This window comes from Caballeronia sp. GAWG2-1, assembly GCF_023631405.1.
Taxonomy (GTDB): Bacteria; Pseudomonadota; Gammaproteobacteria; order Burkholderiales; family Burkholderiaceae; genus Caballeronia.
In genome coordinates, this window is the sequence record NZ_JALQDD010000045.1 from 111,921 (window position 1) to 169,591 (window position 57,671).

47 protein-coding genes and 1 pseudogene (2 of these 48 cut by a window edge) are annotated in these 57,671 nt (G+C 57.9%); 21 read left to right on the forward strand and 27 right to left on the reverse strand.

Annotation, left to right across the window (positions count from 1 at the left end):
* The 5 genes in view from NCR98_RS31955 to NCR98_RS31975 are tightly spaced (at most 2 nt apart) and all read right to left on the reverse strand, a layout consistent with a single transcriptional unit that may run on beyond the window.
* Nucleotides 1-987: the 5' portion of a TrbG/VirB9 family P-type conjugative transfer protein gene (locus tag NCR98_RS31955; RefSeq protein WP_250528398.1), read on the reverse strand. 273 nt of this gene lie to the left of the window's left edge; 987 of the gene's 1,260 nt are visible here — the first part of the coding sequence; it begins with the start codon at nucleotides 985-987; its stop codon lies beyond the left edge, outside the window.
* Nucleotides 984-1,784 carry a transglycosylase SLT domain-containing protein gene (locus NCR98_RS31960; RefSeq protein ID WP_250528399.1) on the reverse strand — a complete coding sequence of 267 codons (801 nt, stop codon included), beginning with the start codon at nucleotides 1,782-1,784 and terminating at the stop codon, nucleotides 984-986. Before NCR98_RS31960 ends, NCR98_RS31955 begins: the two co-directional genes overlap by 4 nt.
* Nucleotides 1,777-3,027: a TraB/TrbI/VirB10 family type IV secretion system protein gene (locus tag NCR98_RS33585; RefSeq protein WP_250528400.1), complete on the reverse strand. Its 1,251-nt coding sequence runs from the start codon at nucleotides 3,025-3,027 to the stop codon at nucleotides 1,777-1,779. The genes NCR98_RS31960 and NCR98_RS33585 overlap by 8 nt, the downstream gene beginning before the upstream one ends.
* Nucleotides 3,028-3,029: 2 nt before the next feature.
* Complete coding sequence (locus NCR98_RS31970) at nucleotides 3,030-3,902, reverse strand: TrbG/VirB9 family P-type conjugative transfer protein (RefSeq protein WP_250528401.1); 873 nt, start codon at nucleotides 3,900-3,902, stop codon at nucleotides 3,030-3,032.
* A gap of 2 nt (nucleotides 3,903-3,904) precedes the next feature.
* Nucleotides 3,905-4,609, reverse strand: coding sequence for a VirB8 family type IV secretion system protein (locus tag NCR98_RS31975; protein ID WP_250528402.1), 705 nt, complete (start codon nucleotides 4,607-4,609; stop codon nucleotides 3,905-3,907).
* 2,159 nt (nucleotides 4,610-6,768) lie between these two features.
* Here NCR98_RS31975 and NCR98_RS31980 point away from each other — a divergent pair.
* The 7 genes from NCR98_RS31980 (at nucleotide 6,769) to NCR98_RS32010 (ending at nucleotide 14,584) form a co-directional block, all read left to right on the forward strand.
* On the forward strand, nucleotides 6,769-8,328 hold the full coding sequence (locus NCR98_RS31980) for a replication initiation protein (RefSeq protein WP_250528403.1): 1,560 nt from the start codon (nucleotides 6,769-6,771) through the stop codon (nucleotides 8,326-8,328).
* A gap of 1,202 nt (nucleotides 8,329-9,530) precedes the next feature.
* The gene (gene parA / locus NCR98_RS31985; protein ID WP_250528404.1) at nucleotides 9,531-10,223 is read left to right on the forward strand and encodes a ParA family partition ATPase; all 693 of its coding nucleotides are present in this window, start codon (nucleotides 9,531-9,533) and stop codon (nucleotides 10,221-10,223) included.
* 31 nt (nucleotides 10,224-10,254) lie between these two features.
* Nucleotides 10,255-11,223 carry a ParB/RepB/Spo0J family partition protein gene (locus tag NCR98_RS31990; protein ID WP_250528405.1) on the forward strand — a complete coding sequence of 323 codons (969 nt, stop codon included), beginning with the start codon at nucleotides 10,255-10,257 and terminating at the stop codon, nucleotides 11,221-11,223.
* A 291-nt stretch (nucleotides 11,224-11,514) separates the two neighbouring features.
* Complete coding sequence (locus tag NCR98_RS31995; RefSeq protein ID WP_250528406.1) at nucleotides 11,515-12,540, forward strand: hypothetical protein; 1,026 nt, start codon at nucleotides 11,515-11,517, stop codon at nucleotides 12,538-12,540.
* Nucleotides 12,541-12,943: 403 nt separating this feature from the next.
* Nucleotides 12,944-13,420 (forward strand): DUF4148 domain-containing protein, encoded by a 477-nt coding sequence (locus tag NCR98_RS33715; protein WP_502799827.1) that lies wholly within the window; start codon nucleotides 12,944-12,946, stop codon nucleotides 13,418-13,420.
* Nucleotides 13,421-13,778: 358 nt separating this feature from the next.
* Entirely contained in the window at nucleotides 13,779-14,057 is a 279-nt protein-coding gene (locus NCR98_RS32005) for a type II toxin-antitoxin system TacA family antitoxin (RefSeq protein WP_053572407.1), read from the forward strand.
* Entirely contained in the window at nucleotides 14,054-14,584 is a 531-nt protein-coding gene (locus NCR98_RS32010) for a hypothetical protein (protein WP_250528407.1), read from the forward strand. The genes NCR98_RS32005 and NCR98_RS32010 overlap by 4 nt, the downstream gene beginning before the upstream one ends.
* A 131-nt stretch (nucleotides 14,585-14,715) precedes the next feature.
* Here NCR98_RS32010 and NCR98_RS32015 read toward each other — a convergent pair whose 3' ends face one another.
* The 3 genes from NCR98_RS32015 to NCR98_RS32025 all read right to left on the reverse strand — a co-directional run bounded on the left by NCR98_RS32015 (nucleotide 14,716) and on the right by NCR98_RS32025 (nucleotide 15,830).
* The gene (locus tag NCR98_RS32015) at nucleotides 14,716-15,093 is read right to left on the reverse strand and encodes a type II toxin-antitoxin system RelE/ParE family toxin (protein WP_502799828.1); all 378 of its coding nucleotides are present in this window, start codon (nucleotides 15,091-15,093) and stop codon (nucleotides 14,716-14,718) included.
* A complete protein-coding gene (locus NCR98_RS32020) occupies nucleotides 14,975-15,268 on the reverse strand; it encodes a type II toxin-antitoxin system ParD family antitoxin (RefSeq protein WP_250528408.1) in 294 nt (97 codons plus the stop codon). The genes NCR98_RS32015 and NCR98_RS32020 overlap by 119 nt, the downstream gene beginning before the upstream one ends.
* Before the next feature lie 214 nt (nucleotides 15,269-15,482).
* Nucleotides 15,483-15,830 carry a hypothetical protein gene (locus NCR98_RS32025; RefSeq protein ID WP_250528511.1) on the reverse strand — a complete coding sequence of 116 codons (348 nt, stop codon included), beginning with the start codon at nucleotides 15,828-15,830 and terminating at the stop codon, nucleotides 15,483-15,485.
* A gap of 314 nt (nucleotides 15,831-16,144) precedes the next feature.
* Between NCR98_RS32025 and NCR98_RS32030 the strand changes: the two genes are divergently transcribed.
* Nucleotides 16,145-16,516 carry a hypothetical protein gene (locus NCR98_RS32030; protein WP_250528409.1) on the forward strand — a complete coding sequence of 124 codons (372 nt, stop codon included), beginning with the start codon at nucleotides 16,145-16,147 and terminating at the stop codon, nucleotides 16,514-16,516.
* An 844-nt stretch (nucleotides 16,517-17,360) separates the two neighbouring features.
* Entirely contained in the window at nucleotides 17,361-17,639 is a 279-nt protein-coding gene (locus tag NCR98_RS32035; protein ID WP_250528410.1) for a hypothetical protein, read from the forward strand.
* A 140-nt stretch (nucleotides 17,640-17,779) separates the two neighbouring features.
* Here NCR98_RS32035 and NCR98_RS32040 read toward each other — a convergent pair whose 3' ends face one another.
* The 4 genes from NCR98_RS32040 to NCR98_RS32055 form a co-directional block, all read right to left on the reverse strand.
* Nucleotides 17,780-18,043, reverse strand: a complete 264-nt coding sequence (locus tag NCR98_RS32040; protein WP_250528411.1) for a hypothetical protein — start codon at nucleotides 18,041-18,043, stop codon at nucleotides 17,780-17,782.
* A gap of 142 nt (nucleotides 18,044-18,185) precedes the next feature.
* Entirely contained in the window at nucleotides 18,186-18,899 is a 714-nt protein-coding gene (locus tag NCR98_RS32045; protein ID WP_250528412.1) for a hypothetical protein, read from the reverse strand.
* 272 nt (nucleotides 18,900-19,171) lie between these two features.
* Nucleotides 19,172-19,885: a hypothetical protein gene (locus tag NCR98_RS32050; RefSeq protein ID WP_250528413.1), complete on the reverse strand. Its 714-nt coding sequence runs from the start codon at nucleotides 19,883-19,885 to the stop codon at nucleotides 19,172-19,174.
* A 400-nt stretch (nucleotides 19,886-20,285) separates the two neighbouring features.
* Nucleotides 20,286-22,106, reverse strand: coding sequence for a site-specific integrase (locus NCR98_RS32055; protein ID WP_250528414.1), 1,821 nt, complete (start codon nucleotides 22,104-22,106; stop codon nucleotides 20,286-20,288).
* 612 nt (nucleotides 22,107-22,718) lie between these two features.
* Here NCR98_RS32055 and NCR98_RS32060 point away from each other — a divergent pair.
* Both NCR98_RS32060 and NCR98_RS32065 read left to right on the forward strand, forming a co-directional pair.
* A complete protein-coding gene (locus NCR98_RS32060) occupies nucleotides 22,719-27,629 on the forward strand; it encodes a hypothetical protein (protein ID WP_250528415.1) in 4,911 nt (1,636 codons plus the stop codon).
* 758 nt (nucleotides 27,630-28,387) lie between these two features.
* The gene (locus tag NCR98_RS32065) at nucleotides 28,388-28,666 is read left to right on the forward strand and encodes an HU family DNA-binding protein (RefSeq protein ID WP_250528416.1); all 279 of its coding nucleotides are present in this window, start codon (nucleotides 28,388-28,390) and stop codon (nucleotides 28,664-28,666) included.
* 743 nt (nucleotides 28,667-29,409) lie between these two features.
* On the opposite strand, the gene NCR98_RS32070 is transcribed toward NCR98_RS32065, so the two are convergent.
* Nucleotides 29,410-29,958: a response regulator gene (locus tag NCR98_RS32070; protein ID WP_250528417.1), complete on the reverse strand. Its 549-nt coding sequence runs from the start codon at nucleotides 29,956-29,958 to the stop codon at nucleotides 29,410-29,412.
* Between the two features lie 69 nt (nucleotides 29,959-30,027).
* Between NCR98_RS32070 and NCR98_RS32075 the strand changes: the two genes are divergently transcribed.
* Entirely contained in the window at nucleotides 30,028-31,539 is a 1,512-nt protein-coding gene (locus NCR98_RS32075) for an ATPase domain-containing protein (RefSeq protein ID WP_250528418.1), read from the forward strand.
* Entirely contained in the window at nucleotides 31,496-33,205 is a 1,710-nt protein-coding gene (locus NCR98_RS32080; protein ID WP_250528419.1) for a response regulator, read from the forward strand. Before NCR98_RS32075 ends, NCR98_RS32080 begins: the two co-directional genes overlap by 44 nt.
* A gap of 589 nt (nucleotides 33,206-33,794) precedes the next feature.
* Here NCR98_RS32080 and NCR98_RS32085 read toward each other — a convergent pair.
* Complete coding sequence (locus tag NCR98_RS32085; protein ID WP_250528420.1) at nucleotides 33,795-35,132, reverse strand: hypothetical protein; 1,338 nt, start codon at nucleotides 35,130-35,132, stop codon at nucleotides 33,795-33,797.
* A 631-nt stretch (nucleotides 35,133-35,763) separates the two neighbouring features.
* On the opposite strand from NCR98_RS32085, the gene NCR98_RS32090 reads away from it, so the two are divergent.
* From NCR98_RS32090 to NCR98_RS32105, 4 genes are all read left to right on the forward strand, one after another.
* Complete coding sequence (locus tag NCR98_RS32090) at nucleotides 35,764-36,336, forward strand: carboxymuconolactone decarboxylase family protein (RefSeq protein WP_250528512.1); 573 nt, start codon at nucleotides 35,764-35,766, stop codon at nucleotides 36,334-36,336.
* A gap of 63 nt (nucleotides 36,337-36,399) precedes the next feature.
* Nucleotides 36,400-37,176 carry an enoyl-CoA hydratase/isomerase family protein gene (locus NCR98_RS32095; RefSeq protein WP_250528421.1) on the forward strand — a complete coding sequence of 259 codons (777 nt, stop codon included), beginning with the start codon at nucleotides 36,400-36,402 and terminating at the stop codon, nucleotides 37,174-37,176.
* A 38-nt stretch (nucleotides 37,177-37,214) separates the two neighbouring features.
* A complete protein-coding gene (locus NCR98_RS32100; RefSeq protein ID WP_250528422.1) occupies nucleotides 37,215-37,886 on the forward strand; it encodes a peroxiredoxin-like family protein in 672 nt (223 codons plus the stop codon).
* A gap of 89 nt (nucleotides 37,887-37,975) precedes the next feature.
* Nucleotides 37,976-38,692 (forward strand): SDR family oxidoreductase, encoded by a 717-nt coding sequence (locus NCR98_RS32105; protein WP_250528423.1) that lies wholly within the window; start codon nucleotides 37,976-37,978, stop codon nucleotides 38,690-38,692.
* Here the strand turns inward: NCR98_RS32105 and NCR98_RS32110 are convergent.
* Together NCR98_RS32110 and NCR98_RS32115 are read right to left on the reverse strand one after the other, a co-directional pair.
* Nucleotides 38,669-39,601: a LysR family transcriptional regulator gene (locus NCR98_RS32110; RefSeq protein WP_250528424.1), complete on the reverse strand. Its 933-nt coding sequence runs from the start codon at nucleotides 39,599-39,601 to the stop codon at nucleotides 38,669-38,671. The genes NCR98_RS32105 and NCR98_RS32110 overlap by 24 nt on opposite strands.
* Nucleotides 39,602-39,813: 212 nt before the next feature.
* Nucleotides 39,814-40,929, reverse strand: a complete 1,116-nt coding sequence (locus tag NCR98_RS32115) for an alkene reductase (protein ID WP_250528425.1) — start codon at nucleotides 40,927-40,929, stop codon at nucleotides 39,814-39,816.
* Nucleotides 40,930-41,176: 247 nt separating this feature from the next.
* Here NCR98_RS32115 and NCR98_RS32120 point away from each other — a divergent pair, with 247 nt between their 5' ends.
* A complete protein-coding gene (locus tag NCR98_RS32120) occupies nucleotides 41,177-41,806 on the forward strand; it encodes a glutathione S-transferase family protein (protein ID WP_250528426.1) in 630 nt (209 codons plus the stop codon).
* Nucleotides 41,807-42,148: 342 nt separating this feature from the next.
* Nucleotides 42,149-42,841: an SDR family NAD(P)-dependent oxidoreductase gene (locus NCR98_RS32125; protein ID WP_250528427.1), complete on the forward strand. Its 693-nt coding sequence runs from the start codon at nucleotides 42,149-42,151 to the stop codon at nucleotides 42,839-42,841.
* A 584-nt stretch (nucleotides 42,842-43,425) separates the two neighbouring features.
* On the opposite strand, the gene NCR98_RS32130 is transcribed toward NCR98_RS32125, so the two are convergent.
* The 8 genes and pseudogenes from NCR98_RS32130 to NCR98_RS32165 form a co-directional block, all read right to left on the reverse strand.
* Nucleotides 43,426-44,049, reverse strand: coding sequence for a PIN domain-containing protein (locus NCR98_RS32130; protein ID WP_250528428.1), 624 nt, complete (start codon nucleotides 44,047-44,049; stop codon nucleotides 43,426-43,428).
* 1,924 nt (nucleotides 44,050-45,973) lie between these two features.
* A complete protein-coding gene (locus NCR98_RS32140) occupies nucleotides 45,974-46,933 on the reverse strand; it encodes a Csu type fimbrial protein (RefSeq protein WP_250528429.1) in 960 nt (319 codons plus the stop codon).
* Entirely contained in the window at nucleotides 46,930-49,416 is a 2,487-nt protein-coding gene (locus NCR98_RS32145) for a fimbria/pilus outer membrane usher protein (protein ID WP_250528430.1), read from the reverse strand. The genes NCR98_RS32140 and NCR98_RS32145 overlap by 4 nt, the downstream gene beginning before the upstream one ends.
* 6 nt (nucleotides 49,417-49,422) lie before the next feature.
* Nucleotides 49,423-50,196, reverse strand: coding sequence for a fimbrial biogenesis chaperone (locus tag NCR98_RS32150; RefSeq protein WP_250528431.1), 774 nt, complete (start codon nucleotides 50,194-50,196; stop codon nucleotides 49,423-49,425).
* A gap of 10 nt (nucleotides 50,197-50,206) precedes the next feature.
* Nucleotides 50,207-50,704 (reverse strand): Csu type fimbrial protein, encoded by a 498-nt coding sequence (locus NCR98_RS32155; protein WP_502799832.1) that lies wholly within the window; start codon nucleotides 50,702-50,704, stop codon nucleotides 50,207-50,209.
* A gap of 667 nt (nucleotides 50,705-51,371) precedes the next feature.
* Entirely contained in the window at nucleotides 51,372-51,575 is a 204-nt protein-coding gene (locus NCR98_RS32160) for a hypothetical protein (RefSeq protein ID WP_250528433.1), read from the reverse strand.
* Between the two features lie 314 nt (nucleotides 51,576-51,889).
* Nucleotides 51,890-52,742 (reverse strand): annotated as a pseudogene (locus NCR98_RS33720) (hypothetical protein); the annotation flags it as partial.
* 543 nt (nucleotides 52,743-53,285) lie between these two features.
* Entirely contained in the window at nucleotides 53,286-53,441 is a 156-nt protein-coding gene (locus NCR98_RS32165) for a DUF2970 domain-containing protein (RefSeq protein ID WP_250528434.1), read from the reverse strand.
* A 377-nt stretch (nucleotides 53,442-53,818) separates the two neighbouring features.
* Here NCR98_RS32165 and NCR98_RS32170 point away from each other — a divergent pair, with 377 nt between their 5' ends.
* Together NCR98_RS32170 and NCR98_RS32175 are read left to right on the forward strand one after the other, a co-directional pair.
* Nucleotides 53,819-54,031, forward strand: coding sequence for a hypothetical protein (locus NCR98_RS32170; RefSeq protein WP_250528435.1), 213 nt, complete (start codon nucleotides 53,819-53,821; stop codon nucleotides 54,029-54,031).
* 155 nt (nucleotides 54,032-54,186) lie between these two features.
* Nucleotides 54,187-54,741: a helix-turn-helix domain-containing protein gene (locus NCR98_RS32175; protein WP_250528436.1), complete on the forward strand. Its 555-nt coding sequence runs from the start codon at nucleotides 54,187-54,189 to the stop codon at nucleotides 54,739-54,741.
* Here NCR98_RS32175 and NCR98_RS33590 read toward each other — a convergent pair.
* The 3 genes from NCR98_RS33590 to NCR98_RS32185 form a co-directional block, all read right to left on the reverse strand.
* Nucleotides 54,735-56,060 carry an NAD(P)/FAD-dependent oxidoreductase gene (locus NCR98_RS33590; RefSeq protein ID WP_350029546.1) on the reverse strand — a complete coding sequence of 442 codons (1,326 nt, stop codon included), beginning with the start codon at nucleotides 56,058-56,060 and terminating at the stop codon, nucleotides 54,735-54,737. The two genes, NCR98_RS32175 and NCR98_RS33590, sit on opposite strands and share 7 nt — an antisense overlap.
* A gap of 50 nt (nucleotides 56,061-56,110) precedes the next feature.
* On the reverse strand, nucleotides 56,111-57,148 hold the full coding sequence (locus tag NCR98_RS32180) for an ABC transporter substrate-binding protein (RefSeq protein WP_250528437.1): 1,038 nt from the start codon (nucleotides 57,146-57,148) through the stop codon (nucleotides 56,111-56,113).
* 212 nt (nucleotides 57,149-57,360) lie between these two features.
* Nucleotides 57,361-57,671 carry the end of an ABC transporter permease gene (locus tag NCR98_RS32185; RefSeq protein WP_250528438.1) on the reverse strand. Its footprint extends 529 nt past the window's final position, so only the last 311 of its 840 coding nucleotides appear in the window; its start codon lies off the right edge, out of view; the stop codon is at nucleotides 57,361-57,363.

Below are 57,671 nucleotides of genomic sequence, written 5' to 3' on the forward strand. Positions count from 1 at the left end.
GGCGACTTCAACCTTGTCGGTCCCGTTCGAGATCGTGAAACGCTCCGCGCGGTTGAACGTCACCACGTCGGTCGCGTCATCCCACTTCGGACGCAGCGATTTGCCGTCTTGCCCCGTCACCTTCAACTCCGCAGCGGGCTTGGCGGAAAACTTGATCTGAATGTGGCTGTCGTCACCGTCGCGGATCGCCACTGCGCCCAGCTTGTCCGCGAGGACTGAACCTGATGCGGCAGATGTCTGCGCTTCCGCCTTCTTCGCGAAATCGCCGATGGGATCGGCCGCAGCGCTAGCGCTTGACGCGGGCGCCGGAGTTGCAGCGACCTGAGACACCGGGGCGACGTAGTTGACCGCGACTGACTGTGGAGCCGAGCGGCGAAGTGTTACATGGTGAGAGTTGAAATCGACGTCGGCGTACAGGTCGGACGCGGCCACCAGCCGATCGAGCGACTGCATCCAGTTCTCGCCATCACGCGTGCCGAAGCTCGTCGACGAAGTCAAGTCGATGTCTTTCTGTGCCGACCCTGTCCAGCCCTGCGGCACCAGCGCTTTGACCAGTTGTGCGAGCGGCAGCGTGGCGTTCAGAGGCCGCGTGCTCTCGAGGCTGCTGCGCGGTCCGATAAGCGCGAGCCGACCGGAAAATCCAGTGAATCCCGCAGGGGTCTCGGTGCGCGCCTTGTCGCCAATGAATCGATTCGCTTTCTTCCAGTAAGCGGTGGCGCTCGAACCGCGAGCTGAGTAACGAATCACCTCGGGCGTGCCCGGCACAACGATGTACGGACCCTGACTGTGGCCACCGTCGACGCGCAACACCTGGCCGGCGCGCGGTTGGAAGTACGTGTCGCTGCCGTCGTTGAAGACGAGCGCCGGTCGTTCAAGCACATTGCCCGCAATCTCGTAGTCAAAATCGAGCGGGTCCGTGCCAGCGGCCGCTGCGTTGAGCGTCACCGCGGCGAGCGCGATAGTGAGAAGAGAGAGTGTGTGCTTCATAGACCGCGTTCGATTTGAGAGAGGTGCTTCGCGAAGCGCGCGAGGTATTCGCGGCCCGGTGCGGGATTGGCGCTGTGGTAATACGCGACGGCCTTGACGGCTGAGTGCGTGAGGCGGTAGTTCTCGTTGAGGATGTCTTCGGCCACGCGGATGTTGGTCGCCGGCGCGAGCGCATCCCAAGCACTCTTGAAGCGCTTACTGTGGTATCCCCAGTTCACTTGCATCAGGCCAATGTCGAAGTCTGAACGGCCGTTGCTGATGAGGTATCGAATGGCTCGGTACGCGTCCTCGCGCGTGCGGAAGTAAAAGCCGCGACCGGCAACGTTCAACGTCCACGGCCATGCGCGCCCGTTATAGGCGGACTCGTTCAGCGCGATACCGGCGAGAATCTTGGGGTCGACTGACGTGTGCATGACGTCGAACGGCGCTTGCGCGGACGCACAAGCCCAGCCGCCTTGCCGCTCTGCGATGCTCGCTTGTGCGTCATCGGTAAGATTCGCGGGGCGCAGCCACCCGGCTTTCACAAAGAGGCTTTCGAGGCTGACAGGCGAGCCGTCGATGCTCACGGCAACGCCACCGGAAGCAGCTTCGACCGTTTGGCCCTCAAAGCGGTTAGCCCATGCGAGGAACGGCTTCAGCCCACAGGTGTAGACCGGCTCGCCCGGCAGCTCGACGATTGCGCGCTTTACGCCGTCATCGAGCACGATGCGCGTCGGGCTGATGATCGAATCGATGATTGCAGCATGGGCGCCGAACGCCATGACAGACAGGCATGCCGCCGCGAGAGCCTTACTCATGGTACGGCTCCATCACGATGTCTTGGGTGACCTGCACCAGAAACTTTTGGCCGGGCTCCACCGTGATCGTCGGCGGGATGTTCTGGTTGCGCTGCATGACGGTCTGGGCCGTCGCGGCCGCGACCTGCCCTGCCGTGTCGCCATATGTCGTGACGCCGTTAGGCGTCGCGGTCGTCGCCGTCTGCGAGCTGCTGTCGAACGCCTTCAGCAAAATCGCCGTAATGAAGCTCGCACCAAAGATCTTCAGGAAGTGGTTGTTCACGTCGCCCGAGAACCCGGCGTAGCCGTGTTGGTCGGCACCTTGCATACCGTTGAGCGGCACGCTCTTGCCGTTGGGCAGACGCAGACTCGTCGACGCGACCAGCAGGCGCTCTTGGCCGACTTTGACGTCCGCGCTGTACATGCCGTTGATAAACGCGCCCTTCGGGATCATCAAGCAGTCGCCGCGCAGGCTGTCATAGATGTCCTCGTCCACCATCAATGAAACGCGACCCGGCTTGTCCGAGTTCAGCCCCTCAACCGTCTTGACGTGGATAACGTGCGGCGGCGTCAATGTGCAGCCCGTCGACCGGCCATTGAAGGTTGTCCGTTCGATGCCGCCGCGCGAACCCGCATCGCGGAGAAAGGCGCGGTCGCGATCTTCGGGTGCCTGGCCCTGCTTCGCCAAGGCGATCGCCATCGCATCGGGAGTGTTGGCTCCCGCAGCGTTCCGAGCAGTTCGCACCTCATCCAACGAAGGGACGCCAGCGGGGAGTACGCCGGTCGACGAGTTCGCCGAACGCGACGCGCCTGCCTGCTTGAAGATGGAAGACGTATAGATCGCGTCTTGCGCCGCTTGGCGGGAAAGCTCGCGCGTGTCCGTGCCCGAGCCTGCGACCTCTTCCTTGAAGTCCGCACCGGTCAGCATCGGTTTGATGGCGGGCTTCGAAGCCGCTGCTTCAGACGCTGCGCGAGCGGCTGCCTCCGACGCCGCTGCTTCGCGCTGCTGACGGATCATCTGGTCGATGTCGTTGTTGTTCGCGGCAGTGGGCGTCTCCGTACTCGACTTGAGTGCGGTCGCCCTCTTAATGCGCGCTTCTTCGTCTGCTTTGTTCGTCGCCTGTAGCTGGTAGTAGAAGCCGAGGCCGCCAATCACAACCGCAGCCAGAATGCCGATGCTCATGATCGCATTGCGCGGCGTCTTACCTTTGACGAGTGCTTCTTGCTCCGCGCTGGGCGTCGCCGAGTCCGGTTTTTTCGCCACGATTAAAACACCCCAAACAGGCGACGGCGGCCGCGCGTCACCTTGACCTCGTCCTTGCCGGAACGCAAAACGATCTCGTCGGCCAGACGCTGAAGGACGAGGAAGTCGCCGCGGCGAATGAAGTTCGCAACGACGCGATCGCCATGATCGAGAATGAATGGAACCGGCCACTCTTGTGCCTTCGCCGGCATGCGCATCCAGACTGCGTGGCCGTCGTCGAAAACGGTTTCCGGCGTGAACTCGGCGCGGCCATCGACGCTGTAGTCCCAGTTCAGCTTGTCCGGCGCCACACCGATGCTTCCAGAATCGGCACCGCCGCGACTGCCAGTCGCCGTCGCGTCGTCGCGTGCGCTGACGCGAGCCATCGGCGCGCGTGGGTATTGGAAGCGCACCGTCTGATAGAACATCCCGCCCGCCGGCGACGCGATAAGCGTGAGGTCGTACTCGCGCAGATTCGTGGTCAGATGCAGCGTGTTGACTAGATCGGCCTTGTGCGGCTTGATGAAGACGTGGTTCATCTTGTCGTCGTCGATTTCCCACTGGACGCTGTCGCCCATCGCGGGGTCAGCAATCAGCTTCTCGCCCTTTTCCAGTTCGATCGTCGTCAGCTTGAGCGGTGCGGTCAGCACGCGGTAGATCTGGTCGCGGCTGTACGGGAAGACGCCGATGCGCGCATCGCCCGGCATCGTCAAAGGATCAGCGCCGCCGTTGAACGGATTGATCGGGCTCATGGGGTCGCCAGCAACCATCGCGGCATTGAACGCCGAGTCGCCGCTAGCTTTCTTAGCTAGAGCCGGTTGCGTGAGGAACGCTGCGCACACAGCGAGAAGGCACATGCCGATGACCGGCCGTTTGTTGGGAATGGTTGCGGTCATGCTTATGCTGTCCGCTCGAGGCGGAAGAACGGAATGAAGATGCCGAAGGGGTTCGTCGTCAGCGCCTGCTCAGCAGTGGGCGCGACGATTTGATAGCGCAACGTCAGCGCGTACGACTTCACGTCCGGCTTGCCCGTGGCGCCAGCCTGCGAGGTCGTCGTCGTGAATTCGACGAGTACAGTTGAGTCTTCGAGCAGCGCGATGTTGCGCACGTCGACTTCGCGGATCAGTTTCGGGTTTGCCGTGATCTGCTGGAACGGTGTGTCGGCCTTCAGCCAGTCGCGGAACTGACCGGCTGCTGCGCCGATCATCTGTGCCTTCACCGCGTTGATGTTGGCGGTCATGCGCGAAGTCTCGAGGCGGTCCGACAGCACCGGCTCGATCGTGAACCAACGAACGGCCATGTCCTTGACCGTCGTGCGCACAGCTTGCGAGTCGGGCTTGTAGGCGACAAGCTCGGTCACGATCGGGTGCCCGCCGGTATCGGCAGACACGCCCACAACGCGAGTGACCGAAGGCGCAGGTTGCCGCGTCCATACCGCGCCGATGGCAATCACGGCAAGGCCGAACGAGATCAGCATCCAGCGGTTAGCTTCGAGCTTTAGCTTCGTGCTTGTCTCGAAGATAACTTGGCTCGGATCTTCCTCCGCGTACATGCCAGGAGCCGTAGACAGCGCGGCCCGACGCTTGTTTTTAAAAAGACGCATGGCAACCCTTTGTGAATGGTCACCATTGAAACAGCACGAGCGTCCTTCAGTTTTTAGAAAGAAGGCTAAATTCGTGCGCCATTTCCATTGTCTGACGCACCCACGGGATGGGAAATTGCCGGAGCCCGAGAGGTCGGTTGCCTCGGTTTCGGCGTTTCACAATGTGAAAAGCGTGCCGAGTAAGGGGGGTGTGAATATTCGGCACGTTTTTCAAGAGCGGTTTTCGGCTTTTATTACAATGACTTGCCGTTTCACGCCACTCAAAAGGGACACTATCCGGATAGCGTCCCTCATCGTCCGCAGACTCGTTTAAGCCCCTGTCTAAGCGAGCCAAGAACTTTCGAGCAAGCGCGTGCGTCGAGGCTGCGGAGACAAAACACCTCCGCCTTGGCTAACGTCCGGGGCTGCGCCCGGCGCGACGGCAGGCATCCGGTGCACGAGTATTGCCGAAATTATCTCGCGCACTTAACTAAACGGGCTAGACCTCCTACGCCCAGCGGCGTCGATCCTTGCCACGCCGTACTCCTCGATAGACCAGATTCGCCATTAGCTCGTGCAAACGACTTCCCTGCCAGGGCTCTAACCGTTCCGTCTCGAGTCCCTCTTTTGCACCTCGTCCCTCTTTTGGACGGGCATGCTCATCAGCGTTCATTCGGGCTGCAAAGAACGGATAATCAATTGGCCGATGCAGCAGGGCTTGCAGATAGGCAAACGCATTCGACGCCTTAAGTGATCGCAGTTGCTTTCGGGCGTGTTCGTACGAGTTCTGAGAGCAAGTGACCGCGCTTCCGCCACTGCTTCATCAAGGCACAGACCCCAAACGGGGTTAGGAGCGGTCCTTCTACTAGCCAGCGAAGTCAGCCGGCAAGGAGACATATTTTTACTTTCTATCCATCCAAAATCGCCCTGTTGTCTCGTTGAAGAACATCGTCTCCGTTCGCTGCTGACTATCACAGCGGTGCGACGTCAGTGCTTGGCGGTCCGCACCGTTCTGTTGTGTCCTGCGATTCGATGCGAGTGACACAGAGGACCGAAAGGCCATCTTGGTGAACGCGATAGTGCTCGAGGCTTGGGATCGCGAGCGGTGATGCCGACGCTTCGAGCCGGAATGCTGTGCGGCGGTAAGCGTTAAGCTTGCTGTTTCGAGGAAGTCAAAACCCGGGGCGGCTTCGTCTCGCTCCTAGGACGACACACGTCATGGCGGCTGATTCAGGCGCTTTGCACGACGTTGAGTAATCGGTTTCGCATGAGCGCGCGGGAACCTACGCCGTCCCATCCGCGCTGAAGACTACACCTATAGGCGTAGTCTTTTAACTACTTAAGTAGCCTTGCCCCCAAATAAAGGTGGTCCTCTGATCCCCTATAAAGGTGGTCCTGAACCGTGAAGCCTACATTTATCGGGCATCCGCCCACTAGAACTGTAGTCCTCAGTGCGCAGATGTTCCATGAAATCAAGAAGTTGGGTTGCGTTAACTGATGAGACTAGATTAATACTTAAAGATCAGATCGATCCTAAGAGAAATCGCGACAAGCGCATCGTAGGCACGCAAGGCCCGAAGAAGGCAATCTTTGACATTTCACAGCTCGTTTCGCGGTAAGAGCGTCCAATCCGTCATTCCTTCGGGACTACGTTTATCGGGGCGCTACCATCTCCAGGGCACGAATTTACGCGAAAAGCCTACATTTATACGGGTCCTTTGCTGTCGCGCCCCGATAGACGTAGTCCTGACGGGGCGGGCGCGCCCCGGTGCCCCTGAAACGTAGCGTGCATCCATCCGGAAAGGTCCAACTCGGCGGCCGAGGCCCGACTGGGCCCCGACAAACGTAGTCTTGATTACCATGGCAACCAATTTTGGAGCAGCGTTGAGGGCTCAGGAGGAACATCTCTCATATTCCGCCCAATAAATGTGGTCTTTATCGCCTCGCTTTGCTGACATCGTTGACCGAATTGCATAGTGACGATGGCGTACCCGGCTCGTTGGTTGTCTTTCCGTTCTGCACTTCGCGCCGTTGTGGCGCCGCAACGAGCTAAAGACTACGTCTATAGAAGAACGTTACATCGAAACTGCCCTGCGTCCAGCCCCGAGCTGATGGCACTTCGACGTCAGGACTACGTTTATCAGGAATTGGAGTGACAAGACTACATACCCTGTTTTGACATGGGGCTCGGAGCCGGTCATAGTAGCGCCTACATCGTCGGGGGAAATATGGGCGTCAGGAAGAAGAAAATTGAAAACCAACTATCGCTTCCAGTCGCGCCGGAGACATTAATCCCTACCAACCTTGAAACATGGGAGGAGCCGACAACCTCGTCACTCGCCGAGCTTAGCAGCGATGCCGTGGAGGTTCTCACTGAGGAAGACGAGGCGAAGCTTCTTGAGCGGCTATCCTCAACGGACATGGCGCGGCTCTATTTAAGTAACGAGTCAGAAGGCAAGAGGAACTACCAGCAGAGTCTCGATCTTTTTCGGGAAGGGATCCCAGTCACACGAGTAAAAGAAGAACTCCTTCTCAAGAAAGTCAGTCAGCGAGTGCGGTTTGTAAATCCGCTAAAGCTTCTGCAGAGCAAGTTGCATAATGCGCTCATCTTTGTCGCGCGTCCGACAATGTCAACGCAGCAAATCTTCTCGGTCTCGCTTGATTATCTATCGTGGTTAGTGGACCACAATGTGAACGACTACGCCTACTTGAAAGCATCATTGTCAGAGATGCAGCAAGCGCTCATGCAGATCCCTGACGGTAATCGATGGTTCTCAACGCAGATGATTCAGGATGTTCTCATCGAGGGAACAACGCTGCATTATAAGATTCCGGCGTTTCTATGCAGACTCTACGCCGCGCCCGATCGGTACCATCACGTATCGATGAGGATGAACGCGCGGTTCAAAAGCAAATATACGCTGAACTTATATGAGCTGTTGCGAGAGAACCTGTGGCGAGGAGAGACCGGCTACATGGCGCTCGACGAATTCAGAGAGAGAATGGGCGTTGGCCCAGATGAATATACCGAATTTAAGCGTCTGAGCATGAGAGTGATACAACCAGCGCTGGTGGAGCTTGAGTCGCTAGGCGACATCTTCGCCTCGGTTCGATATGGCCGTGAGAAGCGGTTCGTCACTTCACTGAACTTCATAATCGTTCAAAATCCCAATAGTAAATTAGCGTTCGAAGGTGCTTACCTTGACCCGGGTCGATACAAGGAACTCAGGGAAGAATTTGGCCTTAATCAAAAGCAGGTCAAAGAAATTGCGGAAGGTTTCCAAATAGAACGGATTGAAGCGATAGCCGATGTCTTGCTATATCGCTACGTTTTCAACAAACAAAAGAATCCCGTTAAGAATTGGTTCTCATTGTTTAAAAGCGCCCTGCGAGACGAAGAGGACCGTTATCTATTAACGAATTCGGAGAAGGCCGAACTTTCGCTCTTCCGTGAAAAGCGCCAACAAGCTGCGCTGCTTGAAGATTCTCAACGCCGTGAGCGTGAACTCGAACGGCGTCGGACCACGGCCCGCAAGGATCAAGGCAATCGGATGGATGAATACTGGTCACAACTGGGAGAAGGAAGCCGCCAAGAGTTATGGGACGAGTTTTTAGGCTCACCAGAAGGGAAACATTTCCGGCAAGCTCGGAAACTGTCGCCCGGGAGCAGACCGGACGTTACGCATCCGCTTGCTCGGGCGAGCTTTGCTGATTTCTTAAAACGCTTAGCAGTGATTTGAGTAATTTTGTAAGTATTTTCTTTTTAGTCGACTCGGTTAGCAAAACGTTACACGCATCAAACGCCTTCATCCCTGCCCGTCTGTTCGCGCATAAATGGCAATTTGTGCGCGCTTGGCACGCCACCAACCATCTATGGACCCGGACCCGGACCCGGACCTGGACACGGACCCGGCCTCGGACTCGGAGCCGACCCGGACCGGACCGGACCGGATCGGACGCGGTCGCTTGTGGAGCAACACCGCGGGCGGCCGGCGCACAAACCAAGGGGCCGCGTCTTTGTGAAGACACTTCAACGACCGAGTGCCCAAGCAGCGAACGCGTCTCTACCACGTGGTAGTCCGGCGCCGATCGCCGTGGTCACCAACTAACCGCGTCTCTGCAATGCTAGTCCGGAGCGAACACTGTATCCACGAAAACTGCCCTCGCTATCACTTTAGGTCAGTCCGACGCCAAGCAGCACCGTATTCACGAGCGACTTCGCTTCTGCGCCGTTGCACCGTCACTAACGAGCGCAGTGGTCACCGAGGAACTGAGATTCACGCGTTAAGCGGCAACAAGCACCATGGTGACAAGCGGCTTCGTTCCTGCCACGTGGTAGTCAAGTAGCGCGAATCTATCGTCGCAAAGTTCGCATTGCTATCAAAATTCGGAGTGTGGCGAAGTGTTCTAGTACTGTGCCGCCTAGCATGCGGGCGGTCATGCAATTAGCACGTCGATAGCAGATCGGGTTATTGGCTAACAGGAGAACCGGAGCTGCTAGCAGCAGGCGACTTAGTGGGGAAAGCACCCTCATTACCACGTGGTAGTTGCACATCGGCGTGAGGCAACTACGGTGTTGTGGACGCATCTGCCGTGTCGGACGGGAATTCGACCTAACGAGCGTGGCGACCCCACCGCTCTCTGCGATGGACCCACGTGCTGCGTCTAACCTGCACCTTGTAGATGCGAGTGTTCACACCGTAACGATTCGTCCGTCCACAGGGCTATTAGTCAGGTATCGGTTGTCGCATGGGCGATCCCCCTACCACGTGGCGATGCATGCCCGTCGAACGTTTTATCTCTTCACCGGAAGCGATCGAAACCGAACGTCGATTAATCTGCGCTATCGATCAACCGAACTTAAAGTAATTTCTAGATTGCGGTCTCGCTTGCTTGTAGAATGCGACAGAAATGACTTTAGGACGTTTTTTGGGAGCCGACGATGGGACTCGTTATCGCAGTCGCGAATCAGAAAGGCGGGGTAGGAAAAACGACAACGACGATGAATCTGGCCGGCGCTTTTTCGGCTTCTGGCTATCGTGTATTTGTTGCTGACGCAGATGGGCAACAGTCGTGCATGAGTTGGGCTGCAACTGCGGATCCTGGAAAACCACTTCCTTTCCGAGTGGGTGCGGTCCGCAAACTTGAGAAGAATATTGGTAACGAAATTGGGCGGTTGGCGGACGACTACGATGTCGTCCTTGTCGACTGTCCCCCGAACATCGATGACCTAACAACGGGTCGCGTCTTGGCAGTCGCCGATGCGACCATAGTCCCCACTAATGCGTCGCCGCTCGACCTTTGGAGTAGCGAAGGGATGATGGCACTGATTGAGCGGACACGGCTGCATAACCGCGCCGGTAAGTTCGCAATTTTGGTCAGTAAAACAAATTCGAAAACTGTTCTGCACAAGCAGATGAGCGAGGTTTTGCGGGAGAGCAACGTGTTGCTTTTGAGAACCGCTGTGCGACAGCGAGAGGCCTATCCGCAGGCTGCAGCTCTAGGCCGAACGGTGTTTGATGTCCGCGGGATTCGCGGAGTGAAGCCGGCCAAAGAGGAAATCAATGCTCTCTTTGATGAACTGGTGGAGTTGTTGAACAGCGAGGAAGAGGCTACAGAGGTGTCGAATGGCTAAGCTAAACCTAACTAGCCGGGTTAGAGCCGGTATGGCGTTGGAACGTCAATCTGCAGAGGCGCGTCTGGAAAAGAATGCAGTCGCCGAGACAGCGCTGAGGGAGGCAGCGACGGTTGTCGGTGTGCCGTCGATTCACAGCGATGACTCGCCGACGCTAGCCCCGAGGAAAAAAATCAAAATCGCCGATACGGTTTCGAACCCCTACAACCCTCGAACTTTTTACAGCGCAGAGACGATTGATGGCTTGGCTCGCAGCCTAGATGTAGACGGACAACTTGAGCCTATCAAGATAACTCGACTTCCAGAATATCCAGGGAAGTGGGTGATCATTGACGGCGAACGGCGGGTGCGTGCAGCAAAATCACACGGCGCAGAGTACATCGACGCGGAGGTGCACGAAGAGCGCCTGGAAAATAAGGCACTTTATCTTCGTGCATACAAAGCTAACAAAGAGCGCGACGCCCAAACAGTCTTCGACGATGCGATTGCGTGGAGCCGCCTTCTTGAACAAGGGATTTACCGAGATTACTCAGAGCTTGCCGCGGCCGTGAATGAAGCGCCGACACACGTGAACAAGGTGATCCTTCTAAAAAGCTTACCTCCTTCGTTTTTGAGCCGGATGGCTCAATCATCGGGTACTGTCGGTCTAGCCCATGCTTATAACCTCAAGCTCATTCTCGAGCGAGGCGGGCACGCCGTAGCCGAACATTGGCTCCAAGAGATTCTGGAAGGACGAGCAAGCGTGAGACGACTTGAACAAGCTGCCTCCGCAGATGCGCCGACGCGCCGCGGAGGTCCGAGGCGTGTTCATTATCAATCGAGAGTGCAGTTCAAGCGGCGTGATGGTGGTCCGCTTGGAGAATTGAAGTTGTTCGCCGACGGGAGGACAGAACTTAGTCTCCAGGGTGTCGATGGCGAAGCTCAACAGATGCTAGCAGAGCGCATGAAACAGCTTATCGAAAGCTGGACCCGCGAACTCGACGGCGAGGCCTCGGTGTAAAGGTTCCAGATACGCGAACATGTGAGAGCGGCGCAACGATGAGGCGGCTTCTTCCACACCGTCACGAGACGTAGCCATCAAAACAGCCCGCGTCAGGTAAATGATGAGTGCCGACGCCGGAGGTCGGCAGCTGAAAGCCGACGCGGGCGATCCGTTACAACGAAACGCAAGATTCTGGCGGTGCACACGGTCTACGAAACGGCCGAAAAGAGAGACGAATTTGCCGTCTTTCGGCCATTTGCGCGCGGCTGCTGGATCAGATAATCGCCGCGGGCAACGGAACCAAAAACAATGACCGCACTAGCTGGCACACCGATATCTCGCAATCCTCTCGCACTGGCTGAGCTCTACCACTCGGGACTCGGCACCTCATGGCAGACTCGTCGCGAAGCGGTCGCTGCATTCGCCCGATTCACTCCGAAGGTGACTGATGGAGCACTGAGCCGAGCCATTTCCGTTTCTAAGATGCCACCGCAGGTATTGGCATTGTTTGAAACGGCAGGGATATGGCACGAAACGGCTAGACACCTGATACGACTTGTCCGAAAGCACGGCCCGGACGTGATCTGTCGGCGAGCGACGGAAATTGATCCGTTAGGGCTGCGCTGGTCGGAAATCATCCATCTCCTCGACGGTACAGAGGCACGGCCACCGCAACGAATCTTTCGCCCGATCGCGCCGTTGGCGCTAGCTGCAGAGTACAAGCGCGGGATCGACGAGGGGCGATGGACGTCGATGGTCACTGCCGTTGCCGCGACTCCGACGTGGGAGCGCACTGCGCTTGCAAAAGCGGTGTCCATTTCAGAGCTACCGCCAGAGGTGTTGCAGCTGTTTGAGCTCAAGCGAGTCACATATGATCTCGGCGCGACGCTCGTCAAAATCCGAAACGCTATTGGCGAACGCGAGATGGCTGCGCGTGCGCGAAATATCTTGAGCGCGCCTCGTCGTAGAACAATCGATGAGATTTTGGCGAACTTGCTGCAGGTACGGCCGGAGCAGGGCGTGGAATTGGCAGTTCGCCGAGAAAAGACGTCAATGGTCTTTGAGTTTAAGGTGCCGCTAAAGGAGACCGAAGAGCTGATGACTGGAACCAGCGAGATCGCAGCACTAGTCCAGGTGGCGATGATGAACGTACGGTTCAAGCGCAACGCCGATGCTGATCCTGGTCGGGTCAAAGCGCGCTGGGGTGAAAGCAAAGACAAGCGCGTTATTGCGCAACGTATGGCCGCAACCGGAAAGTCGCTTCGAGAAATCGCTGTTGACTTAGCGGTTTCTAAAACCACGGTTGCCCGGTGGATCTCAACGTCGAAACAATAAACGTAATGCGGCCTTGCGCCGTGAAGTCGATATACTGAATTTGACCGACCCTCAGGAAATTGTGTCGACGAAGCGCTTGAAGCCAAACAGCGCTAGAGTGCTGTGTATATACACAGTATTCGTCATGCCGCTCCCCAGTTTCCTGCCCGTCAGCTACCACGAGCTCAGAGTGCTTTGGTGCAGGTATAGGGCACGGGATACTGACGTGCAACGCCTCGCCCCTAGAGGTAAAGCGCTTCCACGGCGTCATCGACGATGCCTACCAATTTCAGCAGGTAATTGAAAAGTGCTGGCGAGAGTAGGGGAGCACAGGCAACTCGTCGCGCTCGAAAAGCTTCGCTTCTTACTGAACAACGAAATAACACGCCAGCGGAAAGCGGCAAACCCATGCCGAATGTCACCGGTGAAACTGCCAAACGATGGACCCAGGACAGTTGAAAGCTTGTTAGGGTTATCCCGAATACAGCAACGATTTGTTGTTCAATCGCTCATTAATATTAAGCAGGCGCTTACTTATACTGAGTTCACTCGATCGCAAACAGGGCTGTTTGCGAAGAACAGATATCTGGAAATAAGCATCATGAAACTTGCAACTCTCATCGTCGCCGCTGCTCTCGCTGTTCCGGCAGTCTCGTCATTCGCGCAGAGCCAGTCGCTCACGCGCGCGCAAGTAAAGGCTGAACTGGTGCAACTTGAACGCGCTGGTTACAACCCGAGCATGGATCGCACGACGTACCCGGCGCAGATCCAAGCTGCCGAAGCCAAGGTCGCTGCACAGAACGGCCAGATTAGCTACGGCGGCGTTGCTGATACCGCTTCGGCATCGGGCGGCCCGGCTTACACCGGCATTAACATCGCTCCCGTCTATTTCGGTCACTAATCGACCGAGCGAGCTAAGTAGCTCGCGCTAGGTACTAGAGAATTGGCCGCTATAGGGATACCGCAGACGGCCAGTTTCCTTATTGGGACCTCCGCCACCGACCGGCGTAGCCGATGGCTTGCCCAGCACCGACGGTCTGGGCTTTTTTCTTTCGTGCTACGGGAAGAGTTGTGAACGCATGATGATCGTGCGTCGCTGGGAAACGCTTGCTTGCACACAACAATTCGCGCGACGGACGAATAGACGCCCAAGGGTATCAACAAGACGGCCTGACCCGTACGCCTTCAATGCGCACAATTGACGCAGTGCTCCGGAGGCTGTACACTTTGAAGGTGTACAGATGCTTAAGGAGTGTGCCATGCCACGCGCTGCAGTCGAAGATAATCAGCGAATGAATCTACGGGTGCCTCCCGAGGTGAAGTCGCGCCTCGCACGAGCGGCGAGCCTTAATCATCTCGACCTGACAAGCTTCGTGACCCAAGCCGCGTTGCGCGAGGCGGATGCGGTGATCGCGGCGGCGGAAAAGATCAAGCTTTCAGAGGACAGCTATTTACGGGTCTTGTCTCTTTTGGAGAATCCGCCTGAACCAAACGAGAAGCTGCTTGCCGCCGCGAAGGCGATGCCGAAATCGGTATGACTTTTCCGGCGTGGCATGAGGAAGCGATAGGGAAACAACACGATCGGGACGCTTTCGACTGCGCCGAAGAGGAGCTTAACGGCTACCTGAAGAAATACGCGCGACAGAACCATGAGAACGGCGGGGCTAAGACGTTTCTCGCCATTGAGGACTCAACGGGCCGCATCCTTGGCTATTACACTGTGGCACCTTGTTCGGCAATGTACGAGGAAACTCCCGAATCGGCTCGAAAGGGCTTGCCTCGCCATCCGGTGCCTGGCTTCCGCTTGGCGCGTCTCGCCGTGGATAAAAACGTTGGCGGGTGGGGCCTCGGTACTCAGTTGATACTAGCGGCTGGGCGTCGCTGCATCAGGGTCGCCGGCGAAGTCGGCGGTGTCGCACTGTTTATGGACGCAAAGAGCGAAAGTGTGGCCGAGTGGTACGCGGCTAGGGGGGCATTGCGTCTAGTGGGCGTACCGGAAGGCCTTCCGATACCGATGTTGATCTCGCTCAAGACAATCGCGGCCGCTTTGAGAATTGCGGATTAGCTTTGATGGCGGAACGCATGGAACTGGGGGCCGCCGGAATACCGCAGACGGCCACTTTCCTTATTAGCTCCGCCACCGGGGTAGCCGATGGCTTGCCCAGCACATAGTTCTGGGTTTTTTTTCGTTTGTGTCTAGGGAAAAAGGATAGGGGCGATGTCTCGGGCGCCGTGCAGGACATGAATCACGTCGATGCGCTCGGGCTGCCCGGTGAGGCGGTAGAAAATCTGGTAGCTGCCGTGAAAGCAATGTCGCATGCCGCAATCTTCGTAGCGAGGCACGAGCGGGTAGGCAAGAGGCATGTCTGCGAGGCTCATGCACTTGTCGCGCAGCTCGCGAACGAAGCTCAAAGCACGGCGTGAATTGTCGCGGGCGATGTAGTCACCGATGGCCTCAAGGTCGGCCTCGGCGCCAGGCAGGATGCGAACAACATGGCTTGCCGTTCGCCGTCGCCCGATATTTGGCCTCAAGCCGGTCGAACACTTCTTGGGCGGGCTTTCCTCGACCAGCATCTGAATCCACGATTCCTCGCTCAACCACAGCATCTAGTGCGGCAAGCTGCGTCTCGCGATCCTGAATCAGTCGCACGCCTTCGCGGAGTACTTCGCTTTTCGAGCCGTAGCGTCCTGACTCAACGAGCGTCGTAATGTAGCCCTCAAGCTGCTGTTCAAGGTCTGCACTAATCATGGTTCCTCCTAGTCGGTGCTAAAAGTGCAACGCTTATCAACTATTATCAAGCGGATTGGAGGCTTTTTGCAGCCCTGGCTCTTGGCCAGTCCCATGCGAGATTGAAGAAAAAAGCCCGCCCCATAAAGGGCGGGCTAATTCCATGTCCGGGGGCAGGACCATGGAGGAGACGCTCCTCCGATCGCAATCGTCGTCCTATCAGCGGCTCATAGGCTCAGTAGCCGTAGTACGCGCGGCGGCGCTCGTACTCTTGGCGCTCCCGCCATTCCCGACGCTCGCGCCATTCGTGTTCGCGCCATTCGCGTTGACGCCAGTCTTCGCCGTAGACGACCGGTGCAGGCACGGTTTGGTAGACCACTGCCGGCGGAGGTGGCGGGGCGTAATAGACCGGCGGCGGAGGCGCGGTATAGACGGGCGGGGGCGGCGGCACATAAACAGGCGGTGCTGCATAAACGGGCGCGGCGACAAAGCCGACACCGACGCTAACATGCGCCGATGCACTTATGGACGCGCTGGCGAGACTGGTGCCGATCGCCGTTGTGAGCAGCCCGGTGAGACTCATCGCGTGAAGTGGTGAGCGCGTCTTTTTGTTGCTGCTGGCCATGTCGGCTCCTGGAGGTGAATAGCGTCTTAACGCTTCGCCAAGATTCTCGTGGACAGCGCCGTTCGGGACAGTCCTCGACATAGCAGGGGCATGGGCAGTTTGTCTCATTGGCGGCGCTGCGGCTTCGCCACAACGACGAGTGGATTCGCAATGTTGCGTCGGCCGGCTTTAGAAGTCGGTTCCGTTGCCGATAGTAGGTAAGCGATCGCGCCGGAAGTCATACTCCCCGTTGATCGCAGGTTTTACTCGTCACGCATATCTGTGAGTACGCTTTGAACAATCGTCAAAACCGTTTCTGGAAGACCGCTATTGCTGCAGCGCTCTTTACATCATTGGCGCCCCGTGTCATGGCGGGCGACGCTTCCTCATTAGACGTTGCTGGAATAAAGCTCGGGATGTCGCCGTCACAGGTGCAATCCAAGATCGCCCAGCATTTCGGCGTGCCAGTCACTAAGCTCAAGACCTACTCGCAAGCCAACTTTGTTGTCGGCAACAAGCCGGTCATACAGTCCGTTAGCTACGGAGCCAACGGAGAGAGCCTGTCGGTCAGCTTCACAGTAGTAAGCCGGGATCCGCCGCTCCTCCTGCAGCCAGCAACGTTACCTACGATGTCCCTTTCTCTCGTGAGAACTCCAACCGCATGAAGGCCGCAGCCCTCGCGAAATATGGTCCGCCCACCATCAATTCTGGAACGCTGGACTGGTGCGTTCAAAGTTCGAATCCAGCACTCTGCGACCAAGACCACGGTCGTCTATCTCTTGCACAAACCAAAATTCAGCTACAGGACCCGCGGATCACCGGGACATATTCGAAGCTGTACGATGAGGCGCACAGCACGCAGCCTCGCCTGTGACGTCCGTTGTGTGAGTCAGGGCGCTTGATGTCCGCGTCCGGTGCATCCCGAGCATGTTGCTAGCGTTATGCGTATTCGCTTTCACAGACGCTTGCCGATGAGTGGAAAACCACGCCGACGCGCATCAGCACGCGGGGCGCGTCGTGGCCGTCGCAGAACGCGGGCGATACAGGAAATTTGCGCGGGCCCGCATGTCGTTGGGATCTCACAAGGTTGAAAGACGCAAGCTCTGCAGTCAGAGGAACCGCAACGATTGGCGAGGACGGCAGTGCGAAACTAACAGCCCCTCCGACAAGGGCAGGATCGGACTCGCTGACAAAAGCGTGCGGCAACGGAGAAAAGAGTGTTTGAAAAGAAAGTAGTCCAGCGCGGCTCGCGCTTCGCACGGGCGATCCTGTTCGTCGTATGGGGCCTTCCAGCGATTGCGCTGATCGGGCATTGGATAGACGACGCGATTCGCCACCACGGGGCTCGGCCTGTGCTAGGGCACGCGCATCATCGCTCCGCGGAACAAAAGCCGGCTACGCCGGGCAAAGGGGGCTGACGTGCGGACCTTTTGCATAGTGGCGCTCGCGTCACTCATTTCAGCGTCAGTCGCTGCCGAACCCTTGCCCGTACCACACAGTCAGCGGGGCATGAATTGCTACATCGAATCGAGCGGCGTGGCGACATGGTTTGACCGCCTGGAACGCACCGGTAAGACCGCTGACCAATTAATCGCCGAGTTGGCGGGTAGCGCGGCCGTCAGAAAGACGATGGCGCACGAGATCCGTCGTGCCGACGACTTGCGCAGGGAGTGGCCGCGCACCGATGACAGAGATACGCCGCAGCCGTTGCGCGACCAGATCACAGCAGACCGTGCGAGCACAGTGGGCGTCAGGCTGGCGATTCAGTGCATGGAACATGGCGGTTAGCCAAGCGACTGCGCTAGGACGAACCCGCGATCGATGCACGAAGAGGCTGGCCTGCCGGCGACGCTTGTTCTTTGCACCGCACGGAAGCGAAGGATTAGCGAGGACCGCGCGCACGCGTCGCCCTTGCCGCTCATGGGTACTTAGAAAGGGCGCTGTGCCGATGCGCAAAAGGGTGCCGCCATTTGCGGCCGTAAGGCGAATTCAGTGCGGAACGAGGGCGCGAAATCGCCATGCAGATAAAGATCGATTACTAGTTCGCGATCGCCGGGCACATATTGCCCCTGCGGCTCGATGGTGCCGGCCCGATAGCCGCAGCGCCGCGTACGCTCCATCACGCTGCGATACACGTCCAAGGGCTCACCTTGGACATTGATCTCTTGATATTGCAGCTCGCTCTCACGCATGGTGTTGTCGACGGGTTACACGCCGACAGCAGTAGCGACACGCCAAAGAGCCAAGTTCGCGCTTCGAAGACGAGCTTTAGGCGAGGCCACTGTCTCCTGTCCGCACGGAGCTTCACACCAGATTCGCTCATGAAGTTACCGTTTAGTGCAACGTGGACAGGATGTCGTCGCTGAAGCGAAACAGCAATTGGTCGAGGTGGGCCGGTGTCACCTGCAACGGAGCGCAGATTTCGCGAACGAGAAACTGCTCCAGCTCGTCATAGGTATCCGGAGTCGGCTTCTCGGGAAAGCCTGGGACGATGGCCCGTACCACACCCATCACGCGACTGTCCAAGGCGATGCAATCCGTCACCAGTCCAAGTCCGGACGTGAGGAAGTCGCGGGCACCCTTACTCTTGATGTAAGCAAGGTGGTCCTCTACAAACTTGACCTTGCTTTTCCCGCTATCCAGCTTAGAGATTGCATCGATGAAGCCGATTGGGCCGCCTTCGAACGCGTCCAAGGTTCGCAGATTCTTCACGAGAGCGCGGACTTTCTGGCTTTGCTCAGGCGCCTGCGCGGACACATATCGCGTCGCGATGTCTCGCAGTACGTGGCCAATCTTGAGAGAGACTTGGTCGTCCCGGAGCCTGCAGAGCACGCCGTATTGGAGCCGGTCACGATTCGCTGGCTCATAAAGCTTGCGACGAGGCTGCTCGTTGCCGACAACGACGACTTGGCTGACGACGCGGATCCAAATGTCGTCCTCAGACCATGTTCGCCAAAACCCTGCACTTGGTAGCTTGACGAGGTGCCCGTATCTGGCCTCGATGCGCCGAAAAGTATTGAGTTGCTGGTCGGTTATCGTTGTATTCATATCTGCGGCCGAGTAGTTGGATGACGTGCTCAGGCTTAACGGCAAACGCAAGCTTCGACTTTAGGCACACGCTCCGCCGGGGCGCGGCAAGGTGCCATGAGGGTTGGGCGCTCCCAAGCCCCGAGTTGACGAATCTATAGCCGCAACGCTGACATCTTTAATGCGTTCCACGGCCCCAGGCATGGCTGTCCAAGTGGGAAAAAGGGCCTGGACCGGGGGCATTCAGGGCATGCCCAGAGCGGTGCGGGGAAGCACGGTAAAAGGTGGCTGAATCAGTCTATCGGTGGCGCAAACGTCACGTCTAGCCTGCGGGTGGTGCGAACGGAAGTCTGTGAGGTATGGTTGCCGTTGAATCCGGCGTTCGCGACCTTTTCTTTCAGCGTTGCGCTCACGTCGAAATTGCGTTTGGTCTCCGTCGCGCCTCTAAAATGGACCGACGCTGACAGGCAGCCGGCAATCTCTCTCGCATTGACGATCGCTTCCCAAGAAGGCTCAAATGCAAGCCACTCATAAGCAGACCGGTCCAACCGAGATCCGCGATGCCAAGGTTTTCCGCTGAGTTCGAACACTTCCGCTTCCTCTGACGTGGATGCATTGTATTGGCCCATTCCAGCGGACGAGCTGGCGGTATCCCGCTGTATTCCTACTTTGAATGACCGCTCTGTCGTTGACGCCTGTTCGCTAACACTTGCCACGCGAGTCGCGCCGAGGTCGATCAAAAGCCGAGTCAGTTCAGCCTTGCGCTCCTCGTAAAGGATTTCCTCATAACGGTCGTACGGCAGATAAACGTTGTGCTTTGCTTGTTGGCGGGCGCCGAGCGGGTGCCGCTGATATAGATGGTGCGGTTTCGGATGCCCTGGCGGGAGTTGAAAGCCACGCCGCGCGGCCCACTCCGCCGTAATCGCATATCGCCAAAAGTCGTTGTCCCACGCGTCAGGCTTCGGCTCCGGTCCAAATTTGTTGTACGCCGCTTTGGCAACCAGCACCCCTAACCCCGTTACTGGCGAGGCGGCTGCCGCCGCTGCTAATGCACCGCTTGCAGTTCTAAAACGCGTTGACCTAGCCGGCGGTGGTTGCTCGCCAGGAAGCCTTATGTATATGAGGTCCATTCCTATTGCACAAGGAATTGTCGATATGATCCTTATCGGCATGACCGAGCATCGACTTAAGCCTAACCTGGCTGCTCACCTTCTCACGGGTGGAACTCCTTAAGCGCCTCACGGTAGGTGGTCAACGACTCTTGAAGATGGAATGTACCCGACTCGCACCCTGCGAGGCTCGCTCAGGCACCGCACGCCGGAGGAAGCCCCCGGTTGTGTACTCATCCATCTACTGGGGCCTACTGGTAACGGCCGGCAGCAGGCATCTATGCGGGAAGAGCTTAGTTCAATCAGTCGCACGTTCGTCGGGCTTCGGCCTGCGGTAGAACTGCGCGGCTTCGCGCAACATCCGCTGCTTCTCCGCTTGCACGTAGATCGACGTAGTCTGAAGCGACGCATGTCCGAGGATCTTTTGGACGACGTCGAGCGGGACGTCCTCGGCTGCCGCGTGCGTGCCGAACGTATGGCGAAAAGCGTGTGGCGAGGTGCCCGCCAGTAGCTTGATTTCCTCCACAGACAAGTCTTTGCTCATCTCGGCAATCAGCCGCCTCATTGCCCACTCGATCATCTTATTGATGCCGTCGACGTGGTAGGCGAGGGCGGTGCCGTCGGCGTACTTCTTTTGGCCTCGCGTTGTCCGAGGAATATAGAGCGTCGTTAGCAGCGGGCCGTCCTTTGCCGCTTCGAACTCAAGCCCGCGATCCCGCCAATGCGCCGTCAACGCCGCAATCGTCGCGGGGCTGACCGGAACTGTCCTTTGTTTGTTGCGCTTGCCCACGATGCACAGTTGCCAGATCGTTTCTTCGTCGTCGCCGTGATGCGTCGGGGACATCGCCTCGCGCCTCGCGTTGACCAGCTCTTCTCGACGCAGGCCCGAGTCGCCGCTCAGGAGGAGCGCAACGCGGATCGAGCGCCAATAGGCGCCGTCTTCCCGGCCGCACTGCGCGTCGATGTGCGCGCGGATGCGCTGCCACAGCGAGGGCGGAAGGGCGCGCTCAACCTTGATCAGGTCCTCCCGCTGGACGACGATGGGGTCGGAGACGGCCGTCCACGGATTGCCGGCGAGGTAGCGTACGTTGACGAGCCACGCGAAAGCCGCGCGCAACGCCCGCACCGCATACCGCTGGCTCTCCAAGCTCAGTTCCGTGGTCGCGAACGGCTTCCAGCGGCCGCTGGCTCGCGACACACGAGGACCCACGAAATCGGGCGCGGGCGTGCGCAAGAAGTCCTTGTAGGCCTCGCAGTCGTCGGCCAGCAACGAACTCAGCGGTTTGCGCCTGACGGTGACCGACCAGAGCAGGAAACGCTCGAGTTCCTTGGTGTAAGCACGCAGCGTCTTCGGTTGATCGCGGTAGTGATGGAGGTATGCCCGGACGGCATCGAGATCGTGGCTCGCTCGGATGTACGGAAAGCTGCTGTGGCGGTTTAATCCGTGCGTGCCGGCGAGGTCGTGCGCCAGGCTCAGCCGTTCAAGGGGGACGAGGGCGCGCGAACCTGTATCGATCGTTACAAGGTCCGCCTCGGGCGCGCGGAATGGGTCGTCGAGAATGACGTCCGACGCGACGTACGCGCCGAGGTCGCGTTCATGGTGACGTAGCCACGACACGATATGTTGTGCGCGGCCCGGCCCGATGCGCGGCACCGCCCGCCACCAACTGCCGCCCCGGCGGTTACAGAAGTTCACCAGTTCGGCCAGCGTACCGATACCCGCGTCTTTCAGCCGCCGTGCCACCAGCGGCCGGAACCACATGCCCACGCCGTGCGTCGGTTCGGGCTTGGCAACGGCCAACAGCGCCGCCTGTTCGACCATCTTGAGCGTCACGGCCGTCAGCTTCGCGCTGCCGTGCGCTTTGGCCGAGGACTTCAGGTGATCGGCCAGCACCGACGAGCCGTGCTCGAGCGCCAGTTGGACCAACTCCGCCTGCATGCGCCGCAGGAACGACTCGACCCAGCCGGGCGTCGCTTCTTTGCCTTCGTCGTCTTCCGAAAAATAAAGTCGCGTAATCGTTGACGCGGGGATGCGCTGGACGTACGCGCGCAACGCCGCGAAGTGATTGCGCGTGTACGCGGCGCGGCTTTTCGTGACGATTTGCGGCTTGTTGGCCATGGCGGCGGCTTCTTGTCGTTGTTCGGAGGCCCAACGGGACGGGGCGTGGACGCCCTGCCACCGTATTTTAGCCATTAAACGTAATCCTGATAATACGAGTTATCAGGATTAGCATGCGAATTCTAAAGCCTAGGAAGGGGAGTCGCCACGCGACTACGGTTGAGAAGGCAAGCCGCGCGCAACGGCGGCGGGGCATTCGAGCGTGTGTTAGCACGCACGCCATTTCAACGGAACGACAGTCGGCCTGATCGCCTCTAAGTTTTAGTCACGTCACCCGTTGCCATTCCAAAGGTGTTCGGCCGACGGAGTCAAATATCCATCCTTACTTAGCACCACCCCTGTCCGGGCTGGCGAAGTAATGATTGTCGAGTAGCAACAGGCGATCCGCCCGCCTTGGGACGAGGCCAGCACGCCGTCTTGCTGGGGAGGCGTCGCTCAAGGAGTCTAGTTCTAGAGCCGTTAAGCCGAAGTGAAGCGCCGCGGCGCAAGCCAGCAAGTGGGCGACCGCACAAGGTGCCGTGAACTATACAATTACATCAATTTAGAGCCCTCATTATCGCTGCCTATCAACACTCAAGCGCGATAGTTTTACAACAACAAGAGAGATTGCTCGTGAACGCGAAAGACGAATCGCTGGTAGTGTTTGCAACTTCGATCGCCAAAGAATTCCCCGAGCCACCGACGCCCGAAGTTGACAGATCAAACATCATTCAAACCGTCGATCGACTGTTTGCAGATACACCCGTTGTCTTCTTGGACAGCAACCAAGGTTCAGGAGCAACAACAGTCTGTGCCCAATTCTGCAATTCACACGCCGACTCCGCGATTGGCCTGTTCATTAAGCCGGCAAGCCGAATCGCATACAGCGCCGACTACCTTAGGTTGGTCCTAGCCGAACAATTCCATTGGTACATTGAGGAAACGAGATTTCCAAAGGACATCGTTTCGCCCGAAGAATTCAATGTACTTCGACTCAAGCTCCGTAGTCGCGCGTCCAAGGCGCGTCCGATTTACCTGGTTGTCGACGGACTTCACCAAATTCCAAATGACGATGAGCGCGCGGTTGAAACGGTGATGAGAGAGATCTTGCCGATCGGATGGGACAATTTCCGTTTCCTCATTGTAGGCGACGAGAAGCGGCTCCTCCGATATCTCGGGAGAATACAAGCGAAGGAATATTACCTTACCTCTTTCTCCTTCCAGGAGGCGAAGGTGTTTTTCGACGCTGAAACGCTGGGGGACGCGCACCTGCACGCTATTCACGCAATGTGTAAGGGCCTTCCAGGAAATATGGCGTCGGTACGAAGAATGCTGCGCGGCGGCAAGTCACTAGAGGCGATACTAGACGCTGACCCTTCGCAAGCCCTCGGCTTCGTGAAGCTGGAGTTTTCGGTCCTCGACGAATTGAGCGATGCTCAATTGCGGGCCTTATCGATCATTGCTTTTTCGAGCAGGCACGTATCGAAGGATGAAGTCGTCGAAATGGCAGGCGCCGCCGATGCGGATATTGCAGTCGTCCTTCAGCGTTGTACATTCTTAAGATCGAATGGAGTCGAAATCATTGAATTCGTCTCCGATTCTCATCGCAAATTTGCCGCGAGGCGGCTAGAAGTCCGGCGAAACGAATCGCTCAAGGCGCAAATTGATTACCTCTTGAAAAATCCGGGAGGAACGATTGCGTTGCGCTTCCTGCCAACGTATTACCAGCAACTTGGTCAGGTAACTGAACTTATTCAACTGCTGACATCAGATCACTTCTCTTCGTTGCTGAAGTCGACTGCGTCGATCGGGACGTTGCGATCACGTGCCGAGCTCGGACTTGCATCAGCGCTGCAGGCGAACATGCTAACGGAGATGTTTGGTTTCGCCGTAAAGCGGAGCTTATTCGCAACGATGTCGCAGTCATCAGGCTTGGGGTCGGAAGTTCGAGCGTTGGTTGCGACAGGCCAGACGGGTCAGGCTCTAACGCTGGCGAATCGCTCTACTATGAAAGAGGAGCGACTCGGCTTCCTGTGTTCTTTTGCACGCCAGTGTAAAGAATCGAAGATATCGATAGATGAAGGGCTTCTTCGACATATTCAGGAAGAAGCGAGCAGCGTCGATTTTGCTGAGATGGGAGAGGCGGCAGTGGATCTTGCCGCAGATCTTGTTGCTGTCGATCCGGATCTCGCGATGTCCATCGTCGAGAAAGCGACACAAGGGCGACGCGATGCCGGACCTTCCGACCGGTCTTTCGCGCACGTCGGCGTCAACGAGCGGAGATCTGCAGACGCCGGAGACGCGACACAAACTAAACCCCAAGACCGTGTTCATCGAAAGATCACGGAGAAGTTTGCCTCGGCGGTAATGGGTATGCTGGCAGAAATGTCGCTTACTCAAGTGATCGGGCGAATCGCCGATCTCGAGGGGCGGCATCGAGTTCCATTCTTATGCACATGGATACGCATGCATCGAACGGATCCTGAAGCGGTGAACATAGCAGAGCACGCTTTAGACGCGATGATTGATGAGACCACATACACACCGAAAATGAGTGACTTGTGCGATCTCGCGATAACGCTTCCCTTCGCCGGCGACAAAGATTATATGGTCGGCCTCATCGGTCGATTTGACAGCCAGCGAGGCTTGATCCGAGACACGGCGGTGTCGTCTCGCTCGATCCAATTGCAGATGACGTTGGCGCACGCTGAGCAAGCTGGCGAAACGGGCCGCTGCGCAGATCGAATTCTTGACGCATATTACGAAGTTGCTGGTCTCCAGAGTGTCGACACGAAATTGGACTGTCTAGCGGTAATGCTCCGAGCTCTCCGCTGCATTGACAGCGACGGGAAACTGGAAGAACACCACGGCGTCGGAGCGATCATCCGTGCTGATATCAAAGAGATCCTGACGACCATCCTTGCAGAGACGGCAGAACAATTCTTCATCGTTCGAAGGGCGCTCGAGGCTCTAGCTGTCGCCGACTTCAGATCAGCCGTCGAACTTGCCAGTTCCTTGAACACTCAGACCCGACGTGACGAAGGTTTCGTTGAGGTACTACGTGCGTTGTACGAAGAGAGCGCGACTGATGCCATTCTTGCCAACTGTGCAGATGTCGCCCTCAAAATTCAGAACTCCGAGGAGCGGGAAAGCGAAATCAGCCAACTTTTGTACACGTTGCATTCTCGGAAGGACGGTATTACCAAAGACGGTTGCACCATTCTAATGAATCTCGTTGACAAAATGAGGATTCCGGAGGAAAGGGCTCCCGCCCTCGCTTTCTTGGCCGGTGTCAGCGGACGGTGCGAGTGCGAAGAACTTGCGGATCAACTGCTCGACAAAATTTCCCCTGCCGTCGAAATGTGCGCGGTGCCAACGTTTCGCGCAAATATGTACTTCACCTGCGCGTGGGTCATTGCGAAATGGCGGCCCGACGACGCCAAGGCTTACTACGAGGCTGGTCGACGTTGTATGACCCAAGGAGCGCTGCCCGGTGTGGCGCATGTGCAAGCAGTCGTCTCCTGCTTGGGGCTGTCGATTCGAGCTATTGGTGGGCTTGCGAGAGTAGCGACGATTGATGACGATACGATCGCACGATTTACGCGGCTCGTCGGTCTTGTTCCGGTACCCGAAATTCGAATTGAGATGCATGCCGACTTGGCTTGCCGTGCTTGGCTTGCAGGGAAGAGGGACTTCGCACGCGTTATCGTAGCCAATCATTGTGTGACGCTGATCGATGAAACGGCTAAAGTATCAGCCGCAAGATCGCAAAGGTTGATCGAACGAGCGTTCCCAGCGATATTCCTTTCAATACACCACGAAACGGCTTTTGACTACCTGGAACGTCTTCCGAATTATTCCGCAGACGGTGCAGTCTTGCGCACGATAAACATTCTCCTTAACCGTCGGACGTGGACGGATCCGAGGTTCGACGAAAAGAAAGAGCGGTTTGCTATCAGCGCTGAGGACGGAAGAGATGTATGTGGCCTTATCGAAAACCTACGCACGGATAGTTCGATTTACTTCGCGACGAGCGATTTGTGTCAGACAGTCCTTCATAAGCACAACCGCACGACCTTTACGGCCCAGCAGAGGGAAAAGATAGCGAGCCGCCTTCGATCCGTGTTCAGGAACAAGCTCCCGGACCCGAACAACATTTGCCACGATGGCTACGTCATTCTCGCAACCGCGTGCGAATGGATGTTGAGTGAAACGACGTCGTTCGATGCCTGGCGCGAGCTGATCGGTAGAGGGCGGCTTTTGTCGAACACAGCTGATAGAGCATATGTGCTACATGAGCTCGCCGAACGTGTACCTAAGAAGTATGTTCAGTTGATCAGCGAGACCAGAAGTGAGGCATTTGAATGCGCCGGACAAATACCGTCTGAAATCGATAAAATCTCGCGCATTATCAGGTTTTCTTCCGACGTGGGTCCTGACGGGTCGGCTCAGGCTAAAGCCGCGCTACGCGCGGCGATGCTCGCCACGTTCGCAACAGACGATCAAGAGTTTGCGCGCCAACGCCGTCGCGAGATCATAGACGTAGCTGCGAAGCTGGGAGAGGATTTCGCTGATGAGCTTGCCGACCTCTTGGATGAAGATCCCGCTCGGGCTCAAGCGAGAAAGGAGGTTCGCAATCAACTGCAGCAGATTGAGGTGACGCAGAAGCTGGCAAATACGGTTGAGGAATCGCGTGAACTAGAGGACGAGGAAGAATCGCATTTGCAGGACGCGGCGTGGACCGCGCTGAACCGGCTGATGTCAGGTCGGCTTGATTGCAAGAACCCTGAGGCGATGAGTGGATTTTTGAGGCAAGGATCGGACAGTCCCATTGAGTCTGCGTTTCCTGTGCTCTCGTGGCATATCGAAAATTTCGCGCGAAAGTACGCCAATAGTCGTTCTGCGGAGGATCGAATCAGGCCAATCGTGGAGCAGCTGTTAACATCAGCCGAGTTGACCGTCTCACTTGTAGGCGCCGTCACAGAACGGCAGCGGGACGAGCGCATCGGCAGCTCGGGCGACGTCTCAGATGGGTTGTTGAGTATCGGAAAACGTGAGGAAGCTCTTCGTTTAATTGAGGAATGGCTGTCTCACTGTAACGCACCGGTCATTCTCTGTGATCCGTATTTCAGCCCGGGAGATGTAGCATTTCTCTCGCTTGTGCTCACCAATTGCCCGGCCTGTCCGCTTACGATCTTGACAAGCAAACAAGAGCTTCAAAAGCATGATGCTTTGGGCGACGAGCGATTTGCGGACGCTTGGGCCGAGATAAGAGATCAGCAGCCGCCGCCGACTCGCTTTGTCGCGATATCGCACGCCGACACGTCGAAAACACTACTACATGACCGTTGGTTGATCTCCGGTGATCGGGGACTTCGGATGGGTACGTCCTTCGGTTCGATTGGAAAAGGCAAACTGAGTGAAATCTCCGTGCTACGGCCAAACGAGGCTCAGCGCATTGGAGATGAGTTGCGCCGCTTTGCGAACGAAGAATCTCCGATTGAAGGCCATAAGATCCGGTACATTACATTCAGGCTGAGCTAGGCTGAGTCGCGGGCCCGATGTTGAGTCCACTTATCTTCAGTTCCGCAGCGTGGCGCAGCCAAGGTCTTCAGTCCGCTAGGGTGATGATGTCCGAGAAGCCCGGCCGCCAATGTCAGCACAGGTCGATCAACCGTATTTGGACCCGTGCTGCGGTCGACAATGGGCAGTACATCGGCAAAGCACTGCCGCTAGGCGACAAGGATCGATCACAAAGGGGATCAGGGCGCTGGCTGTAGTGCTCGCGAAGCTTTTTCGAGATCAACGCGTTAGGAGATTAGGAGTTGTCTTTATAGCGTCGTCTCTAAGCTCGAATGGGTGAGCGTCGGCGATAGTCATCAATTCGCTGTTCAAGCGGTTCGAAGCTAGATTAGGTTGTGCTAGTTGGGCGACTGCAGCACATTGGCCGTGGCTTTAAACGCATTGGTGATAAATCGAATTATCACCATTGACCTTGGGAATGAGCGCCTGTCTGTGGGTCGCGTGGCTGATTGCCGAACTTCCCAACGCAGTCAAGCGGGATGCCAGACGCCTGAAGGCTATGCTTGCGATGAACGAGGCTTGGCGGCAAGCTAAGTTAGAGGTCTGTTGCCGACAGCGTCGCCGTTAGCTAGGCGGAGAGGAAGGCACCAGCTGCTATTCAAAAGTACGCCACATCTCATGGATGTCTCACCAATGCGTATTAATTGATACGCGAGCTATGGTTCGCCCCTCTTCAAGGTTCGGTATGATGACGCTCAACCACTTTGGAGAGAATCGCAATGAACAAGCAAGAATTGATCGATGCCGTCGCGACGCAGGCAGGGACTAACAAAGGTTCTACGGAGGAAACGGTCAATGCAGTGTTAGCGACGATCTCGAAGGAGGTCGCCGCGGGCAACGCCGTACAACTGATTGGGTTCGGCACTTTCGGCAGCGGCGAGCGCGCTGCACGCACCGGACGCAACCCGTCAACCGGCGCGACAATTGAGATCGCTGCAGCCAAGACAGTCAAGTTCACGGCGGGAAAGAGCTTCAAGGATGCAGTCAACCAAAGCTGAGCGACCGACGCTCACGGGGCTTGGTGAAAACAGCTGGCTCTCGAATGGTAGGAGATTCGTCATCTCACTGCCGACAGCCGTTCGCGTCCATCGGGATGAATGGATTGGATCATCACACGCTGACCGCAGGCTTCGCCCAAAATCTTGACAATGCGATCCTGTTAGCGGGCGAGTGTTCCGCGCGACGGTTTTCGCTTTGAGCGACGGCCCGGTCAATGAGAGCATGAAAGAAAATAGTAGGGTGCGTCGATCTCATTATGCCAAGTTCTTGATCGGCCCCGCGAAGTCGTGACTGCCTGGCCACAATCAGTTCATCTTCAAATGCCTAAACGTCGTTTTCTTGTTCGTCGCTCGCCCCTGCACGGGCGCGGCGTCTTTGCTTTGGTCACCAACATTCAACAGCAGAACAGATGGACCTTATCTGGGGCCCCGCATTCTCTGGATTAACGCATCGGTTTTATGTTCGCCCCGCGCTGAACGTCAGGAGTGGGTCATATCGGCCCGCATCCGCCCATTGGCACCAACATGACGCTCGACGGTGGACACGCCCGGCGGGTAATTGAGCTTATCGCTGACATCCTCGCCGGCGTCTAGTAGCCTCCACGCGCACTGGGAGGTGCGCGCGCCTAACAGTTAGCCCGAACATGATTTACTTCGATGTGGACTCACAGTTCTCGCTAAGTCGCGTCTAGATCGGTCGACCAGCGCCACACTTGACAAGGCCGCGTGCATGGCGCTTTTTCTTAGTTGTCGCGTAATCTACCGGGTGCCAGGAGTCGCAGCAGTGAGACTAAAGCGTCAGGCGAATTGCCTTTTCGACAGTAGGCGTCAATGCCCACCGGCATGCCATGCACCAGAACGTCATCTTCGGGAAGAGAGGTATGGGCGATGATCGGCACTCGCGTGCAGTGCTCGAGCTTTCGCAGTTCCTTCGCGACGCGAAAGCCGCTCATGATCGGCATTTCTATATCGAGCAGGACCACACTGGGCATCCAATGCCGGGTTATCTCAAAGCACTTGAGGCAATCGGCAGTTCGCACGTCAAAACCCTCAAGCTCCAATACAGCGACGAGTGCTTGCGTGTAATCTTCGTCGTCATCGATCACAAGGGCGCGGATAGGCGAGTCGACCGGATCAAAAGTGCGCGTGATCCAGACGCGCGAAGGTGGGATGAGGGCGGCGGACATGGCGTTGAATGGGTTCGAGTTTGTTCGCCTTTTCTGAGCAACGCCGATGCCCATATTTGCGACGGTTTCTTGTGAACGCACATTGCCATGGTAATTCGACGACACCCGTCGTCGTTTCGTAGGATCAAAAGTTGCTGCATCGACGTTTTTTACCTTCGTCGAGGCGCGTCCGGCATGGCAGAGCAGTCCAAACTTCCCATCATCGAAACTGGAATTCCGGAACTAGACGTGATTCTCCGAGGCGGGCTGCCGAAGAATCGGTTGCATCTCATCGAAGGTGCGCCTGGCACCGGCAAAACGACGCTGGGACTGCGCTTTTTACTCGACGGCGTCAACCGTAACTTGCGGTGTCTTTACATAACGCTGTCGGAGTCGACCGAAGAATTAGTTACGACTGCGAGCACGCATGGGTGGAATACGGATGGCATCGAATTTTTCGAACTTATTCCTGAGGAAGCGCAGGCCGAGCGGCAGCAAACCGTGCTGTTTCCCACCGAGGTGGAGTTTGGAAAGACCATCGAGCAACTAACCAAGCGCATCGAGGATTCAAATCCTGACCGCATCATCATCGACAGTATTTCCGAAGTGCGTATGCTCGCGCAGGACAAACTGCAGTTTCGCCTGCAAATGACCTCGCTCAAACGCTTTCTTCAGCAACGCAACACCACCGTTCTCCTACTGGATGACCTGAGCGAGAATGACAAGGGCGACCTCCATAGCTTCGTTCATGGGGTGCTCTCCTTGGGTCTGTTTGAGCGCGATTATGGAGCAGCGCGACGGCGCTTGCGAATTGCCAAGATGCGCGGCGTGGATTTCCAAAGCGGATGGCACGATTACGCAATTGTGACCGGAGAGATTCTCGTTTTTCCTAGTCTGATTGCTGAAGAGCACAAGGGCGAGGTACGGGGCGCACCGGTGTTGAGCGTGTTCGATGATCTGAACAACGTGTTCCCGCAGGGGCTGGACCGAGGCACAACCACTATGTTGATTGGCCCATCGGGCGCAGCGAAATCCACGCTGGCAATGAGTTATGCACTGGCAGCGACGCGGGCCGGGGAGTCCGCAAGCTTTTTCTCGTTTGATGAGACCTATGAGACGTTCCGACGACGCAATGAATCGATGAACTTGGATGCGACTGAAGCGATGGACGCCAAAAAGCTTTACTGGCGGCGCATGAATCCGTCACGAATTTCGCCGGGAGAGTTTGTCTGGCAGGTAAGAAGAGATGTAGAAGATCGTGATGTCCGGCTAGTGGTGATTGACAGCATTAACTCCTACCTGAGCACGATGCCGGAGGAACAATCGCTAATCCTGCACCTTCATGAGTTGCTTACCTATCTCAACAAGCAGGGCGTTGTGACGATTTTGGTTCTAGCTCAACAAGGCGTGGTGGGCGATGTGGAAAACCCCATCGACCTCAGTTTTCTGAGCGATACCGTGCTGCTGTGTCGCTTTTTTGAGGCGGCGGGCACCCTGCGTCGCGCGCTGTCGATCGTCAAACGCCGCACCGGTGCTCACACTCTGGCGCTTCACGAATACCGGCTCTCGTCCTCTGGCATGCAGGTGGGTCCCGAGTTAAGCACGCTCCGCGGCATCTTTACGGGTGTACCCGTCTACAGCGGCGCACACGAGGAACTTCTGGATGTCGCCTCCGACGAAAGAACGCGCGATGATTGGAAACGCTAGTCCCTCCACGGGTTCGATCGCAATCTGCGCGCCGTCCGGAGTCGACGCACCGACAATCGCGCAGGCGATCGACGCGATCAATCTAGAGACGAGCATTCTCGCCACTGTAGAGGAGTTGGGCGAGCGGCTGAGGGTAGAGGATGGCGTTAAGGTTGCCGGATTGGTTGTGACGGAGGAGGCGCTGGCCGACGGTTTGTCGCTAACTGACGCACTACGCCAGCAGCCGGCCTGGTCCGATCTGCCAGTTGTTATTCTGACCGTCGCTGGCCACCGTGCGAGCAGCCAAAAGCGGTGGGCACTCTTCGCAAGTCTGGGGAACGTTACCCTGCTTGCCCGTCCATTGCGTAGAAAAGATCTTGAGAGCGCCGCACGCGGTATTGTAAGAGCGCGCGCGCGGCAGCATGAGACTCGCGCACATCTGATCGAACTAAAGCTGACCGCGCGTGAGTTGGAGCAACGCGTGCAAGAACGCACGGCTGCTCTGATGGAAATGGAAGCGACTTTGCGGCAGTCGCAAAAGATGGAGGCAATCGGCCAGCTGACGGGTGGACTGGCACACGACTTCAACAATCTGCTTCAGATCATCAGCTCGAATACCGAATTGGTTAAATTGCGAGCGCGGCAAGGCAATACAACGGAGGTGGGACGCTACATCCACAACGTTTCAGGTGCAACGGAGAAAGCAGCCGCGCTTACGCACCGGTTGCTTGCATTCTCACGCCAACAGACACTCGATCCAAAGCCGGTCGACCTGAACAGGCTGGTGCTCGACGTTTCGGAGCTCGTTAAGAGCACGATTGGCCCCTCAATCAAGCTTGAAATGACCTTGCATGAAGATCCAGTGCTGACCCTCTGCGATCCGCCGCAACTTGAAAATGCCTTGCTGAATCTGTGCATCAATGCACGTGACGCCATGCCGAACGGTGGTCAGCTCACTATCGAGACGGATCGTGCGTCGCTCAGTGAGGACCAGGCCGGGCGTTACGGGCTCGTACCCGGCGATTATGTATCGGTCGCAGTGACCGATACTGGAGAAGGCATGTCGGCGGAAATCGCCGAGCGGGCCTTCGATCCGTTTTTTACCACCAAGCCGATGGGCCAAGGCACTGGACTTGGCCTGTCCATGGTCTACGGTTTTACACGCCAGTCGAATGGGCATGCCAGCATCGACACAGTGCCAGGTAAGGGAACGACGGTGCGTCTGTGGTTGCCAGAGTTGGTCGCCGCGCGGGGCGCCACGCCACACAACACCGCTGGCGAAGCGGGGATGGACCTGCCGCCCACGTTGACAGTGCTATTGGTCGACGACGAGGACGGCGTCCGCATCCTAATCGCCGAAATCTTGCGGGACGCGGGCTACGCAGTAATCGAGGCGAGCAATGGTGTCGAGGGGCTGGAAGTCTTGCAGTCGGGCGTACGGATCGATGTAGTAATCACCGACATCGGCATGCCACGGATGAACGGTGTGGAGATGATAGAGCAAGCCCGCAAGTCGCACCCCGACTTGAAGGTTTTATTTATCACCGGCTACGCCCAACAACAGGTGTCGCTTGGTCAGCAACTGAACCAGAATGCCCAAGTGCTGACCAAACCATTTGTGATGAATGCACTGCTTGAGCGAGTCGCCATGATCTTGAAGCCGAACTCCCGGGCGTCGGCGTTCTGAGACAGCAAGAGGGGTGCTCTGTCCGTCCGATGAGTATAGTCCGGCCTGCGTCTGTGAACTTTCGCTGTTAAGGAGCCAAACCGTTTTCGGCATAAAGGCCACTCATTTTCTGACACGAACCATCGAGCGGATGAGCACGGAGATGAGCTTGCACGTGCTGGCGTACAACATGAAGCGAGTGATCATGCCGGGGCACATATTGGCGATTTGAACAGCATTCGCGCGGGCGGCGGTTTAGAAGCCGCTGCACGAAGCGGCCACCGCGTTATCCAGATCATGCGCCCACCACGCGCTTTTCCGTGGAGCGGCCGCCATTCGCAATGGCTTGTGGATTGTGCACTTTGCGATCGTGGATGCCGGATACGGCTACCAGGTGGCGCATAAGGTGTGCTCGACGCTTAAGGGTGCAAACGCTTCTGGCTGTCACGGCAATTGAGCGTTTTGATGACGGACGGCAGGCTTTCGGGCGACCACTTATCGGGGGTTTCTCTTCCTTAATCGCGATAGCGCCCGCAGCGCAATTGGCCTAATCCAGGCGCGACGGACGCGACAAACGGACGACTGCTTTTTGAAACCGACGCGGATCAAGTCAAAGCAATACTGCTTTGTGCAGGAGCTCGAGTGCCGTCAACTCGTCGAGTCGACCTGTTCGTGCTTTACCCGCCAACGTCTTGAGCAGCGCTTCGGCAATTGGCGAGATACCGTCCAGACCTTGCAGAATTGTTGCCGATGCTGGTAGGGACTCAGCACTTGCAAGCGCAGGAGCCGGTACGCGCTGGCTGTTCTCTTCGATCGTATGTACATCCATTGCAGCAGGCTGTTCGGTTTCGTTCATTGGAGCAGCCGCCGTCACGACACTATTGGGCTGAGGTTCGGGTACAACAGGGGCCTTTGCGCGCTCGGCGGTAGCGGACGATGTCTCGCTTGCCAACGAAGCTGGAAACGATCCATCCGGTGCGTCGACATTAAGCGTGGCAGCGGGAGACGCTTGTCCTTCAGCGTTTGCACGAGCGCGTGATGCGGGCGTGAGTAAAGCCGAGACGGACTTGGGTATCTCCGTTTCAGAGCGCGGATGGTCCAACCAGCCAGCTGGCAAGCCAAGCTGCTTGGTGAAGCGACTCGCTTCTGTCTCGTCCATGCGCTTCTTGCCATACAGTCGATGCGCCATGTTCGACCCGCTCATTCCCATTACAACACCAAGTTTGGCTTTTGATCCGTTGCGTTTAGTGAGCACATGAAGGTTAGCGCGTCGGATGTTCTCGACCGTGGCGCCTTCGGGCAGGCTCAGTTGTTGGGGCGCCGTTGCTTCGATTGCTGCGCGTCGGCTAGAAGCGGCTCTTGCGTTGGCCTTTTCGGCTGGCTGCTTGGCGAGTGGAGCCCGCCCGGTCTTCGCATTGCTGTTCGAGCTCTTCGTTTTCTGAGATGGCATTTTTGCATCCTCGGACGAACCGTCCGCAACAAACAGCTGGTCTTGTATGACTGGGACGGCCGCCGCCAGTGGCGTCTGCGTCTTGACGTCGTCGTCCGCTTCGTCGTTCGCTCGGGCAAACTCAAGAGGCGATTTCAAGCGAAGAAGGAGTTCGGGCGAAAGAGCGGGGTAAGGCTGATCGAAATACCCATGAGGCAGACCAAGTGTGGTCTCCATGTGGAAAGCAGTCTCGGGCGTGAATCTTTCGCCTTTCATCAGTTCCGCTACCCGTGGCAGCGTGGAGTCCAGCGCCAACGCAATATTCTCTGCGCCGACCGCATTTACTAGAAACTGAAACGATCGCGTCTTAATGATTGACGCCGTTAAAGCAGGCTCTTTCGAAGGCAACTGAGAGGGGGTACGGCTGCGGGGCGAAGAAGTGGATTTAGACAGGTGGTGAGGCTGCCGCCCATTTGCCTTGTCTCGGTACCCCGCATTGCGACCGCGGGTTTGGCTCATAGCTTAGGCTCCAGTGATGCGGATTGACCATCAAGCCGGATTATAGACGAGGGAACGTCGGCTGCCCCATTCGAAAGCTTGACGAACCTCGCTCCAACGGGCGTTGGCACGCCGTCGTTTGAAATTCGGATTTTTAGTGTTGGGCCCGAATCTTCACCCAACTCGGCCGTGGGAAAGCCGCTGCGTTAAGTGTTTTTATTGAGTGCAACGGTCATTCGCTCGCCGCCACGGACGTCGGATCATCGGCCTTTGCCGACATTAGGCATTCAGCCGGCGTGGGGCTGCAGCATGCAACATTGCTGCCATTCGCTATGCAGCGCAGTCGATGTCGCATTCCGGACTCGGCGGACGAGTGTTGACGACCCTGAGCAGCCAATGGCTCCCCGCGAGTTGTGCGTCCGCTTTCGAAGTTGAAGCGGCCTGCTCCTTGCCAATGCCGAGACCGAAGGCAGTCGACCGAGCCCTGAACAATTCTTCCCGGTGCGTGAACCGTCAGCATTTTTCGGCTAACCCACTTCAATGCCCCCTCGCTTTATGCCTCCCAGGAATGACTGTTATCGACGACGCCTGCCTTCTTCGAAAAAGCGCTGACCCTCATCATTTGCTCACCGTCAACAAACAGGAGCACAGGATGAGCAACTTCCCGACCTACTCGATCGATAACGCACCGGCCGCCTCGAAGGCCGTTCTCGAAGACACGAAGCGCGCATTTGGCTTCGTCCCCAATCTTCAGGCGCATATGGCGGAATCGCCCGCGCTGCTGGCCGCTTACTCGGCGCTGTGGGACCTTTTCTCGAAAAGCACGCTGACGCCGCACGAACAGCAGGTCGTCTACCTTACATCGAACTTCGAGAATAACTGCCACTACTGCATGGCCGGTCACAGTACGCTCGCAAAGATGATCAAGATGGACGCAGGTGTGATCGCCGCACTGCGCGCCGGCACGCCGCTGCCCGATGCAAACCTCGAAGCGCTGCATCGCTTTACGACGCTTGTGGTGCGTGAGCGGGGTTTCGTCCCGGATGCCGACGTCGACGCGTTTCTTGCTGCCGGCTACACCCGTCAGAACGTCCTTGAAGTGATCCTAGGCGTGGCGACCAAGGTGATGAGCAACTACACAAACCACATCGTCCACACCGAACTCGACGGCTTCATGGCCGGTAACGAGTGGACCAAACCGGTCGCTGTCGCTGCTGCGGCCTAAGCCGTCTCGGGGAGCCCTGACGGCTCCCGTGTAACCCTTACAGAAGCTCGCCGAGAGACCGCCATGTCCACGTTCGACTGCTATAAAAACGCTTACCCCAATGCACGACTGACCCGCACACCGAACGGTGTGCTCGAGGTCCGTTTCCACACCGAAGGCGAGAAGCTCGTGTTCAACGGCCTCACGCATGAGCAGTTCACCGATATGTTTCATCAGATCGGCGAAGATCCGGATAACCGCGTGGTCATCCTGACGGGGAGTGGCGACGCATTCATGGACGCGATCTCGCCGGAAGGCTTCGATTTCTTCACGCCACGCGGCTACGACAAGATTTTCCGCGAAGGCCGCAAGATCCTGATGAATATCCTCGACATCGAAGTGCCGATGATCGCCGCGCTCAACGGCCCGGTCCTGCTGCATTCCGAATATGTCTTGCTGTGCGACATCGTCGTGGCGACGCCCGAGACCGTGTTCCAGGACATGCCGCATGCTGCATTCGGTATTGCACCCAATGATGGCGTGCATCTGCTGTGGCCGGAAATGATCGGCAGCATTCGCGGCCGGTACTTCGTGCTCACGCAGCAAAAGCTCGACGCTGCAGAGGCGCAGTTGCTGGGTGTGGTGAATGAAATCGTGCCTGCAGATCAGTTGCTCGAACGTGCGCACACCATCGCCGCAACGATCGCAAAGCAGCCGCCGCTCACCACTAAATACACGCGCATCGGCCTGACTCAACGCCTGCGTCGTGTGATCGACGAAGGCATCGGCTACGGCCTTGCGCTCGAAGGCATCACTGCGGCCGAAGTGGCGCGTATCGCAGCAGCGCAGAACGCAGCCTAAATTCCCTGTTTCTTTATTCCTCTCGACGGAGAACAATCATGTCACTACAAGACAAACTCGACGCATTCCGGGTCGACTTTAAGGCGGGCAAGCCGCCCTTCAACGCACCACCGGAGATTCATCCGGTGATGGAACGCGCGACGGCAGAACTGATCGTCAGCGGGCAAGCCGGCCGCGCGCTCAAGGCCGGCGACCGTGCCCCGCATTTCAACCTCAAGGATCAGGATGGCAACGATGTGTCGTCCGCTGCGTTGCTGGTGAAGGGTCCGCTGGTGGTGACGTTCTATCGCGGTGTCTGGTGCCCGTATTGCAATATCGAATTGCAGGCGATCAACGAGGTGCTGCCGCGGATTCAGGCCTATGGCGCGAACGTCGTGGCGATTTCTCCGCAAACGCCGGTCAACAGCCGCAAGTCCGTGCGCACCAACGAACTCCGCTTTCCCGTGCTGAGCGACGTGAACGGTCAAACCGGCGCCGACTTCGGCCTGCGCTTCGCGTTGCCCGACTATCTGGTCGAGTTGTACAAGAACCTGAGGAACGACCTGCCCGCGTTCAATAACGACCCGAGCTGGACCCTGCCGATGCCGGCGCGTTATGTCATTGGACAGGATGGAACTGTGTTGTATTCGGAGGTCAACCCGGACTATACGCGTCGTCCAGACCCGTCGGATATGTTCCCAGTTCTGGAAAAGGCGACGGCCAGCGCCTGAGCTCTACCGCTCAACGCCAGGCGACTGCAAGGCCGCGCCGAAGAATCGGCACGGCCTTTCGATTCTCTCGGGTTCTAGAAGGACATTTGATGACACAGCGTACATTTCTCATCACCGGCGCGACCAAAGGCATTGGCCTCGCGTTGACAGAACAACTGATTGCCGATGGCCACCACGTGGTGGGTCTCGCGCGTGAAGCAAGCGATTTTCCTGGCGAACTGGTCCGTGTCGATCTGGCCGACCCTGCCGCAACCGGTGCGGCGCTCGATGACCTCGTGCGACGTCATGCGTTCGATGGCGTGGTGAACAACGTCGCATTAGTCAGGCCGCAACGTCTGGGGGAAGTCGCGCTAAACGATCTCGACGACGTTCTCGCGCTGAATCTTCACCCTGCCGTGCAAACGGTTCAGGCGCTGCTTCCCGGCATGCAGGAACGCGGCTGGGGACGCGTCGTGAACATTTCTAGCCTGACGATTCTCGGCATGACGCAACGCACGGCGTATGCAGCGGCGAAAGCGGCGCTGGTAAGCTTTGCGCGTTCGTGGGCGCTGGAACTGGCAGGCACGGGGATCACGGTGAATGCCGTCGCACCGGGTCCGACCGAGACCGCGCTGTTTCGCGCCAACAACCCACCCGGAAGCGAGGGCGAGAAGCGCTATCTGTCTGCAATACCGATGAATCGCTTCGGCCAGCCTCATGAGATCGCCGCGACGATCGCGTTTCTGCTTTCGGATGCGGCCGCCTTCATGACCGGTCAGACGCTTTACGTCGACGGCGGTGCGTCAATCGGCAAGCTCGCTTTCTGAAGGCGCACTTCCGGTGTCTGTGCCTGCGGCCCCGAGTAACCCTTCCACGAAGGCGACGAACGCCCGCGCCTTTGCACTCACCAGGCGTCCGGCCGGAAACACTGCCCACAGGTCGATCGGGGGCAGTTCCCAGTCGGTCAGGACGGCTTGGACCGAGCCGTTAGCAAGTTCCGGCGAGAACATCCATTCCGACGCGATTGCCAGACCCATGCCGCTAAGCACCGTTGTACGCATGCCCTCGGCGGCGCTCACGCTGACGCGCCCCGACACCACCACCGCCACTTCCTTGCCCTGCTGGCTGAACGCCCACGACTCGCCACCACCTCGCAACGAATACACGATCACCTGATGCTGACTGAGCTCCGCAGGGGTCTTCGGCACACCTGCTTCGGCGAAATACGCAGGCGTGCCGACCAGCAGCCGACGGCTTTGCGCGATGCGGCGTGCGGTCATCGTCGAATCGTCGAGCGAGCCCATACGCAGCGCCACGTCTACGCCTTTTTCGAGCAGGTCGATGGTGCGATCGTCCAGCACGATATCGATCTGCAAGTTAGGGTGCCGGTCCATAAACATCTTCAGTGCCGGCAGGATATGCAATCGCGCGAAGGTCACAGCGGCGCTGATGCGCAACACACCGGATAGTCCGGTCGACGCGTTGCGCGCGACATGCTCGGCGAGGTCCACTTCTTCGATTGCGCGCCTTGCGTGCTCGTAAAAGCGCTGGCCTGCATCGGTGGGCGCCAGGCCGCGGGTCGAGCGCAACAAAAGCCGCACGCCGAGCCGTTCTTCGAGCTGAGCGATCGACTTCGATACGGCCGGTTGCCCTAGTTTGAGCCGCTTGGCGGCCGCCGAGAATGAACCCGCCTCTACGACGCTGACATACGTTTCCATTGCTGCCATCCGGTCCATGCCGTTGCTTCTCCTTTGGACCGCGAAAGTCCCTGTTGTGGCTGAGATGTATTCAGGCGGAAGTCTAGCGCGTCACAACATCCGGTCGATGGAAATTGCCGATGATCGGTCTCTGTCATCTGTCTCCGTTCACGAAAGCAATCCGCAAATACAAGCGGCCCCGCTACAGACGATCCTGCGGCGAGGCCAGTTTGCGATGCGTGCACTCCGGTTCAGGCAACCGGCGCGAGGCTATGGAAGGAATAATCGGTGTAACCGCGTGCGTTGCCGCCGTAGAACGTCGAGCGGTCGTAATGGTTCAACGGTGCCCCGATGCGCAGCCGCTCAGGCAGATCTGGATTGGAGACAAACAGGCGCCCGAATGCGACGAGATCAGCGTCGCCTGCTTCGATCATGCGATGTGCGCTATCCGCCGTGAAGCCGCCTGCCGCGATGAGCGTGCCTTTGAACACGCGTCGCAAGTCTTTCGCCGAGACGGCGGACGCCGCTGCGGCGACGTCATCGTTACCGCGCACACGCGGCTCGACGACATGCAGATACGCGAGCCCATAGCCGTCCAGGCGCCGCGCGACGTACCCGAACGTGGCATGCGGATCGCTATCGGACATCGTGCCATACGAGCTTCCCGGCGATAGGCGGACTGCGATTTGGTCGGCGTCCCACACCGAAGCGATTGCTTCGATCACCTCGAACAGAAAGCGCGCCCGGTTCTCGGGCAAACCACCGTACGCATCCGTGCGGTGGTTTGAGCCGTCCTGCAGAAACTGGTCGGGCAGATAACCATTAGCGGCATGTAGTTCGACACCATCAAAGCCGGCCTCTTTCGCAAGCCTCGCAGCGTGACGAAATTCTTCGATAACAGCAGCAATCTCATCAAGTTCGAGTGCTCGCGGAACGACCTGTTCGACTTCGACAACCTGGCCGCTTTCATCGTGGATCGCCGAGTGCTCGTATGCACGGATGGCAGAAGGCGCAACCGGCAATTCTCCGCCGATGTTGGCGGGATGCGCCTGTCGCCCCGCATGCCATAACTGCAGGAAGATACGTCCGCCTTTCGCGTGGATAGCGTCAGTGACGCGTCTCCAGCCGCGCGCGTGCGCTTCGGTATAGATGCCTGGAGCGCCGACATAGGCGAGGCCGAGCGGAGACACGGACGTCGCATCGGAAATCAACAAGCCGCCGGCCGAAGCGCGCTGCGCGTAGTACTCGACCATCAGATCGCCGGGGACGTTCTGCGCTTCGGTGCGCATCCGTGTGAGCGGCGCCATGACGACGCGGTGACTGACCGAATAGGGGCCGACCTGAGTGGGAGTAAAGAGTGGGTTCATTGCGCGTGCCTGAAAAAGGGAGAAGACCTATGGATCATCAGGGCAAGCACGATTCCGCAGAAGACAGCAACGAGCGATAGCTGTCATTCCTGCGAGGAATAGCGAGAAGCATCCGACCCCGCGCACCCTGAGCCATTCCTTGGGGGAATAACGCTTATCACTCCGGCCAGACTTCACCGGAGATCGAATGCCGCGCACAGTTCGTCTCACGCCAAGCCGGTATCTCTCTCTAAAAGGATCATTCGCCATGTACCAGGTTCATGCATTCGCCACACCCAACTCCGTCAAGGTGCCGATTGCACTCGAAGAACTCGGACTCGACTACACGCTGCACGCCATCAACGTTCGAAAGGGCGAGCAGAAGAGCGATGCATTTCTCGCATTGAATGCCAACGGCAAAGTACCCGTGCTGACGACCGAGGACCACAATTTCACGCTGACCGAGTCTGCGGCCATTCTCGTTTATCTCGCCGAAAAGCACTGCAAGCTTCTCTCGCAGGACCCCGTACGCCGGGCGCGCACGTTTGAGCAACTGTTCGCTCACGCGTCTGGACTGAGCCCGGCCTTCGGACAGGCGGGCTACTTTCTCAAATTTGCACCGGAGGTGGTGCCGCACGCCATCGAGCGCTTTTCCGTCGAGGCGAATCGTCAACTAAAACTGCTCGACGCAATTCTTGCCGGGCAGCCCTTCGTCGCTGGCGAAGAATACTCCATCGCGGATATCGCCCACTTCGGATGGATATGGCGACGAGCCTTCCCAAACGTGACACTGGACATGACACCGCATGTGCAACGCTGGTACGACGAGATGCTTGCACGGGCGCCAGTAAGGAAGGCGATCAGCAAGCTCGAACTGCTTGCGAGAGAGAACGGTTGAACGGAAGCGTGCCCGCGAGGCTCTGCGGCACACAGAGGCACAATGTCGGGACAGCTATCGCGCATGATGGAAGCCATTCGATAAGCCCAGGCCATCGGCGGGAACGTCGGCTTGTGGCCGCCCGCTCGCCGCCGACACACGATTTTGCCCAAGGCGAAGAGTTTAGGCGGCGACGACCGGTCCAGTCATTACTCGGCGGCATATGTCTTATGACTCCCGGGCGATTGCACGCGGTACGAGGTGTCCAACATACTTTCCGATAGCCACACCAAGAGCCGTAGCGGTTACTTTAGGTCTTGGAAATTGTCGTCTCAACATTCTTATTGAAGGAGGAATCGATATATGACGGGCTCTAACAAAGTCTTGATCATTGGTGCATCGCGTGGTCTTGGCCTCGCGCTTGCCCAAGAGTGGCTTTCGCGAGACTGGAACGTCGTCGCTACCGTACGAAGTGGCAATACGCCGCTGCATCGCTTAGAACAGGCGTTTCCGGGGCAGATACGTATCGAGCTGCTGGACGTCACTGATAGCTCTGATATTGAAGCCCTCGCGGGCCGTCTGCCTGATCACGAGTTTGATGTCCTTTATGTCAATGCCGGTGTCGCTCTTGGTCCAGAGGATCGAGCGGACGAGGTTACGACCGAGGACTTCAGCCGTTTGATGGTGACAAACGCGTTGAGTCCGATCCGCATCATTGAGCGGCTGTACGACAAGGTGAAAGAACAAGGAACGATAGCAATTATGTCCTCAAGTCTTGGTAGCGTGGCACTAAACGAAAGCGGTGGATGGGAAGTCTATCGCGCCAGCAAGGCGGCTTTGAATATGCTGATGCGATCCTTTGCCGCGCGCCACGCGAGCGCTTCACAAAGCCTTGCGCTGGTCGATCCTGGATGGGTTCGGACGGACATGGGCGGCGCCGATGCGACCCTGAGCATTGATGAAAGCATCCCCGGGATAATAAAACAGATAGCCGCGTCGTCGGGCAAGGCAGGACTGCGTTACTACAACTACCGTGGTGAGACGCTTCCGTGGTAGTAGTCCGTTTGCTGGCATGTTGTCGGTTTCTGACCTTTTGCGCCAGATTAACGATAGGTGATGGCCGAGACAAGCGCGCACGTGCCACCACCCGCTCTCTCCTCATCTAGCGGATCTGCGGATGCTCCGGAGCAATGGCTGGGGCGCGTACTGGGTTCTGCAAACCTTCTCAGGCAAAGGCTGGCCACCGCGACATCCCAGACTCCCGTCGCGTCGGTCACCGCCTTTTCGATAATAGAATGTCTGACGCGGTCGCAGGCGAGCACAGATATTCCCTGGAATAAGCAAGCGGAGCCGGATGGACAGCGCTGGATCCGATGGCGCGGCAAAGTTCGCCACTCTGCTATAGCCCGTCTACGCTGGCGCGCAAGCAAGCGGGCAAGCACGCGGGAGACTGCGCGCCCCACGAAGCAGTCGGGACGACTTCGCTGGCGATAGAATCGGTCCTGACAACGCCCAGCGCGACCATACTGCCTTTCCGGTGGCTGCGCTCGATTTGCGTTCTCGCTGACCGGAGCAGCTCCAGGAGCGCGCCTTCCTGTGGCGGACGCGACGTGCCATGAAGACTACCTGTTCCCGAGCCATTAAGCGGCCGCCATCAGCAGGAAAGGAGCCGTTCCAATGCCTGTTTCGCGAGAGGGTGGACCGGCAGATAATGGCCGGCTTGAGCCAAAACCGTTGTTAATCTGCTCGGCGGAAACCGACCATTGCGCGGGACGGACGAGACCTCGGGCATACCAAGTGAATAGACGCCTCGACTGGCGGCTCCTGGGCCACTTTGAGCCTGCCGCATCGCTCTGGAGTATTCGCGGCCGTGACGTGCGATCTTTGCAAAAAAGGCGTCTATCGAGATAAGTATGATTATCCTGATAGCTGTGTTTTTGATCTAAACTCGCGGTTATGAAAACGCGTCTGTCTTTCCCCGGTGCTGGTTCACCCGAGGGCTTCCAGTCCGGCACGAATTCCGCCGTACTCTGTATCAACCGGAGTGTCCATGGGCAACACTGGATCGTTCCAAGCAGAGCCTCGACCTTGGACAGCAACTTCGCGGAGCCTTTCTTTGCACACCCATAGCGGAGCTCAGCCACCGCCACGGTGTTGGTACAGATCGACTTAGGGCCGATCTGCTCGATCCGAGACGTACAATGTTCGCTCGGATTTCGAAACAGGTCACTAATTATGTTCGTGTCCAGCAGATAGCCGCTCAAAACACGTTCTCCGGCGGGACGAAAGGATCCTCGAGGTCCGGAAAGCCGTCGTCAGCTCCTATAGGCTCCTCTTGGCGCCAGTGTGCCAAGAGTTCGCGAATGTTTTCCGGCGTCTTAACTGGTTCGATGATTAGTCTGTCGCCTTTACAGTGGATCAACACGCGGTCGCCAGGCATTTCGAATTCCACGGAAATCCGCACAGCTTGGTTGCGATTGTTCGGAATAGTTGAACCTCTCTAGGCCGGTATGATGACTGTATAGTCATGTAGCCCTCTCTGCATATACAAAATGCATATGCAAGCAAGCTTTGCGTCAAGCCGCGTGTTGCGTAGATGCGAGCCGTTTGGACGACACGCCGGATGTGAACCTGCAGCGTAGCGGCCCGCATCGGTGTGGGCCACGGAAAAGCTGCTCCCCGCCGTCAACGTCAACGAAAGCAGCCCCGTTGACCCGAGTCGATATACAACGCCGAGATTGTGCAGTCGTTGATGACGTTCGCCGTCACGGGAAACAATAAAGACCCGGCTCAAATCGGCAGCGTGTCAGTGGTTGGCAGCGTCTGTTATCCGACAATCGCCGCGCTGCCGAACGTGGCGCCGAAACTGCCCGCCTGCAGAATGGATCGTGACGGCAGTATCTTGCCGTACACATTCACGGTCGTTTCACCACGCCCTCGCTCACCGGTAAATCGGCAGAAGCAGGACCGTAGCGTCTCACTGTTGAGCCGGCGGCGAAGAAAGATACTAGGCGTTGATATGACCGTTCCAATGTTAATCGACGTCGTACGTCGTTGTTTCGCGGTGTGTATCCTTACGCACGTTTCTGCAGACTACGCGCAACGCAGATTGGTTAGACTCTCGCGATGAGAATTTGCGCTTTTTCGTGGGTGACGTTTACTTCCAGTGCAATGTTTTGGAACTCAAACTGTTAATCACACATCGAGCTTACGGCAATGTACAATTGTCAGACGTAGACAATGAACAGACAAATCGCTGCGTGCGTGCATGTGAAGGTTACCGATAGACGTCATAGTCGTGCTCCTTCTCTCAGGTTCTGGCACGGCCCTCGGATCAGCCAGGACTTTTAGCCGACCTCTTTGGTCGGCTTTTTTTTATCGTAAATCAGAGGGCACGATTGTCACTGGCTCGAAAGGGGGCGAGTCATGCAACTAAGTGACAAGCAAACGGTTCATTAGTAATATGATCATTGCAGCGCCAGAAATCTTGGCACGTCAGAACCTGAGAGAGCGCCGAGGAAAACCAAAATGGCTGGCGCTGCACCTCGGCGGTGACAGCTTCTAAGGCGGATCTAGTTGCTTGTGTGAGACTATGAAATGTGATTTTTAATGGGAAAACCTCTTCGTTTCAATCTCTCGCACGCGCTGGCGCTCCGTGGCACTACCTCCTGCGTCTCACTTGTACACCGCTACCCTGGAGGACTACTTCCTAACATCTAAGGGCGAGCTTGGTCGCCTCGTTTTGAGCGGCGCCGCCCGACGCAAGCTTGAGAAAGACCATGACCAAGGCAAGCAATGGGATGCCGGTTCTAAGCGATCGATGGCGATTCCCTCGTTATGCGTCAGAGCGAGCGGAACACTGAGCACCAAGTAACTTATATTTCAAGGAACGTTGCCCGACGGTGCCAGATTGAAAGAAATCTATTTAGCAATGGTGATTAGAAATCCTTACCATGCAGGCGATTGGTTCATCAAATAGCAATGATCGATCTCGTGGCCTGGACAACACTTGCTTCCGGTGCATCCATATGACCGCGTGCGCGCGCATGTTAGCCACTGGTTAGTTGCAACGAGAAGGTTAGATCGATTGCCAAGTATCTAGTGACGCAAGCGACCGAAGGACTGGCAAGCTAGTGCGACATTAGCTTGCAGACGAGCGCGCGCTTAGATCAACAACGGACCTCAGACTCAGAACATCACCGTCGCGATCACCGTATCGCTATAACTGCCTGGTGGCGGTGTCGGTTGCGGAAGCACGCGCGAATACACCGGGATGGTTTGCGTCGCGCCGTTGCCGGTGCCGCTTACGGTCGTCGATCCCGAGGTGCCGTCGCCCCAAGGCACCGAATACGATGCGCTCGGATACAGCCCATAGGCGATCTTGTCGCTGCCGCCGGCAAGTGTCATGTAGCGCGTCGCGGATGTCGCGTTGACGCCGTTTCCCGCCGAAAGCGAGATGGCATACGCGCCCGCATTGGTGCAGGCCACGGATAAGCTGCCCGCCGCCGTCAGCGTCGAGGAGAGCAGACCCTTCGAGCCGAAGTCGATATTCGACGCCGAGATCGTGCAGTCGTTGATGACGTTCGCCGTCACGGGAAACGAGAAAGACCCGGATAAAACCGGTAGCGCGAGGCAGTCAAGAAACGTGCCGGTGGTCGGCAGCGTCTGATAGCCGACGATCGCCGTGCTGCCGAACGTTGCACCGAAGCTGCCCGCCTGCACGCTGGATTGTGACGGCAGTATCTTGCCGTACACAGTCACGGTCGTGTTCACCGCGCCCGCGTTTACCGGTAAATCATAAGAAGCAGGGCCGTAGGGTCCGGCCGTCGAGCCGACCACGCTCGTGCCCGCCGAATCGCTATAGAGGTTGTATTGCAAGGTGCTCACGCCGTTCGTCATGTAACGCGGCGCATAGCTCGTCTGCCCGACGCCCGGCCCAAGCGCGACACACACGCGCAACTTTGCGAGCAGCCCGGAGCATTTGATGGCGATGGTCGCGCTCGCGCTCGGCGTTCCCGTCACCGGACTGTACGAGCCGAAGCTCATGCCCGTCGATGTAGCCGTGCAGACCTGCGCTTGCGCGTTGCCCACGGCCAAGGCGCAGAGCACGAACACGATCAACGCGATCACACGACGAAGCAGTCTCATCGCGTCACCGCATGGCAGACGAACGGCCCGAGCGTTTCGAGCAACTGCGCGGTTTGCGGTGCGAACGCGATATCGGCTTCGCAGGAACCGGCATTCCATTGAGCGAGCAAGTGGTTTTGCGCCTTGAGATCGTCGATGAAGGTGAGGCCATCATAGCCCACGAGGTATTGTTTGCCGCTTGCGCTCACGATGGCGCGCGCGCCCGGCTGCAAAGGCTTGCCGTCGTCGTCGACGAGCTTGAGCTGCGCGCCGCTGAAGTGCTCGATGGAAAAGCGCGCCAGCACGCCCGCGCGCGCTTGCGGCGCGATGTTCAGGCTCGTCGCGCTGATCGACGTAGTCGCGGGCAATCCGAGCGGGTCGATGGCGAGATGGTTCGAATCGTAGGCGAGCAGGTTCGGCACCAGCAGATGACCCGCGCCATTGGTCTTGCCGATCAGCCGGTTCTCGTGCAGCACGGGAACGTTTGCCACGCCGTTCGTATCGACCACGGCGAAGGCGTCGTCGATGCGTCGGCCCGCGAGCACGTCGCCTGCCATCAGCACGATGGAGCCGGAGCCGTCGAGCTCGGTCGCCGTGCGTCCGCGGTTCTGATACACCGAGCCGATCACATCGCCATATCGATTGCGATACGTGCCCTGCGCAAGTCCCTGCACACTGCCGTTCTGCTGGCCGCCTTGCACTTGCCAGCCGAAGCCGCCGTCGTAATCCGGCGTGCGCGAGAGCGACGCATTCACGAGCGGCGAATGCTGGTCGAAACCGCCGCTCACGCTCGCGTTCATGCTGCTGCCGATCGGCATGCTGAGCGCGATGAAGAGCCCCGCATTGCGCGTCGTGCCGAAGTCGCGATAGACGCTTGCCGAGAGCGCGACGCGCCCGCCTATCGACGACGAATACGCGAGCGAGCCGATCCGCGAGCGTCCCGAATATTTATCGTCGACGCCGACGTACGTCATGCTGACCGCGCCCGGCTGGCCGACGATCTGCAAGGGCACGGCCAGCGTTGCGCGGTCAGTCGATGCCGGCACGGGCGCGCCTTCGCTGGAAGCCAGATCGCCGTAATGCGAAGTCGCGCGCTGCACTTGCATGTCGACGGACAAAAGCGGCGCGCGGTACTGCCAGCCCGCGCTGAACTGAGCGCCCGCGCCAATGGTGGTCGATCCCGCGATGGGCACGCCGCCCTCGTAGCCGATGGTCTGTATCGTGCTCTTGCCCGCACTTGCCGCCACGGAAAAGTTGACCACGCCCGCCGCGCCCGCGCGGATCAGGCCGCCCACGCCGAGATTGACGATGTGCCGCGTCGCTTCGCCATGTGCCTCGACCGTGAAACGTTCGGCAAGACCATGGCGAAGCGACGCGGACAGCGACGGCTCGCCCGAATAGCCGAGCGAATCGAAACCGTAGTTGCGGCGCAGAAAGCCGCCTTCCATCGAGAAATCGGTGAAACCGGCGGCGAGCAGACGCGCGTCGATATAGAGCGGCACCGTGGTCATCACGTTGCGGCCGAGTGCATCGCGTGTGACGATGGTCGCTTCGCCCGCACCCGTCACCGCCGGCACCGCGTTGATGACGAACGGGCCGGATGGCGCCTGACCGCTGTATTGACGCACGTTGTTCACGTAGAGATCCACGGCGGTGGGCACGGCCGCCGAGCCGCCGAGCGTCGGCACCGGATAAGTCACGAGGTCGGGGCGCAGCGAAAAGTCGCGCGACACCTGTACGCCGCCGAGACGCACCGCGCGTGTCCAGGAGAGCGACGAGCTGATCGTATCGCCCAAGCGCGTGGTGATCATCGTTTCGGGGTTCGAGCGCCGCCACGACGTATCGAGGCGCGTGTAGCCCGTGCGTTCGCCGTATCGGTAAGCGGTGCCGGTATTGCTTAAAGTGCCACCCGGATAAAAGAAGCGCTCCTCGCTGAAGAGCGCGTAGCGCGACTCGTATTGCGGCTGCGCGGTGAATTCGTAGTTGATGAGCGCGCCGGTGGCAGTGGAGGTCGTCGGGCGGCGTAACGAGCCGTCGTTGAGCGTGGACGGTACGCGGCGCGCGTCGCCGACACGGATGTCGACGCGCTGCAGTTCCGGCCGGTACGCGTACGACAGTCCGGCGATGGTCGCAAGCGCCACGCGGCCTTGCGCATCCACGGGCGTCTGGTCCGCGAGAATGCCGATCTCCGCGAGCTCACGCGGCATCGCGTGGAGCCCGCCGTCCACCATGAAAAACTGCGCGACCTGATCCGTGGAGATGTCGTTGATGACCACTTCCAGGTAGAGCACGCCATCGCGATTGGGGTTCGCCGCGCTGGCCGCGCTGGCAGCGCTGGCAGCACTGGCGCTGGCGGATGCCACGGGCGACGTCACCGTCTGCGCGGCCCACGCGGCGCTCACCGCCATGCTGAGACTGGTGCTCGCCGCGAGCACGAACGGCAGACGCGCACGCGCGCGCCAGCCGCCGCGCCTTTTGCGGCTCTCGACATGACCGGCCTTCACGTCACGTCACTTCGCCGACGAGACGACGAGCGGGCTAGCGAGCGAGATCTGCGTCGAGACAGGCGTGCCGTTGATGGTCGCGTGCACGGTGGCGGTGGTTGCGGTGCTGGCGGCATCCGCAACAGGCCATTGGCGTGTCGCGTGCGCAAGCGCGTAACCGAGAAGTCCCGGCGCCATTTCGGTGACGCGGCCGTCCGGCCATTCGATCCGCACCTGGCTCAGTTGCGCGTGCAGCGCATCGGCATTGGTGGCGCGCAGCATCAGGCGCGCGGGCGCGGCTTTCGGATCGGCGCCGGCGCTTGCGCGCTCCAGCGTGAAATCGACCTTGGGCGTGGCTGGGCCGGACGTGGCGCTCGCGAAGACGGGCACCGAATAGCGTAACTGCATGCGCACGCCAGTCGTGCGGGCCGTTTCGGCTTGCGGAATCTCGTCCACCAGCAGGCGATACGTCTCCTCGCCGCCCGGCGCTTCGCGGCTCGTGCGCAAGATGCGTACGGTTTGCTCGCCACCGGCAGGAATGCTGATGATCGGCGGGCTTGCAACGATGCCGCGCGCTTCGTCGAGACGGTCTTCGTCGAGCGTTTGCGACCAGCCGAACACGCGCACTTGCGCGGTGATGGGCTCGCTGCCGCGGTTCTGGAGTTTCATGACGGCGGCGGGTTGTTCGGGCGAAAGATCGACGCGGATGGGCGAAACCTGCAGCGAACCGGCATGCGCGGGCACGGCAAGCGCCACGGCAAGCGCCGCGGCCGCGAGCTTGAAAGAACGAAAAAAGGACATTGCCGAGGCCTCAGAACGTAACCGTCGCCGTGATGGTCGACGTGTAGGCGCCCGCCGCCGGAGCGGTTTGCGTCGGCACTCGGCCATAGACGGTGAGGGCTTGCGAGGAGCCGGTGCCGGTGCCCGAGAGCGTATCGGTGCCGATCGTTTGGCCCCAATTCTGAGTGCGCGCCGAGTCGCGATAGAGGCCGAAGTTGACTGTCGGAGTGGGTGAACCCGTGCTGCCCAGAAGACGCGTCGCCACGGCCGAGCCGCTGATCGAGCCCTGATCCAGCCCGATGTTGTAGGCCGTGCCCTTCGTACAGGTCACGTTGACCGTGGTCGTCTGGTCGATGTTCGCGTGGATGATGCCCGTCGAGCCGAAATCGAGCGGATTGGCCGTAATGTCGCAGTCGGCTTGAATGGTCAGCGACACGGTGAACGTCGCCGTTTTCGAGGTTGCGCCCTGTGCGAATAAGGGCGCGGCGCTTGCAAGCGCAAGAGCCAGGCCGATTGTGCCCGCGCGCATCGTTAGACGCGCGGTTCTCTCAGTATTTTTGCTCATTTTTTCTCCCAACATATTTAGCAAATAGCGGCGGAAAGCGGCCACTAAAACTGATAACGTCAACGGGAAAAAATACTTTAAAAACAGATTCGGCGTTCTCGATGAGGTAATACTTGCTTTGTAGTCCCTTAAAGCTGGTTGTAGTTCGTTAAGCTGGTGTCGGCGCGCTGGCCTGAGAGCGAGTCGCTGCAGCATTTGCGTGGCTACATCATCGGAGGAAGTCTGGCATTGAGCTGATGGGCATTGAATTCAGTTAGCGGCGCTAGTACGCTGCAGCAAGCTGTCCCTACGAAGGCTCGTTCGCTGGTCCTTATCACCTATTCTGCCGTTCGAATGCGCGGGTGATGCCGAAACTGTCGTGCGCCCGTCCCAAGATCAACGAAAACAATTCGTCCGGACGCATGAGGCGTGGGCGGCATAAAGGTGTCCAGCGAGCGGACAGCAATCGCCTGCTCGTGCGAGTCTTGCCCGAGGCAAGCTGTATGCATCCTGCCGGCGGCCAGATAGCCTAGTCACTTTTCGCTAATAAAAATTATTGACCAACGGGCGATGATCGGAGAAGCGTTTTGAATATGTCGCAGCCCCAGTTGCTGATTCTGGATCATCCGTCAAACTCAATCGCGGGCAGCATTCAAATCGCGTCTTCAATCAGCGCTATGAGCCGGCGCGCGTCGTGATTGCTAACGTCGTGCTCGTTAAAAAAACGAATGAGCAAATGCCGGCAAGCCATGACTTCATAACGATGCGTGGCGGAATGGTCGGCGAAATCATGCGCCGCTAGCAAACGCGCACGAATAACTTGCTCAACGTGGCAAAAATTTATCTCGCGCGACATCGTTACCACCTCTTTGGCGCTGATAGCAGCGCGTGATTCAAGGTAACACGCTAGCGAAGCACGGGTGCTATCTCACCAGCGTGTGAATCAAAATAGTTGATAGCGTTCGGCGAGCGAGCTTAGCCATGGGGCGTATCTTTGCTAGAGGCTTGCGCGACGCGCGCGGCGTCAACGGTGCTTATGGCGCTACTGCAGCCTAAGTCGACACGGCAAGGAGCGCGCATGGCAATCGATCTTGGCGTTAGCATGTCTCTGAGCAATCCGGCATCGGCGAACCAGATACATTATCTTCAAACCGCTTACTGCGATCCCGTTTCAGAGCGCGGATAGTCCAACCAGCCAGCTGGCAAGCCAAGCTGCTTGGTGAAGCGACTCGCTTCTGTCTCGTCCATGCGCTTCTTGCCATACAGTCGATGCGCCATGTTCGACCCGCTCATTCCCATTACCACACCAAGTTTGGCTTTTGATCCGTTGCGTTTAGTGAGCACATGAAGGTTAGTGCGTCGGATGTTCTCGACCGTAGCGCCTTCGGGCGGACTCAGTTGTTGGGGCGCCGTTGCTTCGATTGCTGCGCGTCGGCTAGAAGCGGCTCTTGCGTCGGCCTTTCGGCTGACTGCTTGGCGAGTGGAGCTCGCCCGGTCTTCGCATTGCTGTGCGAGCTCTTCGTTTTCTGAGATGGCATTTTTGCATCCTCGGACGAACCGTCCGCAACAATCGGCTGGTGTTGTATAACAGGGACGGCCGCCGCCGGTGGCGTCTGTGTCGTGACGTCGTCGTCCGCTCGGCAAACTCAAGAGGCGATTTCAAGCGAAGAAGGAGCTCGGGCGAAAGAGCGGGGTAAGGCTCATCGAAATACCCATGAGGCAGACCAAGCGTGGTCTCCATGTGGAAAGCAGTCTCGGGCGTAAATCTTTCGCCTTTCATCAGTTCCGCTACCCGTGGCAGCGTGGAGTCCAGCGCCAACGCAATATTCTCTGCGCCGACCGCATCTACTAGAAACTGAAACGATCGCGTCTTAATAATTGACGCCGTTAAAGCAGGCTCTTTCGAAGGCAACTGAGAGGGGGTACGGCCGGGCGGCGAAAAAGTGGATTTAGACAGGTGGTGAGGCTGCCGCCCATTTGCCTTGTCTCGGTACCCCGCATTGCGACCGCGGGTTTGGCTCATAGCTTCGGCTCCAGTGATGCGGATTGACCATCAGCCGGATATAGACGAGGGAACGTCGGCTGCCCCATGCGAAAGCCTGACGAACCTCGCTCCAACGGGCGTTGGCACGCCGTTGTTTGAAAGTCTAATTTTTGGAGTTGGGACCGAGTTCTCACCCAACTCGGCCGTGCGAAAGCCGCTGCGTTAAGTGTTTTTTTTGAGTGCAACGGTCATTCCCTTGCTGCCGCCGACGTCGGATCATCGGCCTTTGCCGTCATTCGAGCCCCGGCTGTGGTCTGGCAGCTGACCATCGCTTCGCCGTCATTCGCGATACGACGCAGTCCAAACCTCAGTGGGTCAGAATTCGATGCAAATCAACAGCTCCGGCTCCCGCCTCGGGACATCGCCGCAGTCGCGCCGGCTTTTCGCCACATCGACGACATAGCAAGTCGTGACCTTCGCCGAAAGCTGCCGTAGGACGGTTGCCGCCAGCGTGCTTGCGTCGAGCTGCAACGCCGCATAGAAGTGACGATAGCCCTGTGACGAACTGACGCCGTCAACTATTCAATGCACAGCACCAAAAATCAGCAGGCCAATCACGGCCGCGAGTGCCACAGCGACGAACGGCAGCGGCACCATGTTCACGTTTGCCAAATCGGCCCGCTTTCGCACGCCGAAGAAGCCGGCTATGACCATGCAAACCATCCGAACGCGTTCCATCACGTTCTCCAAAGTCGCTACTGATGTCGAGATGGTCCAGCAAACGGTGCGGGTTCAGAAGAAGATGTTGTTGCCTAGTCAAGGTAAGCAGAAAGCGATAACGCGGTTCGACCATTGAGCTATCAACGCTGGTCGCGATCCAATACGAAGCTCTTTTCAATTTTGGTGTTCAAACAAGGTTCGTGATCCGAGGACGAACTCTTTTACAATGTTAGCGACACGTACTTATACCTGGCGGAGTGGAAGGTCGGAGCACTCAGTGTGGACATCCATCAAATTGAGCTCTGCCGATAGAAGAGGCTTCTGATTTTCTATCGCGTTCAAGTCCACACCGCTAGAAGCGTTTATGCGCTAGTGAGTTTCGACGACTGCTGAAGATGCTGGTGACGGCAGCGTATGTGGCATGGAAGCTTTCTGAGATGCTGCTCACGTTACGTCCTATGGCTGTGCGCGACCCGTTTTGTCTCGACCAACTGCCACTAGATGTGCGCACGTCTCGTGAGAGCCCTGCAATCTTTGAGCGAGTCTTTGTTCAAGCGAATGCCGGCATGCAAAAAATTCGTGTCACCGTAGATGCCGATTTTGAATAGCTGTTAAAGACTGCTTCGCATAATGTTTTTTCTATGAGAAAATTATTAAACATTTTTTTCGCAACGCCGTGGATGACTGCGTGCTTGAGCAGGAGCCAAAATTGCCTAAGTCGATATCTGCGCCTGAACATCTCGGCTCTGAGCCGGAGCTCGGGATGGACATGGTCGCTCTTGGCGAAGAGATTCGAAAGCTGCGCAAAGCACGCTCTAAAACGCTTGTAGAGCTCTCTCTTGCGACAGGTCGGTCTCCAAGTTTTCTTAGTCAGCTCGAACGCGGGCGGGCAGAGATGTCTATTTCTGACCTACGGCGAGTAGCGCAGTGCCTTGGCGTTCCTCTTGGATGGTTTTTTGTAACGGACACGCGGCCGGCCGCTGAAGTCGGACGCGTCCAGCGGGCAGGAACAAGACGAAAACTTGGTACTGTGACAGATGGTTTGGTCGAAGAACTGCTTTCCCCAAACATTGGCGGCAGCTTCGAGACGTTTCTGAGCACCTTCGAACCGGCCTCTTCGCTTCGCGAACCAACTCTACGGGATACGGAAGAAGAAGGTTATCTCGTCAAAGGTGTGCTCAACGTCTGGATTGGCGAACATATGTTTGAGCTCGAAGCGGGCGATAGCTTTCGAATCGCTCGTGAGCCGTTCCGCTGGGCGAATCCCGGTGAAACGGAAGCGGTCGTCGTCTGGGTAATCTCTCCGCCGACCTATTGAGCGCTCAAGGGAGTCTCAGTAGAACCACGAGACTCCAACTGGTCGAGTATGCGATACCAAGTCGCAGCGGCCAGCACACCCAGCTTTCTGAAACGGTGGAAGAGAAAGGGGTCAAGCGTCGTCACGGGCAGTGCGACCTCAGCCGCCGGCATTCCATCTGCGTGCTGGGCCAGCATCTTTCCAACCATCGCGGCGTTGGCTACGCCCCGACCATTGCAGCCAAGTGCCGCATAAAGCCCATCTGCCAACATGTGAACGTGAGGTAGGGAATCCTTAGTAAGCGCGACCCTTCCGCTCCAAACGAAATCGAGAGGCACATCGGCACATTGAGGAAATGTCCGTCCGATTGCTCGCCTGAGACTACCGGCATCAGCGAACGTCGGGGCATCATCTACAGGTGAGCGGCCGCCCATAACCAGCCGGCCCGTGTGGTCGAGTCTGAAGTAATGCAGCAGACGACGCGTATCGGTCACCCCTTGTCCTCCGGGTATAACACTACGTCGAAGACTCATCGGCAACGGCGCTGTTGCCGCCTGAAAGCTAGTCACCGGAACGACGGTCTGCCGGAGCTTCGGCCAAAGGTCGCTCGTATATGCATTCGTGGCAAAAAGCACTTGGTCACATTGGACGGTGGCCTCTGTTGTCTGGACCGTCCAACGTGTACCGTTCCGTGTGATGCTTGTAACGCTCGCATTCGCTGCGATTCGTCCGCCCTCTTCGATGACAGCTCGAGCGAGTCCTCGCGCCCAACTCAAAGGCTGAAGTACCGCTCCACGGGGGTCCAGCCAAGCGCCCACATAGATACCCGGGGCGCAGCCGATAGCCTTGGCAGTCTCGGTGGCGTCAAGTAGGTTGGCCTCAACTCCCCGCTGTTTCCATTGGCGATGCCGCTCTCGCATCAAGCTGAGCGCTGCCTCCCCGTGGGCCGCTTGTATCCAACCTTTTCGTTCAAGTTGGCAGTCGATGTTGTACTTCTTGATGAGGTCAAAGACGAGTTCCCCGCTCGCCCCCATCGTCTGCGCAAGCCGCTCACCGGATTCCTGCCCGAACAGTTGTTGTAGCTCCTCGGGAAGAATCTTAAGTCCGGATATCGCCTGTCCTCCATTTCGTCCGGACGCACCCCAGCCAGGCTCAGCTGACTCAAGAACGAGTACTCTCCGTCCACGGAGAGCAAGATGCAATGCCGCGCTAAGACCAACGAACCCTCCGCCGACAATAACGGTCTGTGCCGTCAACTCGCCCGCGGCTCGGATATATGTAGGTGCGGGTGCCGCGGTCGCAGCCCAGAGACTACGCGGAAGGGAAGTGTTTGCATCCATAGGGCGGCGTGCTTGAGTGATTGGATAAGAAGGCTCTACTGGTTTGCCGACTATTTCGATGCCCAGGCGCTGAATCGACTATCCAGCGCGTCTCCGTTGTCCGTCCAGAAAGCAAAGTCTTCCGTCAATGCGTCGACTGCGTTCTGGGGTGCGTTTGGAAGGTTCTCTAGAGTCTTCGTATCTAGCGCTTTCAGTGCCGCTTTGTTCACGGGACCATAGCTAATCTGGCCAGCGAACGCCTTCTGCCCGGTTTCACCCACGGAATAGCCGATAAACTTTTCCGCAGCCTCCTTACGCTTCGTTCCCTTCGGAATAACGAAGAAGTCGAGGTCAGCGATATTCTGCCGCCAGGACACAGCGAGATTCTTGTTGCCTTCTTTCTGCGCGGCACTGATACGTCCATTCCAGGCTGTGGTCATCACCACATCACCAGCGGCAAGGAACTGAGGCGCCTGTGCGCCCGCTTCCCACCATTGGATGTTCGGTCGCAGTTCTTCCAGCTTTCGGAACGCTCGGTCCTGACCTTCCTTGGTCGCCAACACTTTGAACACTTGGCTCGTCGGCACTCCGTCGGCCATCAACGCGATTTCGAGGTTGTAATGCGCGTCCTTGCGCATGCCACGCTTGCCTGGGAACTTCTTTACGTCCCAGAAATCTTTCCAGCCCGAAGGAGTTCCCTTAACAAGGGTGGGGTTGTAGGCGAGCACAGTGGATGAAACGAAGATACCGGCACCGCACTGACTGACCGCTTCGGATGAAAGTGCGGACTTACTGATAATCTTTGACCAGTCGAGCTTCTCGTACAGACCGTCCTGGCACCCACGACCAAGATTCTGCGAGCCAATCTCGACGACGTCCCACGTCACGTCACCGGACGATGTCATCGCTTTAATCTTTGCTTGGTCGCCGGTGTATGAAACAGCGGTCGTTGAAATACCTGAGGCCTTCGCAAACGGTTCGACCCATGCGCGTTTCTGCGCCTCGCCAACTACTCCACCATAGTTCACAGTGACTAGCTCGTCCGCATGCGCCCACGTTGCAAAGCTGGCTAAGCACAAGAACCCCGATACCGCCTTCGAAATTTTCATTGCGACACCTTGTAATGGTTGTGAGTCTGAATACTCAGGCACGCGTCCGCAACGCGACCTGCGAACTCGGTTGCTATAGTCAAGAAAATATCTAGTGCAAAAATTTATGTCAAAGAATTTTTATAGGGGGAAAACGCGTAGGTAATTTTGTTTTTCACGCGTGTTCAGAACGTGCCTTGCACGGGCAGCAACTAGATGGCATTAGATTTCTATTACTGGCTTCGCACACGTCGCTCGCTGCGCGCGCGGAGCCACTCCGCCGTGAGCAAGAGCAGGCTCGCGAACGCGATAAGTATCGTGGCGAGTGCCGCGATGGTTGGTGTGATGTTTTCGCGAATACCCGTGAACATCTGCAGAGGTAACGTCCCTTGCGTCGGACCGGCCACGAAGAGCGTCATGACAACATCGTCGAACGACGTGGCAAACGCGAAGAGCGCTCCGGAGATAACGCCCGGTGCGATTATGGGAAGTGTTATGTGGAAGAACGTCCAAGTGGGCGAGGCCCCGAGACTCAGGCTTGCTC

Excerpts from the sequence above, each read along its gene's own strand:
- NCR98_RS31960 (WP_250528399.1), bottom strand. The coding sequence starts at position 1,784 with ATGAGTAAGGCTCTCGCGGCGGCATGCCTGTCTGTCATGGCGTTCGGC.
- NCR98_RS31970 (WP_250528401.1), bottom strand. The coding sequence starts at position 3,902 with ATGACCGCAACCATTCCCAACAAACGGCCGGTCATCGGCATGTGCCTT.
- NCR98_RS31975 (WP_250528402.1), bottom strand. The coding sequence starts at position 4,609 with ATGCGTCTTTTTAAAAACAAGCGTCGGGCCGCGCTGTCTACGGCTCCT.
- NCR98_RS31980 (WP_250528403.1), top strand. The coding sequence starts at position 6,769 with ATGGGGCTCGGAGCCGGTCATAGTAGCGCCTACATCGTCGGGGGAAAT.
- parA (WP_250528404.1), top strand. The coding sequence starts at position 9,531 with ATGGGACTCGTTATCGCAGTCGCGAATCAGAAAGGCGGGGTAGGAAAA.
- NCR98_RS31990 (WP_250528405.1), top strand. The coding sequence starts at position 10,255 with ATGGCGTTGGAACGTCAATCTGCAGAGGCGCGTCTGGAAAAGAATGCA.
- NCR98_RS31995 (WP_250528406.1), top strand. The coding sequence starts at position 11,515 with ATGACCGCACTAGCTGGCACACCGATATCTCGCAATCCTCTCGCACTG.
- NCR98_RS32005 (WP_053572407.1), top strand. The coding sequence starts at position 13,779 with ATGCCACGCGCTGCAGTCGAAGATAATCAGCGAATGAATCTACGGGTG.
- NCR98_RS32010 (WP_250528407.1), top strand. The coding sequence starts at position 14,054 with ATGACTTTTCCGGCGTGGCATGAGGAAGCGATAGGGAAACAACACGAT.
- NCR98_RS32015 (WP_502799828.1), bottom strand. The coding sequence starts at position 15,093 with ATGCTGGTCGAGGAAAGCCCGCCCAAGAAGTGTTCGACCGGCTTGAGG.
- NCR98_RS32020 (WP_250528408.1), bottom strand. The coding sequence starts at position 15,268 with ATGATTAGTGCAGACCTTGAACAGCAGCTTGAGGGCTACATTACGACG.
- NCR98_RS32025 (WP_250528511.1), bottom strand. The coding sequence starts at position 15,830 with ATGAGTCTCACCGGGCTGCTCACAACGGCGATCGGCACCAGTCTCGCC.
- NCR98_RS32035 (WP_250528410.1), top strand. The coding sequence starts at position 17,361 with ATGAATTGCTACATCGAATCGAGCGGCGTGGCGACATGGTTTGACCGC.
- NCR98_RS32040 (WP_250528411.1), bottom strand. The coding sequence starts at position 18,043 with ATGCGTGAGAGCGAGCTGCAATATCAAGAGATCAATGTCCAAGGTGAG.
- NCR98_RS32045 (WP_250528412.1), bottom strand. The coding sequence starts at position 18,899 with ATGAATACAACGATAACCGACCAGCAACTCAATACTTTTCGGCGCATC.
- NCR98_RS32055 (WP_250528414.1), bottom strand. The coding sequence starts at position 22,106 with ATGGCCAACAAGCCGCAAATCGTCACGAAAAGCCGCGCCGCGTACACG.
- NCR98_RS32065 (WP_250528416.1), top strand. The coding sequence starts at position 28,388 with ATGAACAAGCAAGAATTGATCGATGCCGTCGCGACGCAGGCAGGGACT.
- NCR98_RS32075 (WP_250528418.1), top strand. The coding sequence starts at position 30,028 with ATGGCAGAGCAGTCCAAACTTCCCATCATCGAAACTGGAATTCCGGAA.
- NCR98_RS32080 (WP_250528419.1), top strand. The coding sequence starts at position 31,496 with ATGTCGCCTCCGACGAAAGAACGCGCGATGATTGGAAACGCTAGTCCC.
- NCR98_RS32085 (WP_250528420.1), bottom strand. The coding sequence starts at position 35,132 with ATGAGCCAAACCCGCGGTCGCAATGCGGGGTACCGAGACAAGGCAAAT.
- NCR98_RS32090 (WP_250528512.1), top strand. The coding sequence starts at position 35,764 with ATGAGCAACTTCCCGACCTACTCGATCGATAACGCACCGGCCGCCTCG.
- NCR98_RS32095 (WP_250528421.1), top strand. The coding sequence starts at position 36,400 with ATGTCCACGTTCGACTGCTATAAAAACGCTTACCCCAATGCACGACTG.
- NCR98_RS32100 (WP_250528422.1), top strand. The coding sequence starts at position 37,215 with ATGTCACTACAAGACAAACTCGACGCATTCCGGGTCGACTTTAAGGCG.
- NCR98_RS32105 (WP_250528423.1), top strand. The coding sequence starts at position 37,976 with ATGACACAGCGTACATTTCTCATCACCGGCGCGACCAAAGGCATTGGC.
- NCR98_RS32110 (WP_250528424.1), bottom strand. The coding sequence starts at position 39,601 with ATGGACCGGATGGCAGCAATGGAAACGTATGTCAGCGTCGTAGAGGCG.
- NCR98_RS32115 (WP_250528425.1), bottom strand. The coding sequence starts at position 40,929 with ATGAACCCACTCTTTACTCCCACTCAGGTCGGCCCCTATTCGGTCAGT.
- NCR98_RS32120 (WP_250528426.1), top strand. The coding sequence starts at position 41,177 with ATGTACCAGGTTCATGCATTCGCCACACCCAACTCCGTCAAGGTGCCG.
- NCR98_RS32125 (WP_250528427.1), top strand. The coding sequence starts at position 42,149 with ATGACGGGCTCTAACAAAGTCTTGATCATTGGTGCATCGCGTGGTCTT.
- NCR98_RS32140 (WP_250528429.1), bottom strand. The coding sequence starts at position 46,933 with ATGAGACTGCTTCGTCGTGTGATCGCGTTGATCGTGTTCGTGCTCTGC.
- NCR98_RS32150 (WP_250528431.1), bottom strand. The coding sequence starts at position 50,196 with ATGTCCTTTTTTCGTTCTTTCAAGCTCGCGGCCGCGGCGCTTGCCGTG.
- NCR98_RS32155 (WP_502799832.1), bottom strand. The coding sequence starts at position 50,704 with ATGCGCGCGGGCACAATCGGCCTGGCTCTTGCGCTTGCAAGCGCCGCG.
- NCR98_RS32160 (WP_250528433.1), bottom strand. The coding sequence starts at position 51,575 with ATGTCGCGCGAGATAAATTTTTGCCACGTTGAGCAAGTTATTCGTGCG.
- NCR98_RS32165 (WP_250528434.1), bottom strand. The coding sequence starts at position 53,441 with ATGGAACGCGTTCGGATGGTTTGCATGGTCATAGCCGGCTTCTTCGGC.
- NCR98_RS32170 (WP_250528435.1), top strand. The coding sequence starts at position 53,819 with ATGCTGGTGACGGCAGCGTATGTGGCATGGAAGCTTTCTGAGATGCTG.
- NCR98_RS32175 (WP_250528436.1), top strand. The coding sequence starts at position 54,187 with ATGGACATGGTCGCTCTTGGCGAAGAGATTCGAAAGCTGCGCAAAGCA.
- NCR98_RS33590 (WP_350029546.1), bottom strand. The coding sequence starts at position 56,060 with ATGGATGCAAACACTTCCCTTCCGCGTAGTCTCTGGGCTGCGACCGCG.
- NCR98_RS32180 (WP_250528437.1), bottom strand. The coding sequence starts at position 57,148 with ATGAAAATTTCGAAGGCGGTATCGGGGTTCTTGTGCTTAGCCAGCTTT.